General features: G+C 32.2%; 53 protein-coding genes and 2 tRNA genes (2 of these 55 cut by a window edge). 24 read left to right on the forward strand and 31 right to left on the reverse strand.

Features of this window, described 5'->3' with window-relative positions; all coding sequences use genetic code 11:
- On the forward strand, positions 1 to 616 hold the 3' portion of the coding sequence (gene rseP, locus ACKTTR_RS14920) for an RIP metalloprotease RseP (protein ID WP_408028585.1). Its footprint begins 731 nt before the window's first position; 616 of the gene's 1,347 nt are visible here — the last part of the coding sequence; its start codon lies off the left edge, out of view; it ends in the stop codon at positions 614 to 616.
- A 77-nt stretch (positions 617 to 693) separates the two neighbouring features.
- Here the strand turns inward: rseP and ACKTTR_RS14925 are convergent, their stop codons facing one another.
- The 4 genes from ACKTTR_RS14925 to ACKTTR_RS14940 form a co-directional block, all read right to left on the reverse strand.
- Positions 694 to 2,502: a GNAT family N-acyltransferase gene (locus ACKTTR_RS14925; RefSeq protein ID WP_408028586.1), complete on the reverse strand. Its 1,809-nt coding sequence runs from the start codon at positions 2,500 to 2,502 to the stop codon at positions 694 to 696.
- A 51-nt stretch (positions 2,503 to 2,553) separates the two neighbouring features.
- Complete coding sequence (locus ACKTTR_RS14930; protein WP_408028587.1) at positions 2,554 to 3,807, reverse strand: aspartate kinase; 1,254 nt, start codon at positions 3,805 to 3,807, stop codon at positions 2,554 to 2,556.
- Positions 3,794 to 4,276 carry a GNAT family N-acetyltransferase gene (locus ACKTTR_RS14935; RefSeq protein WP_408028588.1) on the reverse strand — a complete coding sequence of 161 codons (483 nt, stop codon included), beginning with the start codon at positions 4,274 to 4,276 and terminating at the stop codon, positions 3,794 to 3,796. Before ACKTTR_RS14935 ends, ACKTTR_RS14930 begins: the two co-directional genes overlap by 14 nt.
- A 174-nt stretch (positions 4,277 to 4,450) precedes the next feature.
- Entirely contained in the window at positions 4,451 to 6,055 is a 1,605-nt protein-coding gene (locus ACKTTR_RS14940) for a hypothetical protein (RefSeq protein WP_408028589.1), read from the reverse strand.
- Positions 6,056 to 6,227: 172 nt separating this feature from the next.
- On the opposite strand from ACKTTR_RS14940, the gene fbp reads away from it, so the two are divergent.
- Positions 6,228 to 7,262 (forward strand): class 1 fructose-bisphosphatase, encoded by a 1,035-nt coding sequence (fbp, locus tag ACKTTR_RS14945; RefSeq protein WP_408028590.1) that lies wholly within the window; start codon positions 6,228 to 6,230, stop codon positions 7,260 to 7,262.
- Between the two features lie 124 nt (positions 7,263 to 7,386).
- Positions 7,387 to 7,995, forward strand: coding sequence for a superoxide dismutase (locus ACKTTR_RS14950; RefSeq protein WP_408028591.1), 609 nt, complete (start codon positions 7,387 to 7,389; stop codon positions 7,993 to 7,995).
- Between the two features lie 49 nt (positions 7,996 to 8,044).
- Here the strand turns inward: ACKTTR_RS14950 and ACKTTR_RS14955 are convergent, their stop codons facing one another.
- From ACKTTR_RS14955 to ACKTTR_RS14970, 4 genes are all read right to left on the reverse strand, one after another.
- Positions 8,045 to 8,530 (reverse strand): acyl-CoA thioesterase, encoded by a 486-nt coding sequence (locus ACKTTR_RS14955; RefSeq protein ID WP_408028592.1) that lies wholly within the window; start codon positions 8,528 to 8,530, stop codon positions 8,045 to 8,047.
- A 50-nt stretch (positions 8,531 to 8,580) separates the two neighbouring features.
- Positions 8,581 to 9,174, reverse strand: a complete 594-nt coding sequence (locus ACKTTR_RS14960; protein ID WP_408028593.1) for a TetR/AcrR family transcriptional regulator — start codon at positions 9,172 to 9,174, stop codon at positions 8,581 to 8,583.
- 115 nt (positions 9,175 to 9,289) lie between these two features.
- Positions 9,290 to 10,438 (reverse strand): cystathionine gamma-synthase, encoded by a 1,149-nt coding sequence (locus ACKTTR_RS14965; RefSeq protein ID WP_408028594.1) that lies wholly within the window; start codon positions 10,436 to 10,438, stop codon positions 9,290 to 9,292.
- 53 nt (positions 10,439 to 10,491) lie between these two features.
- Positions 10,492 to 10,947 (reverse strand): DinB family protein, encoded by a 456-nt coding sequence (locus tag ACKTTR_RS14970; RefSeq protein ID WP_408028595.1) that lies wholly within the window; start codon positions 10,945 to 10,947, stop codon positions 10,492 to 10,494.
- A 118-nt stretch (positions 10,948 to 11,065) separates the two neighbouring features.
- On the opposite strand from ACKTTR_RS14970, the gene ACKTTR_RS14975 reads away from it, so the two are divergent.
- Positions 11,066 to 11,413 (forward strand): arsenate reductase family protein, encoded by a 348-nt coding sequence (locus tag ACKTTR_RS14975; RefSeq protein WP_408028596.1) that lies wholly within the window; start codon positions 11,066 to 11,068, stop codon positions 11,411 to 11,413.
- Positions 11,414 to 11,504: 91 nt separating this feature from the next.
- Here ACKTTR_RS14975 and ACKTTR_RS14980 read toward each other — a convergent pair whose 3' ends face one another.
- From ACKTTR_RS14980 to ACKTTR_RS14990, 3 genes are all read right to left on the reverse strand, one after another.
- Complete coding sequence (locus ACKTTR_RS14980; RefSeq protein ID WP_125344031.1) at positions 11,505 to 11,987, reverse strand: DUF4252 domain-containing protein; 483 nt, start codon at positions 11,985 to 11,987, stop codon at positions 11,505 to 11,507.
- 86 nt (positions 11,988 to 12,073) lie between these two features.
- Positions 12,074 to 12,144: transfer RNA gene (locus ACKTTR_RS14985), tRNA-Gln, on the reverse strand.
- Between the two features lie 95 nt (positions 12,145 to 12,239).
- Positions 12,240 to 12,310: transfer RNA gene (locus ACKTTR_RS14990), tRNA-Gln, on the reverse strand.
- Positions 12,311 to 12,526: 216 nt separating this feature from the next.
- Between ACKTTR_RS14990 and ACKTTR_RS14995 the strand changes: the two genes are divergently transcribed.
- Together ACKTTR_RS14995 and ACKTTR_RS15000 are read left to right on the forward strand one after the other, a co-directional pair.
- The gene (locus ACKTTR_RS14995) at positions 12,527 to 15,634 is read left to right on the forward strand and encodes a glycosyltransferase family 117 protein (RefSeq protein ID WP_408028597.1); all 3,108 of its coding nucleotides are present in this window, start codon (positions 12,527 to 12,529) and stop codon (positions 15,632 to 15,634) included.
- A gap of 4 nt (positions 15,635 to 15,638) precedes the next feature.
- The gene (locus ACKTTR_RS15000; protein WP_408028598.1) at positions 15,639 to 16,268 is read left to right on the forward strand and encodes a polysaccharide deacetylase family protein; all 630 of its coding nucleotides are present in this window, start codon (positions 15,639 to 15,641) and stop codon (positions 16,266 to 16,268) included.
- On the opposite strand, the gene ACKTTR_RS15005 is transcribed toward ACKTTR_RS15000, so the two are convergent.
- Positions 16,265 to 16,558 carry a thioredoxin family protein gene (locus ACKTTR_RS15005; protein WP_125066464.1) on the reverse strand — a complete coding sequence of 98 codons (294 nt, stop codon included), beginning with the start codon at positions 16,556 to 16,558 and terminating at the stop codon, positions 16,265 to 16,267. The two genes, ACKTTR_RS15000 and ACKTTR_RS15005, sit on opposite strands and share 4 nt — an antisense overlap.
- 87 nt (positions 16,559 to 16,645) lie before the next feature.
- The gene (locus tag ACKTTR_RS15010) at positions 16,646 to 17,872 is read right to left on the reverse strand and encodes a metallophosphoesterase (protein ID WP_408028740.1); all 1,227 of its coding nucleotides are present in this window, start codon (positions 17,870 to 17,872) and stop codon (positions 16,646 to 16,648) included.
- Positions 17,873 to 18,044: 172 nt separating this feature from the next.
- Between ACKTTR_RS15010 and polA the strand changes: the two genes are divergently transcribed.
- Positions 18,045 to 20,867, forward strand: a complete 2,823-nt coding sequence (polA, locus tag ACKTTR_RS15015) for a DNA polymerase I (protein ID WP_408028599.1) — start codon at positions 18,045 to 18,047, stop codon at positions 20,865 to 20,867.
- Here polA and ACKTTR_RS15020 read toward each other — a convergent pair.
- Positions 20,864 to 21,820, reverse strand: coding sequence for a helix-turn-helix transcriptional regulator (locus tag ACKTTR_RS15020; protein ID WP_408028600.1), 957 nt, complete (start codon positions 21,818 to 21,820; stop codon positions 20,864 to 20,866). The genes polA and ACKTTR_RS15020 overlap by 4 nt on opposite strands.
- Before the next feature lie 212 nt (positions 21,821 to 22,032).
- Here ACKTTR_RS15020 and ACKTTR_RS15025 point away from each other — a divergent pair, with 212 nt between their 5' ends.
- Positions 22,033 to 22,524, forward strand: coding sequence for a DinB family protein (locus ACKTTR_RS15025; protein ID WP_408028601.1), 492 nt, complete (start codon positions 22,033 to 22,035; stop codon positions 22,522 to 22,524).
- Positions 22,525 to 22,534: 10 nt separating this feature from the next.
- Complete coding sequence (locus ACKTTR_RS15030; protein WP_099215051.1) at positions 22,535 to 22,753, forward strand: hypothetical protein; 219 nt, start codon at positions 22,535 to 22,537, stop codon at positions 22,751 to 22,753.
- A gap of 108 nt (positions 22,754 to 22,861) precedes the next feature.
- On the opposite strand, the gene ACKTTR_RS15035 is transcribed toward ACKTTR_RS15030, so the two are convergent.
- Positions 22,862 to 24,460 (reverse strand): Ig-like domain-containing protein, encoded by a 1,599-nt coding sequence (locus ACKTTR_RS15035; RefSeq protein WP_408028602.1) that lies wholly within the window; start codon positions 24,458 to 24,460, stop codon positions 22,862 to 22,864.
- Positions 24,461 to 24,514: 54 nt separating this feature from the next.
- Complete coding sequence (locus ACKTTR_RS15040; RefSeq protein WP_408028603.1) at positions 24,515 to 25,207, reverse strand: ComF family protein; 693 nt, start codon at positions 25,205 to 25,207, stop codon at positions 24,515 to 24,517.
- A 52-nt stretch (positions 25,208 to 25,259) separates the two neighbouring features.
- Here ACKTTR_RS15040 and ACKTTR_RS15045 point away from each other — a divergent pair, with 52 nt between their 5' ends.
- From ACKTTR_RS15045 to ACKTTR_RS15065, 5 genes are all read left to right on the forward strand, one after another.
- Entirely contained in the window at positions 25,260 to 25,820 is a 561-nt protein-coding gene (locus ACKTTR_RS15045; RefSeq protein WP_408028604.1) for a class I SAM-dependent methyltransferase, read from the forward strand.
- Positions 25,821 to 25,865: 45 nt separating this feature from the next.
- Complete coding sequence (locus tag ACKTTR_RS15050; RefSeq protein ID WP_408028605.1) at positions 25,866 to 26,768, forward strand: hypothetical protein; 903 nt, start codon at positions 25,866 to 25,868, stop codon at positions 26,766 to 26,768.
- A gap of 53 nt (positions 26,769 to 26,821) precedes the next feature.
- Positions 26,822 to 27,700 (forward strand): hypothetical protein, encoded by an 879-nt coding sequence (locus ACKTTR_RS15055; protein WP_408028606.1) that lies wholly within the window; start codon positions 26,822 to 26,824, stop codon positions 27,698 to 27,700.
- 108 nt (positions 27,701 to 27,808) lie between these two features.
- Positions 27,809 to 29,356: a glycine--tRNA ligase gene (locus tag ACKTTR_RS15060; RefSeq protein WP_408028607.1), complete on the forward strand. Its 1,548-nt coding sequence runs from the start codon at positions 27,809 to 27,811 to the stop codon at positions 29,354 to 29,356.
- A 146-nt stretch (positions 29,357 to 29,502) separates the two neighbouring features.
- Complete coding sequence (locus tag ACKTTR_RS15065; protein WP_408028608.1) at positions 29,503 to 29,730, forward strand: hypothetical protein; 228 nt, start codon at positions 29,503 to 29,505, stop codon at positions 29,728 to 29,730.
- 33 nt (positions 29,731 to 29,763) lie between these two features.
- Here ACKTTR_RS15065 and ACKTTR_RS15070 read toward each other — a convergent pair whose 3' ends face one another.
- Positions 29,764 to 31,416, reverse strand: a complete 1,653-nt coding sequence (locus ACKTTR_RS15070; RefSeq protein WP_408028609.1) for a G-D-S-L family lipolytic protein — start codon at positions 31,414 to 31,416, stop codon at positions 29,764 to 29,766.
- Between the two features lie 12 nt (positions 31,417 to 31,428).
- Positions 31,429 to 34,137, reverse strand: coding sequence for a TonB-dependent receptor (locus tag ACKTTR_RS15075; RefSeq protein WP_408028610.1), 2,709 nt, complete (start codon positions 34,135 to 34,137; stop codon positions 31,429 to 31,431).
- Positions 34,138 to 34,330: 193 nt separating this feature from the next.
- Between ACKTTR_RS15075 and ACKTTR_RS15080 the strand changes: the two genes are divergently transcribed.
- From ACKTTR_RS15080 to serS, 3 genes are all read left to right on the forward strand, one after another.
- Complete coding sequence (locus ACKTTR_RS15080; RefSeq protein WP_408028611.1) at positions 34,331 to 35,269, forward strand: bifunctional riboflavin kinase/FAD synthetase; 939 nt, start codon at positions 34,331 to 34,333, stop codon at positions 35,267 to 35,269.
- A 99-nt stretch (positions 35,270 to 35,368) separates the two neighbouring features.
- On the forward strand, positions 35,369 to 35,653 hold the full coding sequence (locus ACKTTR_RS15085) for a helix-turn-helix domain-containing protein (RefSeq protein ID WP_408028612.1): 285 nt from the start codon (positions 35,369 to 35,371) through the stop codon (positions 35,651 to 35,653).
- 67 nt (positions 35,654 to 35,720) lie between these two features.
- Positions 35,721 to 36,995 (forward strand): serine--tRNA ligase, encoded by a 1,275-nt coding sequence (serS, locus tag ACKTTR_RS15090; RefSeq protein ID WP_408028613.1) that lies wholly within the window; start codon positions 35,721 to 35,723, stop codon positions 36,993 to 36,995.
- A gap of 92 nt (positions 36,996 to 37,087) precedes the next feature.
- Here serS and ACKTTR_RS15095 read toward each other — a convergent pair whose 3' ends face one another.
- On the reverse strand, positions 37,088 to 37,231 hold the full coding sequence (locus tag ACKTTR_RS15095) for a hypothetical protein (RefSeq protein ID WP_408028614.1): 144 nt from the start codon (positions 37,229 to 37,231) through the stop codon (positions 37,088 to 37,090).
- Between the two features lie 177 nt (positions 37,232 to 37,408).
- On the opposite strand from ACKTTR_RS15095, the gene ACKTTR_RS15100 reads away from it, so the two are divergent.
- The 4 genes from ACKTTR_RS15100 to mgtE all read left to right on the forward strand — a co-directional run bounded on the left by ACKTTR_RS15100 (position 37,409) and on the right by mgtE (position 41,890).
- A complete protein-coding gene (locus tag ACKTTR_RS15100) occupies positions 37,409 to 39,184 on the forward strand; it encodes a tetratricopeptide repeat protein (protein WP_408028615.1) in 1,776 nt (591 codons plus the stop codon).
- 74 nt (positions 39,185 to 39,258) lie between these two features.
- On the forward strand, positions 39,259 to 39,588 hold the full coding sequence (locus ACKTTR_RS15105; protein WP_408028616.1) for a DUF4286 family protein: 330 nt from the start codon (positions 39,259 to 39,261) through the stop codon (positions 39,586 to 39,588).
- Positions 39,589 to 39,649: 61 nt separating this feature from the next.
- The gene (rsmA, locus tag ACKTTR_RS15110; RefSeq protein WP_408028617.1) at positions 39,650 to 40,453 is read left to right on the forward strand and encodes a 16S rRNA (adenine(1518)-N(6)/adenine(1519)-N(6))-dimethyltransferase RsmA; all 804 of its coding nucleotides are present in this window, start codon (positions 39,650 to 39,652) and stop codon (positions 40,451 to 40,453) included.
- An 87-nt stretch (positions 40,454 to 40,540) separates the two neighbouring features.
- On the forward strand, positions 40,541 to 41,890 hold the full coding sequence (gene mgtE / locus ACKTTR_RS15115; RefSeq protein WP_408028618.1) for a magnesium transporter: 1,350 nt from the start codon (positions 40,541 to 40,543) through the stop codon (positions 41,888 to 41,890).
- Here mgtE and ACKTTR_RS15120 read toward each other — a convergent pair.
- From ACKTTR_RS15120 to rsmI, 3 genes are all read right to left on the reverse strand, one after another.
- The gene (locus ACKTTR_RS15120) at positions 41,887 to 42,564 is read right to left on the reverse strand and encodes a LysE family translocator (RefSeq protein WP_408028619.1); all 678 of its coding nucleotides are present in this window, start codon (positions 42,562 to 42,564) and stop codon (positions 41,887 to 41,889) included. The genes mgtE and ACKTTR_RS15120 overlap by 4 nt on opposite strands.
- 21 nt (positions 42,565 to 42,585) lie before the next feature.
- Positions 42,586 to 43,635 (reverse strand): 2Fe-2S iron-sulfur cluster-binding protein, encoded by a 1,050-nt coding sequence (locus ACKTTR_RS15125; RefSeq protein WP_408028620.1) that lies wholly within the window; start codon positions 43,633 to 43,635, stop codon positions 42,586 to 42,588.
- A gap of 78 nt (positions 43,636 to 43,713) precedes the next feature.
- Complete coding sequence (gene rsmI / locus ACKTTR_RS15130; protein WP_408028621.1) at positions 43,714 to 44,385, reverse strand: 16S rRNA (cytidine(1402)-2'-O)-methyltransferase; 672 nt, start codon at positions 44,383 to 44,385, stop codon at positions 43,714 to 43,716.
- 66 nt (positions 44,386 to 44,451) lie between these two features.
- On the opposite strand from rsmI, the gene dxs reads away from it, so the two are divergent.
- Positions 44,452 to 46,221, forward strand: a complete 1,770-nt coding sequence (dxs, locus tag ACKTTR_RS15135; protein ID WP_408028622.1) for a 1-deoxy-D-xylulose-5-phosphate synthase — start codon at positions 44,452 to 44,454, stop codon at positions 46,219 to 46,221.
- Positions 46,222 to 46,267: 46 nt separating this feature from the next.
- Here the strand turns inward: dxs and ACKTTR_RS15140 are convergent, their stop codons facing one another.
- Both ACKTTR_RS15140 and ACKTTR_RS15145 read right to left on the reverse strand, forming a co-directional pair.
- A complete protein-coding gene (locus ACKTTR_RS15140; RefSeq protein WP_408028623.1) occupies positions 46,268 to 47,026 on the reverse strand; it encodes a hypothetical protein in 759 nt (252 codons plus the stop codon).
- Positions 47,027 to 47,108: 82 nt separating this feature from the next.
- Positions 47,109 to 49,802: an Ig-like domain-containing protein gene (locus ACKTTR_RS15145; protein WP_408028624.1), complete on the reverse strand. Its 2,694-nt coding sequence runs from the start codon at positions 49,800 to 49,802 to the stop codon at positions 47,109 to 47,111.
- A 194-nt stretch (positions 49,803 to 49,996) separates the two neighbouring features.
- Here ACKTTR_RS15145 and ACKTTR_RS15150 point away from each other — a divergent pair, with 194 nt between their 5' ends.
- Entirely contained in the window at positions 49,997 to 50,875 is an 879-nt protein-coding gene (locus ACKTTR_RS15150; protein WP_408028625.1) for a hypothetical protein, read from the forward strand.
- 110 nt (positions 50,876 to 50,985) lie between these two features.
- A complete protein-coding gene (locus tag ACKTTR_RS15155; protein WP_408028626.1) occupies positions 50,986 to 52,047 on the forward strand; it encodes a zinc metalloprotease in 1,062 nt (353 codons plus the stop codon).
- 84 nt (positions 52,048 to 52,131) lie between these two features.
- Here the strand turns inward: ACKTTR_RS15155 and atpG are convergent, their stop codons facing one another.
- The 7 genes from atpG to ACKTTR_RS15190 form a co-directional block, all read right to left on the reverse strand.
- The gene (gene atpG / locus ACKTTR_RS15160; RefSeq protein ID WP_408028627.1) at positions 52,132 to 52,992 is read right to left on the reverse strand and encodes an ATP synthase F1 subunit gamma; all 861 of its coding nucleotides are present in this window, start codon (positions 52,990 to 52,992) and stop codon (positions 52,132 to 52,134) included.
- Between the two features lie 62 nt (positions 52,993 to 53,054).
- On the reverse strand, positions 53,055 to 54,635 hold the full coding sequence (gene atpA / locus ACKTTR_RS15165; protein WP_408028628.1) for a F0F1 ATP synthase subunit alpha: 1,581 nt from the start codon (positions 54,633 to 54,635) through the stop codon (positions 53,055 to 53,057).
- Between the two features lie 21 nt (positions 54,636 to 54,656).
- Positions 54,657 to 55,214, reverse strand: a complete 558-nt coding sequence (gene atpH / locus ACKTTR_RS15170; RefSeq protein WP_408028629.1) for an ATP synthase F1 subunit delta — start codon at positions 55,212 to 55,214, stop codon at positions 54,657 to 54,659.
- A 7-nt stretch (positions 55,215 to 55,221) separates the two neighbouring features.
- Positions 55,222 to 55,722 carry a F0F1 ATP synthase subunit B gene (locus tag ACKTTR_RS15175; RefSeq protein WP_408028630.1) on the reverse strand — a complete coding sequence of 167 codons (501 nt, stop codon included), beginning with the start codon at positions 55,720 to 55,722 and terminating at the stop codon, positions 55,222 to 55,224.
- A 108-nt stretch (positions 55,723 to 55,830) separates the two neighbouring features.
- A complete protein-coding gene (locus ACKTTR_RS15180) occupies positions 55,831 to 56,019 on the reverse strand; it encodes a hypothetical protein (RefSeq protein WP_099215024.1) in 189 nt (62 codons plus the stop codon).
- Between the two features lie 42 nt (positions 56,020 to 56,061).
- Positions 56,062 to 57,180 (reverse strand): F0F1 ATP synthase subunit A, encoded by a 1,119-nt coding sequence (atpB, locus tag ACKTTR_RS15185; RefSeq protein WP_408028631.1) that lies wholly within the window; start codon positions 57,178 to 57,180, stop codon positions 56,062 to 56,064.
- A 124-nt stretch (positions 57,181 to 57,304) separates the two neighbouring features.
- Positions 57,305 to 57,671, reverse strand: the 3' portion of a protein-coding gene (locus ACKTTR_RS15190) for a DUF6168 family protein (RefSeq protein WP_408028632.1). Its footprint extends 14 nt past the window's final position; only the last 367 of its 381 coding nucleotides appear in the window; its start codon lies beyond the right edge, outside the window; the stop codon is at positions 57,305 to 57,307.

The following is a 57,671-nucleotide window of genomic DNA, read 5'->3' on the forward strand; positions in this document are numbered from 1 at the left end:
CACTGCTGTAAATGGACAAAACATAACTTATTTTGATCAAGCAAAACCTATTTTACATAGCTTAAAAGGACAAGAAGTTGCATTGTCTATAAGAAGAGGTAAAGAGAATTTAACTGTTCCTGCAAAGGTTTCAAATTATGGAAATTTAGGAGTTGCTCTTGGTGCTGTTTCTTTGGTGGATTTAGAAAAACTAGGTTACTATAACTTAGCTGAAAGAACCTATTCTTTTGGAGAAGCTATACCTGCTGGTACTCAAAAAGCGTGGACAACCTTAACCAACTACATTAAGCAAATGAAAAAGATTTTAAATCCTAGTACAGGTGCTTACAAAGGTTTAGGTGGGTTTATTTCTATCGGGAGTATATTCCCTTCAGAATTTAGCTGGGAAACATTCTGGAACATTACAGCGTTCTTATCTATTATGTTAGGATTTATGAATTTATTACCAATTCCTGCCTTAGACGGTGGCCACGTAGTATTTACCTTATGGGAAATGATTACCGGTAAAAAACCTGGTGATAAGTTTTTAGAGTATGCTCAAATTACAGGTTTTATCTTATTAATAGCATTATTACTATTCGCAAACGGAAACGATATATTTAGGCTATTCAAATAGCCTTGTAAACTATAAATAAAAAAGCATCGTATACTGAGTACGATGCTTTTTTTATGTTATGTTTTAACTTAGTTTCTTTACTTATTTAAGTTTTCTGCAGCTCGACGTTCTAACTCTGCCTGAAATTCTTCCATAACAGGCTTTACTGTACTTTCTGGTATATCTGCTACCTTAATATACATTAATCCATCAATTGCGTTATTAAACTTAGGATCTACATTAAACGCAACTAAACGTGCATTTTGTTTTACGTATTTTTTAATCAATACCGGAATACGTAACTCTCCTGGTTCAAGTTCGTCTATAATTTTATCAAACTTTTGCATATCTGCTTCTGTCGCATCAAATACAAAATCTTTATCAGCATCTTTTAATTTTACCTTGAATTCTTTCTTCGGTCGAATGTATTGCGCCACATAAGGATCGTAATAATGTGATTTCATAAACTCAATCATCAATGATTTTGAGAATTCAGAAAACTGATTACTAATACTTACTCCTCCCATTAAATATTTATGTTCAGGGTAACGTAATGTAACATGCACAATTCCTTTCCACAGTAAGAATAATGGCATTGGCTTTTGTTGATATTCTTTGATTATAAAAGCACGCCCCATTTCAATGGTTTTTTCCATCATTGGGTATAATTCTGGCTCTATTCTAAATAATGTTTGAATATAAAAACCATTTATTCCGTGTTTCTTATAAATATCTTTTCCTAACCCCATTCTATAGGCTCCTACCAATTTGTTTTGTTGGTCATCCCATAAAAATAAGTGGTGGTAATATTTATCAAATCTATCTAAATCAATAGGTTTATTCGTTCCTTCTCCTACTTCTCTAAACGTAATTTCACGTAAACGACCTATTTCGTGTAAAATATTTGGTATTTCTTTTGCGCTTGCAAAAAACACCTCATAGTTCTTACTTTGTAATAATCTACTTCCTTTTTCTCGTAAAGCATCAACTTCTTTTACAAATAAATCTGGTGATTTTTGAGAGGTGATTTTTTTAGCTTTCTTCGGAATTTTTAAATTGTGTGTTGACAATATTTTCGGAGATGCTTTCTCATACGGATTTGCCAACATATACGTTTTTCTACGTAAAAACTGGTAAAAATCAGGTATTTCTGTAAATGAATCTTGATCTTTAACCGATATAGGCTTACCAATTCTTACTTTGATAACTCTATTTTTCTGAGATAATAATTCTGACGGAAGCTTTGCTGTTCTTAGTGTATCACTAATCTTAGACAATGTGTAAAACAGCTGACTGTTTTTAGCGTGAAAATAAATAGGAATTACAGGTACTTTTGCTTTTTTTATCAAGCGTACTGCTCCTTGCTCCCATTCTTTATCAACCATTAACTTTCCGTCGCGGTAAGTAGATACTTCTCCCGCTGGAAAAAGCCCTAAAGGTTTTCCTTCTTTTAAATGTAATAAAGCGTTTTTTATTCCCGCTACACTCGATTTAGCATCCTTATGATTTTCAAAAGGATTCACCGGCATCACATAGGGCTTTAAAGGCTCTATTCTGTGCAATAAAAAATTTGCTATTATCTTATAATCAGCTCTATGCTCTAATAAGAGTTTTAATAATAAAATACCATCTATACCTCCGAGCGGATGGTTAGAAATCGTTATAAAAGGTCCTTCTTTAGGAATACGTTTTAAGTCTTCTTCAGGAATTTCAAACTCTATTTGAAACTCTTCAAGCAACCCATTTAAAAAAGGTAAATCTTTTTTATGCTTGTGCTTGTTATAAATTTCATTAGCGGTAGAAATTCGCAAAACTTTCATCAGCAACCAACCTGAAAACGTTCCGAAAACGCCGAACTTGTCGGCTCCTATTGCTTTTGCAACTTCTTTAGGTGTTACTAATCCCATACATAGTTATCAATTGACATAACTGCAAATATAATCGATTTTTTGCAAGCTTTACATGTTTTCTTGAATCACTAACTGTGCAGTTTCAGTATTTATTTGACGAATGATTGATTTCCCTCGTTTTCTTATTGTTTTTATTGCTTCATCATTAAAATGACGAATTGTGTATAAAGTGGTGTCTTTGTATGCTCTTATTTTATAAGCTCCTTTTAAATCGTTGTAAAAATTTTCAAAATTATTGTACTTATCCTCTATACAAACAGAAAAACTAATCGCCGAATTTTGAATTAAATTTACCTTTAAGTTATAATCATGAAGCTTTTTAAAAACATCGCTAATATTATCTTCTACCATAAAAGAAAAATCCTTTGCTGAAATCGCTACTAGAATTTGATTTTTCTTTACGATAAAACACGGAACCTCTGGTGTTATTTTTTTTCCTCTCCCAACACATGTTCCTGATTTTGTAACATCTTCAAACGAACGCACATATAATGGAATGTTCTTTTGTTCTAAAGGTTGAATCGTTTTTGGGTGAATTACCGATGCTCCGTAAAAAGCCATTTCAATAGCTTCGGTATACGAAATTTCTTGTAACAAAGCAGTTTCTGAAAACACTCTAGGGTCTGCATTTAGTACTCCTTGTACATCTTTCCAAATAGTAACACTATCAGCATCCAAACAATAAGCAAAAACACCTGCCGTATAATCAGAACCTTCTCTTCCTAACGTTGTTGTTTCTGTACCAAATCCTCCTAAAAACCCTTGTGTAATATTTAATTTAGATACATCTACTTTCTCTTGAATTTGTTGTTGTGTTTGCTCCCAATTAATTTTAGCATCACGATAAGTACCGTCAGTTTTTATACACTCTCTTACATCTAACCATTGATTTTCAACTCCTATTTCAGATAAATAAGCACTTACAATAGTGGTAGATAATAACTCTCCAAAACCAACCATTTGATCGTACACATAGTTATAATCTTTAGAAGTGTTTCGAGCCATAAACCCACTTAATTCACCAAATAAATGATTTACTTTATTATATACTTCATGGTTTGGACTGAACAAATCGTTCAACATATTTTGATGAAAGTCTTCTACAAACTTCAAAGAATCTTTAAGACTTTCTTTTTTATAGAAATAATCATTAACCACCTGCTCAAAAGCATTGGTCATTTTTCCCATAGCAGAAATTACAACTAACGTATTTTCTGTGCCTTCATGCTGCAATACTTTTGCTACATTTTTTACTCCATTCGCATCTTTTACCGATGCTCCTCCAAACTTAAATATTCTCATTACAAAATTGTTCTAAGCTTTGTTCATTCATATGACATACTCTCCACTCATCATATACAGTTGCTCCTGTACTTTTGTAAAAATCAACAGCTCCTGTATTCCAATCTAATACTTCCCATGCCACTCTTTTACAGTTATTTTTATGTGCATAGTTCATAACGGCACTATACAATGCTTTTCCTGCACCTATACCTCTTTTAGATTGAGTTACCATTAAATCTTCTAAGTGAATGGCTTTCCCTTTCCATGTAGAATAGCGTTCATAAAACAACGCCATCCCTATGATCTTATTATCTTCTTCTGCTACAAAGGTTTTAAACTTCGGTTTTTCAGAAAAACCATCTTTAACAATGTCTTCTACCGTAATTTTAACCGCGTTGGGTTCCTTCTCAAAAACAGCTAATTCGACGATTAAATCTAATATAGCTTGAGCATCTTTTTGCTCTCCTTGTCTGATAATAAAACTCATTTCTTATTTTTTGGTAAAGATACTTCTCTTAAAACTTTCTGATAAAACAAATGAAAAATTAAAACACATCATATTTTTTTGTTGAATTTTTTATTCTAATTACCCTTAACTTTATTATATAAAAAAAAAGCAACCTCGAAAGGTTGCTTTTTTTTATAATTTATTTGTTTCAACTTATTTTGATACTTGGTCTCCTTGACAATTAGTAAGTTCTTCACAAAACTTCACTAAGCTTTCCTCTATATTCTTATAAGCTTTAGATTTTGCTTTTTGGGCTACCGAAGGACAATCTTTAGCTAATTTAGCTAAATTTTTATTGAACCCAAACACAAAACTCATTCCTGAAGTAGACTTTCCTTTTTCACTTCCTGTAGGAAGAATTACTAATTCTTTGTTCTTAAACTTGTATAATCCTATTTTATCCGATTCAAAAAGTACTTTACATAATTTACCTGAAGCACCTCCTAACGCTGCTTGCCCTAAATCAAGTGATCCTGATTTTACTGAAGACTCCTTAAATTTGATGTTTTTATATCGAGTTCCATCAATAAATAAAACTTCTTTACAATTACTAGCATTTTTAGTTAATACACCAACTAACTCTCCTTTACTATCTAGTTGAACTGTTTTAAGTGTATAACCTATTTTTGAGATATCTCCATTATTAATATTAACAAGTAGTGTATCATTTTTAGCAGAGATTAAATATGCCTTCTGTAACTCTAAGCTAATCTTACTTTCTTTTGGTTGCTCTTCTTCTACTACTTCTGCTATTTCTTCCTCATTTCTAAGATCTTCAGTAAGCACTTCCATATGACGTGAAGTCATTTGGTTTCTCTTTAAAGTCTCAATAAGGTTCTCGGCAGATTTAATTAAATATTTCCCGTCAGACTTATCATAATCGTTATCAATTATTTTCTGAGCATACTCTTTTGTCTTTTCAGGCATATCTAAATAATAGTACATTTTTGCTATGTTATAATAACTAGCATACCTTACTTTTCTTAACTTACGCTTTTTTCCTTGGTACCTCGGTATAACATCGTTAAAATATGCAATTACAGGCTCCAATTCTTCAGCTATTTTATCTGTAGGCTCATCATATTTCATTTTCTCAAAAGCTTCTTTTACTTTTTGGAACGCCTCATGATGCTTTGCATATTCTGGATGTCTCTTAGAGCCTAATATCCATAAATACTTATTTTCAGAATAAGGCACGTAACCATACTTATCATTTAAGTGTGCCTTCACTCTGTTTTTGATGGTAGCCCTATGCTTAGATGCATGGTTGTTTTTAATATCGTATTTGTTATTAGCATAATGTCTTTCTGCTTTATAGTAGCTAGAAAAAGCGTCACTTATATAATCTGAACTTTCTTGAAACGCTTTATTATAACTTTCTTTCGTTAAAGCATTAATAACTGTAATTCCTGCACTTGAAGTAAATCTAGCCTTAGCTTTGTACGTGTACGATGTAGAGATTACATTTCCATCTTTATCTTTCTTTTCGTGCTTAATTTTATCAATCTTTGCATTAGTTATCGTTGTACCGCTAAAATTGTAATTAATATCTAATGTCCCTGGGTTATTGACTCTTGAAAAACCTTCTATTGCCACTCCTCTAAGGTTAATAGAATATGTTCTTTTATCATTCTCTAATATAGGTGTTTCAGGAAGTTTCACGTAGGAAACCTTAAAATACTCTCTATCTAAATCAGCACTTTGAGCAAAAGAATTAGCATATGATATAAACGCTACTATGAGTAATAATTTTTTCATGTAATTTTAAGTTTTTTTTAACAGTTGCGAATATAGATAAAATACATTGGCTATTTAATTAAAAACTAATTGGCTATTCACAATTTATAAAATGTATGAAAATAAATTTTCTAAATCGTTGTAGGTACCCTAAAAAGTTGGCATCTTTGTACGCACAACACAAAAATTTGACATGAGTAACAAGCATATGACGCTAGGTGAGTTCATCATCAGCAAACAAAAAGACTTTAAATATTCTTCTGGTGAATTATCTCGTTTAATAAATTCTATCCGTTTAGCTGCCAAAGTGGTAAACCACGAGATTAGAAAAGCTGGATTGGTTGATATTACTGGAGCTGCTGGTGATATTAATGTACAAGGTGAAGCACAGCAAAAGTTAGATGTTTTAGCAAACGATTTATTTAAGCAAACACTAATCAATCGTGAAATTGTTTGTGGTATTGCTAGTGAAGAGGAGGACGACTTTGTAGTTGTTGAAGGTCAAAACAAAGCCAACGAAAATAAATATGTGTTGTTAATGGATCCTTTAGACGGATCATCTAACATTGATGTAAATGTATCGGTAGGAACTATTTTTTCTATTTACAGAAGAATTTCTCCTGTCGGAACTCCTGTTACCAAAGAAGATTTCTTACAAAAAGGTAGCGAGCAAGTAGCTGCAGGTTATGTTGCTTACGGTACTTCAACTATGCTAGTTTTTACAACTGGTAATGGAGTGAATGGGTTTACGTTAAACCCAGCCATTGGTACTTTTTACTTATCGCACCCTAACATGAGTTATCCTGAAATTGGTAGAATTTACTCGGTAAGTGAAGGGTATTTTACGCATTTTCAAGAAGGAATGAAGCGTTTCTTAGTATATTGTAAAGAATTAAACGAAGCAGATAACCGTCCGTATACAGCACGTTATATTGGTTCATTGGTTTCAGATTTTCATAGAAACATGATTAAAGGTGGTGTATATATTTATCCTGCAACTGCTATAACACCAAAAGGAAAATTACGTTTGTTATACGAATGTAATCCTATGGCTTTTATTTGTGAACAGGCAGGTGGAAAAGCTTCTGATGGGTTTACTCGTATTTTAGATATTAAACCTACCGAACTACACCAACGTGTACCTTTTTATTGTGGAAGTATACAAATGGTTGAAAAAGCGGAAGAGTTTATGACTGAATTTTCTGCTGTTGATAAACCAGTATACTAAAGAATAGTTATTATTTATACTCAAATAAATTATCCATAAGGCAAACAGTTGTTTGCCTTATTTTTTTGGATTAAATTTACATTCGGAAAAACGAAAAAATTAATCTATTAAAAAACAAATAATTATGGCTTTTAACTTACCAGAATTAGGATACGCTTACGACGCTTTAGAACCACATATAGATGCTAGAACTATGGAAATTCACCATAGCAAGCACCACAACGGATATACTACTAAATTAAATGCTGCTATTGAAGGTACTGATTTAGAAGGAAAATCTATCGAAGATATTTTAACTAACTTAGACATGAACAACGCTGCTGTTCGTAATAACGGTGGTGGTTTTTTCAACCACTCTTTATTTTGGACAGTAATGAACCCAGAAGATAGAGGATATTTATCTGGAGAATTAAAAGATGCTATCGAAGCAGAGTTTGGTTCAAAAGAAGCGTTTATCGATGCTTTTTCTAAAGCAGCTGCTACTCAATTTGGTTCAGGATGGGCTTGGTTATGTGTACACAAAGGAGGAAAAGTAGAAGTTTGCTCTACTCCTAACCAAGACAACCCATTAATGCCAGGTGTTACTTGTGGCGGAACTCCTATTTTAGGATTAGATGTTTGGGAACACGCTTATTACTTAAACTACCAAAACCGTCGTCCTGATTATATTGAGGCTTTCTTTAAAGTAATCAACTGGAACGAAGTAGAAAGAAGATATGCAGCAGCTAAATAATTTTAGCTTTTGCGACAAATAAAAAAGACCTGCATTTTGCAGGTCTTTTTTATACAGCTTTCTGTAATCGAAAACTTTTTGTTCTTTCTTCAAAACTTGTTTGTTCTACTGGTAGAACAGCATTTTCAAACAACTCTAATAAATCTTCTGAGTGTTTTGCCGAAGTTAATTTTATCAAATCAAAATACACAAAAGAACTCCAAAGTATCGCTTTCAATTCTGTCTTATTTTCATTCCACATTCTAATTTCTACCAATAAGTTTTTAGCTCCATAATGAATTAACTGCGAATCTATCGTTACCGTTTCCATTAAGGTTGCTGGCTTTAAATAGGCTATTTGGTGTGAACCTACCACCCAGCTCTTTCCTCTTTCTTTTCCATGTTGATAAATATCTAAATTGTAATTAGCAATCAACTGATCTTCTCTAGCATTGATAAGATAATTGAAATAGGAAGCATTATTTAAGTGATTAAAAGGATCGCAATCTTGAAATCTAATTTTTATTTTGCTTTCTATAATTTTTGGGATATCCATACTGTAAAATTTAAAATATACCAATCGGTATATTAATGGTTAAAAAAATATTATTTCTGTAATTCTTGTTTTATTATTTGCTGTAATACTGTAGATACATCTTTTAAGTAACTTTCATCATTCATAATATGTGTCATATACACTGCTCCTTCAATCATATAAAAAAAGCGTTTCGCGTATAGCATACTATCTATTGAATTTTTAATTTCATCAGTTTCTTTTGCTTTTTCAATAAGCATAGAAAACTTCTCTAAAATTCTGTGATTATACGATTGAACCAATTGAGCAATTACCTTATTTTGATTGTTAGCGTCTACGCCGATATTTAAAATAGGGCAACCTCCAAATTGCTTATTGTACTCATAATAACCTTCGTAAAAAAGAGCCACGTTAAGTAACATTTTTAAAGGTGTCTCACCCTTATTAACAGTTTCATTAAGGTCTTTTAGTACTTTCCTTACTGAAAACTTAAACGATTCTATAGCTAACTCTTCTTTGTTTTCAAAATGTCCATAAATAGCTCCTTTAGTCAAACCTGTAGCCTCAGTAATTTTAGATAAGCTCATGGCTGCGTAGCCATTCTTATTAAAAATAGGAGCTACTGTTTCTATAATAAAAGCCTTTGTTCTTTCTGATTTAGACATTTTTTCAAAAAAGTTTGAGATACAAATATACATAAAATATACTGAACGGTATATTTTATGTTGATAGCATAAAAAATCGAAGGCTATATACTTCGGAATTTTTTGTTTTTATTATCTATTTAGAAAGTGCTTGCTCTAAATCGGCTAATAAATCGTCGATATCTTCGACTCCAACACTTAATCGAATTAATGAATCTGTAATTCCGATTTTTAAACGTTCTTCTTCAGGAATTGAAGCATGTGTCATCGTCACTGGATGACTTACCAAACTTTCTACACCACCTAACGATTCAGCCAAGGTAAAAATTTTAGTATTCTCTAAAAAAGTTAAAGCAGCTTGTTTACTTTGATCTTTTAAACGAAAAGAAACCATTCCTCCAAAATCATTCATCTGCTTTTTAGCTACTTCATAATTTGGATGGTTTTTCAACCCTGGATAAAACACTTCTCCTACTTTTGAATGTGCTGATAAATATTCAACTACTGCTTTACCGTTTTCACAATGACGTTGCATACGCAGGTGCAACGTTTTTATTCCACGTAATGCTAAAAACGAATCCATAGGTCCAGCAATAGCACCCGCAGCAAACTGAATAAAGTGTAATTCTTCTGCAAGTTTGGCATCCTTAACCATTAAAGCTCCCATCACCAAATCGGAATGTCCTCCTAAATATTTGGTAGCTGAATGCATTACAATATCAACTCCTAAATCTAACGGACGCTGTAAGTAGGGAGTTGCAAATGTATTATCTACAGCTACTAGAATGTCAGTATTTTTTGCTTTTACAGCTTTGGTTATTTCCTCAATATCTGCAATTTTCATTAGCGGATTTGTGGGAGTTTCCAACCAAATCAGCTTTGTTTTATCAGAAATTGCTTTGGCTACATTGCCAACTTCATTCATATCAACATACCGAAATTTCAATCCGTATTTTTCAAACATGTTGGTAAACATACGATACGTTCCTCCGTAAATATCATCTCCTGCAATTACCTCATCACCTGGATTCAAAGTTCGTAATACACAATCAATTGCTGATAAACCAGAAGAAAAAGCAAATCCATGTGTTCCATTTTCAAGAGCAGCAAACGCATTTTCTAAAGCAGTACGCGTTGGATTCGCTGAACGTGAATACGCATATCCTTTGTTCACACCCGGACTCGACTGTGCATAAGTTGACGTTTGAAAAATAGGAGGCATTACTGCACCTGTAGCTTCCTCAGGTTTTTGACCTCCATGTATTGTTTTCGTATTGAATTTCATCTGTTAGCATTTATTGTTACTTACTCCAGAAACAACATCAAATTATTAGAACTCTAAACCAATTTGCTCAAGTTCATGATAATTCCTAAATGCATTCCTTCATGTAAATTATTAAAGGCTATAGCACTTTCAAAAGAATCTATCACAAAACCTGTACTAGTTTCGTACTCTTGATATTCTTTAAAAATACCTGCTTCAAAGTCTTCTTCTAAGGTTTCTGGTAAACCAATTAATAGTTCTTTTACCTCTTCAAATTCTTCCTCGGTAAAATCTTTGCTTGGAAAAGTTCCTTTTCTATAACCTTCAATTAACTCATCAGGGGCTAAACAATTTAACCCTGATAACTTGTAATGTAATAATTGTTGTGTAACTACTAAATGGGCTACATTCCAAGCAATGTTATTATTAAATCCTTCTGGAATTACATGTAACTGTTCGTGTGATAAACCTTCTATTCTTTTTAAAACTAAGTCTCTTGATCTTTTTAAAATTTCAAACTGTTTGTTCATTTTTCTACTTATTTTAGCTATTTCAAAGATACCTATTTAGCCATGAAAACCTACAATGAGTGTTTGTTATTTAATGGTTAAAACTGAACTATAGCTAATACAATAAAAACGTAAACAGATGAAAAAAGTTTATTTTTTACAAACTTGTGATACTTGTCGAAGAATTTTAAAGGAAGTAAATCTTGACGGATTTGAGAAGCAAGAAATAAAAACTAACCCGATTACCGTTGCTCAATTAGAATCAATGCGTGAGTTAACAGACAGCTACGAAAGTTTATTTAACAAGAGAGCAAAACTGTATAAAGAAATGGATTTAAAAAATCAAGATGTTACTGAAGCAGATTATCGCCAGTATATTTTAGATGAATACACTTTTTTAAAACGTCCCGTTTTTATTGTTAATGACCAAATTTTTATTGGAAACAGTAAAAAGGTAGTAGAAAGCTTAAAAAAACTTGTGGGTTAAACAACTAAAAAACTCCGACATTTTACAGTCGGAGTTTCTTATAAGTTTATATACTTCCCTTCGACTACGCATAGGGAACATAGAAGTCTTTTTAATTTGAAGCTATGCTTTTATTTTTTGTAGATGCTTCTACCATAGCCGATAATTCATCCATCGTAAGGTTGGTTTTAATTCCTAATAATACCATTTCATCACTTTTATCATGAACGTTGACAATAATTTCTTTAATACGATCTTTTGTCTCTCTAAAATACACCGTAACTCTTTCGTTACCATCTTTGACTCTTACTAAAGTTTTCAATTTATTTCTTCGTGCAAACTTTTTAAAATCTTTTTGCACTGAAGCCATGTTGTTATTGAACACCATGATTTTATAATTTTTAGATTTCTTTAAGAAAACCCCAAACTCATCAGTATCTTCATCAGAGATGAACATATTAGCAAAAAAACTAGGAATATTTAAAGATACCTCTGCTCTATCTTTATTAGATTGATAAAATGTTTTGAAATTTTCTTTTTGTGCGAAAGAACTTAACACAAAAAAGCAGAAAAAGATGGTTGCAATTCGTTTCATAATAAAAGTGTTTTAATTGAAGACGACTACTACATGAATTTGTTACAAACAAAAAAGCCTTAACTTATTCAGTTAAGACTTTTTAGTTGGCCCACAAGGACTCGAACCTTGAATATCGGTACCAAAAACCGGTGTGTTACCATTACACCATGGGCCAATGTTTACAGTGCAAATATAAAAACAAAGTTTTATATTTAGAAATCATTAAACACTTTTTATAAAAAAATCCTCACGAAGTTCGTAAGGATTTTGTTGGCCTACAAGGACTCGAACCTTGAATATCGGTACCAAAAACCGGTGTGTTACCATTACACCATAGGCCAATTGCTTATTGCGGGTGCAAATATAAAACAAAATTATATTTCAGCAAATTTTTTATACTTTTTTTCGTTTACTTCTTTTTTACTCCTTAAAAATTCATTTAACAGAACTTTATATAGGAGGTTATTTTAGGGAAACTGTTAAAATTATATTTTTGTTTTCAACGAAAAAATCATTAGTAATTAATACATTCGTACTTTATATCTAGATAAAAAACTATGACTGAGTTTAACTATAAAAAGTGGAACATCATTTTAGGATGGGTTTCATTTGCGGTAGCGTTAATCACTTATACCTTAACCCTAGAACCTACTGTGAGTTCATGGGATTGTGGAGAATACATTGCAACTGCTGTAAATTTAGAAGTTGGACACCCTCCTGGTGCTCCTTTGTTTCAAATGTTAGGTGCTTTTTTCGCTATGTTTACTAGTGATCCTAGTCAGCTGGCTAAAATGGTCAACTTTATGTCTGGATTGGCAAGTGCTTTTACTATCCTTTTCATGTTTTGGACAATCACCAATTTAGCCAGAAAAATGGCTATAAAAAATGGAAAACTAGGTAACAATGAAGCTATTACTGTATTAGGAAGCGGATTAGTAGGTGCTTTAGCTTATACTTTTTCTGATAGTTTTTGGTTTAGTGCTGTAGAAGGAGAGGTATATGCCATGTCTTCTTTCTTAATGGCTGTGCTATTCTGGTTAGGACTTCGCTGGGAAAGTGAACTAAATACTCCTAGAGGAAATAAATGGTTGGTCTTAATCAGTTTTGTAGTTGGGTTATCTTTTGGAGTTCACATACTGTCTTTATTAGTGATTCCATCAATCGTTTTAGTTTATTTCTTTAAAACGTATAAAAACATTAATATAAAAACAACTGCAATTGCTACTCTAGTTGCAATACTAGTATTAGCGTTTGTGTTTAAATTTTTATTTCCTTTCACTTTAAAATTCTTTAGTGCTGCTGAATTATTCTTTATTAACCAAGTAGGATTACCTTATAACTCAGGAACTATTATTGCAGGATTTATTTTAATCGGTTTATTCTTTTACGGATTAAGATATACACGTAAAAAAAGCATGGTTACGGCAAATACATTGATACTATCTGTATTATTTATCATGATTGGATTCTCGTCTTGGTTAATGTTACCAATTCGTGCGAATGCTGATACTATTATTAATGAAAATAATCCATCGAGTGCACGTGAATTGCTAGCATATTATAACCGTGAACAGTATGGTGATGCGAATGTTTTTTATGACAACTACTATTCTGTGGCTAAGGATGGAGAGCTAGATGCTGACACCCCATATAAAGATGATAAACCTAAGTACGAAAAAATAGATGGTAAGTATGTTATTGTTAATAAATACAAAAAAGTACTCCCTAATTACTCAAGCAAACATAAAGGATTTATTCCTCGTATGGTGAATCCTGCTTCTGAGCAACAATACAAAAGTATTGCTGGCATTCCTGCACGAAGTAAAAGACGTCCAACGTTTTTAGAAAACATAAAATTCATGGTTGATTTTCAATTTGGATATATGTACGGGCGTTATTTTATGTGGAATTTTGTAGGTCGTCAAAACGATATTCAAGGACATTTAGATGAAAATGGAAACTGGTTAAGCGGTATCACTTTAGTTGATGAATTCTTTCTAGGCTCACAACAAAAACTACCAGATGATGTTAAAAACAATAAGGGACGTAACACCTACTTCTTTTTGCCTTTTATTTTAGGTCTTATAGGTTTGTTATATCAACTCAATAGAGATAAGAAGAGTTTTTATGTGTTAACACTGTTCTTTTTATTCACAGGCCTAGCTATCATATTTTACACTAATCCAAAACCTTTTGAACCTCGTGAACGTGATTATGCGGTGGTTGGTTCGTTTTATGTTTTTGCTATTTGGATTGGTTTTGGAGTACTTGCTCTTTATGATTACTTTAAAAAGTACGCTAGTAAAAAGGTAGTTGCTATTGCTGTTTCAGTGGTTTCATTACTAGCTGTTCCTACTTTAATGGGCTTCCAAAACTGGGACGATCACGATAGATCTGACCGTTATTTAGCACAATTGAATGCACAAACCTATTTAGAAAGCTGTGACCCGAATGCAATCATCTTTACTATTGGAGACAATGATACTTTCCCTCTTTGGTATATGCAACAAGTAGAAGGTGTACGTAGAGATATTAAAATAGTAAATACAAGTCTTTTTCAAACAGATTGGTACATCGACCAAATGAAAAAGAAAACCTACGATGCTGAGCCAATTCCGTCACAGTTAACACACGATCAGTACAAGTATGGAACCTTGGATATGGCATATTACTATCCTATTCCAAAGTTAAAAGACTCTATTCTTTCTATTAAAGATTTTATGCGTTGGATAGCTAGTGACAATGATGCTACTTATTTAGATGCAGGAGATGGTGCTAAGGAAAAATTCTATCCAACTAACAGAATCCGTATTCCTGTTAACAAAGAAAATGCTTTAAAAACTGGATTAGTAGCACAAAAAGATGCTGATAAAATCGTAGATTATATTGACATTACTGTTGATGATAGAGGTTTATCAAAAGCAAGACTTCTAATGCTAGATATCTTAAATAATTTCGATTGGAAGCGACCTATTTACTTTACTGGTGGTGCAAATGCAGATGAAGAATATATTTGGTTAAAAGATTACTTGCAATTAGATGGAATGGCGTACAAGTTAGTCCCTATTAAAACATCAAATAAAGGGCGAACAATTTTTGACATGGGACGTATAGACCCTGAAAAAATGTATGATAATGTTAAAAAATGGGATTGGAAAACCATTAACAATGGTGAAATATACTTAGATGAGCAAAGTAAACGTAACGCAATTTCATTACGTAATAACTTAATGCGCTTATCTGAAGAATTCTTACAAAAAGGAGATTCTGTAAACGCAAAAGACGTGTTAGATTTATCGTTACATAAAATGCCTATCAAAGATTTTGATCACTACAATTTCTCTTTAGGCTATCCAGAATTATATTATCGTATTGGTGACATTAATAAAGCTAGAGAAACTGCTGAAACTTTGACTGATATTTTCCAACAGAAGTTAAAGTATTATGATACTTTTAATTATGACGATATACTTCTTATAAAAGACAATGTTGAAACTACCTTATATATGTATGAAAACTTAATTCAACAAATCATTCGTTATGATGATGATGAAGCATATGGTAAAAAAGCAATTGAAGAATATATTCTTTACAAAAGGCTTTTTGTAGCACCAACAGAAGAAGAAACTGAGTTACCTCAAGAACTCGACACTATTAAACCTTAATTTAATGAGGCTATATTTTATAAAGACACCACGTATACTTAAACGTTTATTCACTAAGTATACGTGGTCTTTTTTTTCTGACAGAAAAGAAATCTATCTCACTTTCGATGATGGACCTATTCCAGAGGTTACTGAATTTGTACTTAATCAGCTGAATAAATTCAATGCAAAAGCTACCTTTTTTTGTATTGGTGATAATGTTCGAAAACACCCCGCTGTTTTTTCAAGAATAATTAACGAAGGACATTCGGTAGGAAACCATACTTTTAATCACTTAAACGGCTGGAAAAGTAGCAATACGGCTTATATTGAAAACACTAGTAAATGCGAAAATTTATTACCTCACCAGAAAACAAAACTATTTCGCCCTCCTTACGGAAAAATAAAAAGAAAACAAGCCAAACAACTTCTTGCAAACGGGTATAAAATTATTATGTGGGATGTATTGTCAGCAGATTTTGACTCAACTATTACTAAAGAAAAATGTTTGCAAAATGTACTTAGAAATGTAGAAAACGGAAGTATCATCGTTTTTCACGATAGTATAAAAGCTAGCGACAAGTTATATTATGCGCTTCCAAAAGTTCTAAAAGAATTTTCGTTTCAAGGTTATAAATTTAAGGCAATTTCTTAAACAAACTGCTGAACTAATCCTATTAACGTATTAGCATCTTGCTCTCCTGTTTGACGCCATTTCATCTCTCCATTTTTATAAATCATAAAAGTTGGATTTCCTTTGACACGTAAGGCATCAGCAAGAACTTCATTCTTTTTAATGTCTATTTTAATTACTTTGGCTTTATCTCCTAATGCAGCAGCTACATCGCGAAGTGTGTCTAAACTAGGTTCTAGCTCACTCCAATCTGCATAAAAATCGATTAACACAGGTTTGTTAATGCTTATAATTTCACCAAACTTTGTCATCTTTTGCATACGTTTAATCACTAAAGAGCCTAAAATTACTAATTTTTTGTTAGGTAATTATTATGAAAATCTTAAAAATACTGAAAATCAAGCTTTTTTTAACTCAATTACGGTAATTTCTGGCCAAATTCCCACTCTACCAGGGAAAGCATGATACCCAAAACCTCTATTTACATTAATATATCTGTCAAACTCTTTATACAAACCTGCCCATTGTTTATACACATATTTAGAGGGGCTCCACTTAATCCAACCAGGAATTTCTATACCAAACTGTAAACCATGTGTATGACCGCTTAAGGTTAGATGATAATTAAAGTCATCTTGCTTTACTTTATGTTCCCAATGACTAGGGTCATGAGACAGTAAAATTTTAAAATCATCTTTACTTATCCCTTCTGATGCTTTTTTAAGGTCTCCTGCTTTACTAAAACGTCCTTTCCCCCAATTCTCTACTCCTACCAAAGCAATTTTCTCTCCATCCTTCTCTATATATCTATTTTCATTCAACAGTAGTTCAAACCCTATTTTTGGATGAATATCTTTAACTGCTTGAAAATTATTCTTTTTATCTTGAGGTGTTTCCCACTTAGAATAATCTCCATAATCATGATTCCCTAATACTGAGTATTTTCCAACTGGTGCTTGTAATTTTGAAAAAACAGAAATCCAATCGTCCATTTCATGAGCAAAATTATTTACAATATCACCTGTAAATAAAATCATATCTGATTTTTGCTCATTAATTAAGTCTACTCCATATTGGATTTTTTCTTTATTATCAAAACTTCCCGAGTGAATATCAGTTATATGAGATATAGTAAAACCATCAAAAGCTTCCGGTAAATCTTTAAAACTTAATTGATATTTTAATACTTTGTAATTATATTTTCCTCTAACCATACCATATAACAAACTTGCAAATGGTAAAGCTGCCAATCCTAAAGCTATCTTTGATATAAAAGCCCTTCTTCCATTCAAATCTTTAGTTTCTTCTTTAGATAAAAAAGAAATCCCTTTTTGAATCCATCTAACCACATCTTCTCCAAACATCAATATAAAAACTACCACCTTAGGAATTAAAACAAGCAACAGTATTCCCATTGCCCACTGAAACTCTCTTGTTTGCCCCGAACTTCTATCAGAAGTAAATATCACATAAAAAAAGTTTGCATAAGCTAACAACCCAACAAGCAACCATCCATAACGGATGATTTTACTTTTAGTAAGTGTTTTTATTGCCTGAAAAGCATACGCTTCAAACACAATAATTATTGCTGATATTATAATAACTGTTACTAACCAACGAGACATCTGTTTCATTTTTAAGGAGAAACAAAGATACAGCGATTCTTAAAATTGATTTTTAACATCTTGTTAAAGTTTTGTAGCTTTACCTCCAAAGTTCATAGAAACTATAGTTTTCTACTTTTTTCTGTAAACAAATCGGTATCAATATTTTATTTCAATAGGCTTAAGACAAAACATGGCAGATCATAAACGACTTTTTTTACTCGACGCATACGCTTTAATTTTTAGAGGGTATTACGCCTTTATTAAAAATCCACGTATCAACTCTAAAGGATTAGACACTTCTGCAATTATGGGGTTTACTAACTCTTTACTGGACGTAATAAAGCGTGAAAAGCCTGATTATCTAGCGGTATGTTTTGACAGAGGTGGAAGTGTAGATCGTGTTGAAGCCTTTGAAAACTACAAAGCAAACCGACAAGAAACTCCTGAAGCCATTCGTTTAGCAGTGCCTTATATTGAAAAAATATTAGAAGCCATGAACATTCCTGCCATTGTAAAAGAAGGGTATGAAGCTGATGATATTATAGGAACACTTGCTAAAAAAGCCGAGAAAGAAGGGCTTCACACCTATATGGTAACACCTGATAAAGATTTTGCTCAACTAGTTTCTGAACATATTTTTATGTACCGTCCGCCTCGTATGGGGAATGGTTACGAAAAATGGGGTGTTGAAGAAGTTAAAACAAAGTTTGGTGTTGAAGACCCATTGCAAGTAATTGACTTTTTAGGAATGATGGGTGATGCTGTTGATAACATTCCTGGTTTGCCTGGTGTTGGAGAAAAAACAGCCAAAAAATTCATTGCTGCTTATGGTAGTATGGAAGGGTTGTTTGAAAATATACATGAGCTAAAAGGAAAAATGAAAGAAAAGGTAGAAGCTAATCAAGAATTAGGTCTACTTTCTAAAAAGCTAGCGACCATTATGCTAGATGTTCCTGTTGAATTAGAATTGGATAAATTAGTTTTTGAACAACCTAACGTAGAGGCTACCAAAGAAATTTTTACGGAGCTAGAATTCCGTCGTTTGACAGAAAACTTCTTAAAAACATTTGCTCCTTCTGAAGAAAGTACCACCACGACTGAAAAACCAAAAGCAACAAAGGCTAGTGCAGCTGGTCAGTTTGATTTATTTGCAGCTCCTGGTAGTGGAAGTGCTACCAAAGACACAAATATTAATGGTTTTAAAACCATTGAAAATACTAATCATTTCTATCAATTAGTGGATACACCTCTTTCAAGAAAATTATTGTTAGAGAAACTAATGCAACAAAATTCTGTTTGTTTTGATACTGAAACAACTGGATTAAAAGCCTTAGAAGTTGAACTAATTGGAATTGCTTTTTCTTGGGAAGTAGGTAAAGGATACTATGTTTCATTTCCAGAAAATCAAGAAGAAACAAAAGTTATCTTAGAAGAATTTCGTCCATTTTTTGAAGCTGAAACCATTGAGAAAATTGGTCATAATTTAAAATACGATATCAAAGTATTATCAAATTACAACATGCCTGTAAAAGGGAAATTGTTTGATACCATGATTGCGCATTACCTTATCAATCCTGATATGCGTCATAATATGGATGTACTTGCTGAAACCTACTTAAACTATCAACCTGTTTCTATTACAGAATTGATTGGTAAAAAAGGTAAAAATCAACTTTCAATGCGACAAGTTGAGTTACCAAAACAAACCGAGTATGCAATTGAAGATGCAGACATCACCTATCAGTTAAAAGAGCATTTTTCTAAAGAGCTAGAAAGTGGTAATGTTACTAAATTATTCAACGAAGTAGAAACACCGTTAGTTTCTGTATTAACAGCTATGGAAATTGAAGGTATTAATTTAGATACTGATTTCTTAAAAATACTTTCTGAAGCGTTATCTAAAGATATCTCACAACTTGAACAAAACATATACCAACAAGCTGGTGAAGAATTTAACATTGCATCACCTAAACAATTAGGGCCTATCTTGTTTGATAAGCTAAAACTAGTTGATAAACCTAAAAAGACTAAAACTGGTCAATATTCAACAGCAGAAGATGTACTTTCTTACTTAGCTAAAGACCATCAAATAGTTGCTGACATTTTAGAATATCGTCAGTACAAAAAGCTTCAAAGCACCTACGTTGATGCACTTCCTAATGAAATTAACCCTAAAACAGGAAGAGTGCACACCGTATACGCTCAGGCTGTAGCAGCTACAGGGCGTTTAAGTTCTAACAACCCGAACTTACAGAATATTCCTATCCGTACAAAACGCGGAAAAGAAGTCCGTAAAGCCTTTATTCCACGAGATGAAAACTATGTATTATTAGCAGCCGATTACAGTCAGATTGAATTACGAATTATTGCTGCTTTAAGCGAAGAAGAAACCATGATTAAAGCTTTTAAAGATGGTGAAGATATTCACGCTTCTACCGCTGCAAAAGTGTTCAACGTTCCTATTGAAGAGGTAACCCGCGAACAACGTAGCAATGCTAAAACGGTAAACTTCGGAATTATTTATGGGGTTTCTGCCTTCGGATTAAGTAATCAAACCGATTTATCTCGTAAAGAATCAAAAGAATTAATCGACACCTATTATGCAACCTATCCGAAACTAAGAAATTATATCTCTAAGCAGGTAGATTTTGCTCGTGAACATGGATATGTAGAAACTGTTTTACATCGTCGTCGTTATTTAAAAGACATCAATTCTCGTAATGCTATTGTTCGTGGTGCTGCAGAAAGAAATGCAGTAAACGCTCCTATTCAAGGTTCTGCTGCCGACATCATTAAACTTGCCATGATTAACATTTATAAGCGATTTGAGCAAGAAAACTTCAAGTCGAAAATGTTACTACAGGTACATGATGAATTGGTTTTTGACGCACATAAAGATGAATTAGATATTATTAAACCTATCATTAAACAAGAAATGGAAAATGCTTTTAAAATGAGCGTTCCGCTAGATGTTGAAATAGATACAGGAGCTAATTGGTTAGAGGCGCATTAAAGTTTAGTAATTGCCTTTTCTAAAATCTCTTTTACCTGAAGTTTTAAACTTTCAGGTTCAATTATTTTGGCATAATCTGAAAACACAATGTACCATCTTGAAAAACCGTGTTCAACATAAGATGTCATAAATGTCATTTCTACTTGGTTTCCTTTTACTTTTTCAGAGACAAAACCATGTTGCATCTTACTATTGTTTATATACCTTACGACACTTTTATCAACAGAAATAACAACTTTTGTTTTGGGTATATTTTCATACTGACTACGGTATTCATCTAACGTAATGTGTTCTCTGGTAAAACTATGTTGAGTTGATTTTATAGCTAACATTCTATCGGTTCTAAATTGCCTGTAGTCGCTTCTTAAATGGCAAAAAGCTAATACATACCAAAATCCTGATTCGTGATAAATACCAACAGGTTCCACAAAACGCTCAGAAGGCCCTTCTCTATTTACCGCCTGATATTTTAAAAACACCTGCCTTTTTTCTGCAATACTTTCAAACAAGGTTTCAAGCGCATTTGGTAAGCTATCATTAAATAATTTATGTGCAGGATCAACTAATATTTGTGATTCAAGGGCAGAAATCCAATCTTTTTCACGACCTCGTAGCACTGATTTTAGCTTCATCATAGCAGATTCATAGTAGTTCCCTAAAGATTTATCTACAAACTTCTGCATTAGTTTTTCGGCTGCCACAAAACTTCCTACTTCTTCTCTAGTAAACATAACAGGAGGCAAACGGTACCCTTCCATAATAGAATAACCAACACCTGCTTCACTTATTATAGGTACTCCTGATGCTTCAAGGGTTCTTATATCACGATAAATTGTACGTAGGCTCACCTCAAATCTATCAGCCAATTCTTGTGCTTTTACTATACGTTTAGATTGTAACTGAATAAGTATTGCCACAATTCTATCAAAACGTTTTACCGTGTCTAAACTCATAATGCTATAACATATTTCCCAAAGATAGGATTTCAGGCTGAAGTATTTTTTAAATTTTAGCTTCAACATAATAACTATACTTTATACAAATAAACATACAGTAAGTGACAACCGCTTGTCAATAGACATTTTTAAAATTTATTTTTTCCTACTGACATAAAGCTGTCACCACCTCATATTAATTTTGGTTTCAAATAATAAAAATTACAATTATGGAATCAACAACGAACACATTATTAGAACAAGTAATTACACCTTCTGAGTTATTAGCACATTGGCAAGGGCATCGAGGTTTGACCCGAAGAACTATTGAAGCTTTTCCTGAGGAAGCTTTTTTTAATTACTCTATAGGAGGTATGCGTACTTTTGCTGATATGGTTATGGAACTTTTAGGTATAGCAGGTCCAGGTATTAAAGAAATTGCTACTGGAGAAATTCAAGAATTAATTGAAGAGGTTGATCACGGCAACAAAAAAGCAAAAATTCTTGAACTTTGGGATGAAGCTACTAATGAAATAAACACTTATTGGGCTAAGATAAAACCAGAGCAGTTTCAACAAAACATTAAAATTTTTGGTCAATATGAAGGTACAGTTTGGTCATCAATCTTTTATTTTATTGATAATGAAATCCATCATCGCGGACAAGGATATGTTTATTTACGCGCTTTAGGTATTGAACCTCCATTCTTTTATGAACGTTAATCAAACTAAAATGAAAACAGTTTTGGTATTTAAAACATCAGTTACAAAAAACAAAGAAATTAAAATTGTTCAACCTACTTTAAATCGTTTGATTACCAAAAATGACCGCTGGAATTTTGACTTAGAAGATTGCGATAATATTCTTCGGGTAGAGACTCAAATGGTTAAAGCTGATGACGTTTTAAAAGCAATACAACATCATGGTTTTTATTGTGAAGAATTGTTGTAAAAACAGCTATATTTTCTAGAAACAACAAAGTATAATGTAATAAGAAACCGAATAGAAGAGCAATTAGTTTCTCTATTCGGTTTCTTTATTCTTTCAAGATGATATTATCTACTTTATTACAAATGTTTCATTTTCTACCACCCAGTTAGCCCTTAATTTAAATACTGTTCCATAATAGATAATTTTCTCTGGTTGTTTTCTTAATAAGAAATCTCCAGTATCCCACATACGATTGTTATTTTCATCAACTATAGCTCTAACACTATATTCTTTGGGTTCTAATAAGGTAAATTCTATTTTTTTAGACGAAGTAATATATCTTTTTTCTACTACCTTATCTTGGCTTAATAGTTCAATAATAACAGGAGATTCTGTTTCGTTTTTAACATCCAACACAATACTTGCATAATCTTCTACTGTACGCGTTGTGAATTTATAATCTAACGTATCGTTCGTAGTTTCATAAATATCAGTTATTCCTTTAGGTAACCCCTTAAAGATGTAGCCATATTTAGGTTTCTTTTCAAACAATACAGCTAGTTTATTAATCGACTGCTTTTTCAATTCAAAAGCTACATCAACGGTATCTTTATCAATTAATGAGAATTTAGATTTATCAAAAGAAACAATTGGGTTGTTTGTTTGAATAAACATGGTGTCTTTTAGGTTTAGAACTCCACTTACACTAGATGACACAGATAAAGAGTCAATTTTCTTTTTTCTTAAAAACACAGTTACAGTATCTTTAAAGTTCTGGTTATTCACTATAAAGTTCAATGAATCTCTCTCTATAGGTGTATACCAATAATTGAGTGTATCTTTATCTTTCTCAAACTGGGTGAATGATTTGTAGTCTTGTGGAACTTCCGACAGCAGTTCAATACTCATATCTTCCTGCTTACCTTCAAAACCAAACTGAATTTTTCCTTTTGTTACCTCTTTTCCTCTTTTAAATTCATATGGCTGAATTTCTTTAAAAAAACGAATAGGTTTGTTTATTAAAGTATCTTGAGGCAACGTAATTGTATCTATTACAAAACCAATTTTGTCTGTTTTACTATTAAAAATATAATCGTTCGATGGTTCTTTTAATGCTAGCATTAAATATTTTCCTTCTCGCAGGTTACTAAACTCAAAATTTGTAGAATCTAACGTACTTGTTACATAATTGGGCTTTTGTTTGAAAATAATAGAATCGTTGTATATACTATCAAGCTTATATAACAAAACACTTACTTCTTTCACCTCTTTCTTATCAAAAGCATCAGCTACTGCTCCTTTAATTTTTAAAGAATCGATATAATCTCCTGTTGAAAACACATACTTAAAACTCTCTAACTTATTGTTTTCGTTGTTATCTTGAACTGCATTTCCAAAGTTAAAAGTATAGGTGGTGTTTGGTTGTAGTGTGTCTAATATTTTAATATTAATATACTTACTTGGTGTTCCTTGTGGCGTAATTAATGGTGGATTTTTCATTGGCGGAGAAACTACCAATTGTTTTTGTAAATCTTTTAAAACAATATATTCATCAAAATAAATACGAATGTTATCATCATTAAAATGAATAGTTTCATAAGGAGGATTTGCAGTAACCATTATTGGCGCGGTTTCATCCTTTGGACCTCCTTCTGGTCGTCCTTTACGTGCACAACTACTTATTAAAAAAGCGAAAAGAGTTACTAAAATAAAGTGTTTATTTTTCACAAATTAATGGTTTAAAATCCATTTTCAAAAGTAGTAAATTAAGATGGAATGGTATTAGTCTTTTTGTGTATACGCCATTGTAGCAACACTTATCTTTATGTTTTGTGTTTTTAAAAGTTCATTTGCACAAGCTTCTAATGTTGCTCCTGTAGTAATAACATCATCAATAAGTAAAACATGTTTGTTTTCAAAAAATGTGGTGTCAATAAGTTTAAACTTTGTTTTGTTATTAGAAAACCTTTCAAATCGTTGTTTAAAGGTTTGCGTTTTAGTTTTGGAAGTTCTAATAAGAACATCTGGTTTATACTCAATACTCAAAATATCACTCAATCGTTCACCAAACATAGTTACTTGGTTGTAGCCTCTACTTTTAAGCTTTTTTAAATGTAATGGTACTGGAATAATATAATCTACATCTGTAAAAATATTTAATATTTTTAACCTCTCTCCAAACCAGTCAGCTATGAATATTCCAATTTCTGGCTGATTCTTATATTTTAATTGATGGATAAGTTTTTGGGTTACTCCTTTCTTTTTATAAAAAAGAAAAGAATGTACAGCTTGTATTGGTACTTTTCCATAAAAATTTGACATTAATGTAACATTTATGTGCTTATTATCGTCTATAATTGGTAAGTCGTTTTTACAGATAGTACACAAGAATGTTTCATTTCGTAATAACGTTATTTCACAGTTTACACATAAATTGGGGTAGAATAAATAGAATATCTCTTTTAAAAATTGCATCTTTACAAGCCTTTTTTAACAGAAAGATACAAAAAACAACAGAAGTTATATTTTGAGTAAAAAGTTTAATTTTTTCAAGGAAGCCGTAAAAAACTACAAAACATCAGGTACAGTTGTTCCAAGTTCTAGATACTTGGCAAATAAGATGCTAAAAGAAATCGATTTTAAAACTGCTGAAGTTATTGTAGAACTAGGCCCTGGAAATGGAGCCATAACACAATATATTTTAAAAAAACTTCACCCTAACACTATATTAATTTGTTTTGAAATAAATGATGCTTTTTTTAAAGAGTTAAAAAAAATTAAGCATCCTCAATTGGTAGTTTTAAAAGCCTCTGCTGAAAACATAAAATTAGAAATAGAAAAATTAGGATACTCTAAAGCTGATTATATTGTTTCTAGTTTGCCTCTAACTATAATCCCTAAAGAAATATCACACTCTATCTTAACAAAAAGCTATAATTTTTTAACTACTACTGGGCTTTTTATTCAATATCAATACAGTTTAACTTACTACAAAAAACTAAAAGAAGTTTTTGGTAATGCTATCGATTTAAGCTTTGAACCTCTAAATTTTCCTCCTGCTTTTATTTACAAATGTGTTAAAAAATAAATAGTATATTAGCACGGAGCATAACCCTTCATTATAACCCCTAAAATGATGCCTGCCTCAAAAATAAAAAACAACGGCTTCGTTGCCTTTTTAATTTTACTAATACTTGTTATTGGGTTTTTATCCTATGAAAATGCTAGAGACTATTCTGAGCTAAAAGCTGTTTTTGAACTTGAAAAAAAAGAGCTTGAAAGCGAGTTAACAAATATTATTGAAGATTATGAAGAAGTAAGCTATAAGAAAAGTGAATACTCATTAAAATTAAAAGATGACCTTCATAAGGTAATTCAACTTAGAGATTCTGTTAAAAATTTAAAAGAAGTAGACTATAAATTCATTAGATACTACAGGAAAAGAACAGGGACACTTATTGAAGAGAACAAAAAGCTTTTTTCTCAAATAAATCATCTTAATACCATTAACAATGAATTAATAACAAAAAACGATAGCGTACAAGAAGCTTTATTGGTTAAAGAGAAACAAAACGCTAAACTTACCGACATAAATCGTTTTTTAAGCAAAGAAAAGCAAGCATTAAAGAAAAAAATAGCTACTGCTGAAGTTATTGAAGTTTCTACCATAAAAGCAGAAGCCATGAAAAAGAAAAGAAATGGAAAGTTTACCTCAACAACAAGATCCAATAAGGTAAATGCCTTTAAAATAGAATTTGATTTACTAGAAAACAAAGTGGCCTCTCCTGGACCTAAAAAAGTTTACATCCAAGTAATGGATACAAATAAAAAAGTTGTTACTCCATTTAAAGAAGTAAGTTTGCAAAACAATAAAAAAATATGGTGTAGCGATATTTTAATTGCCGAGTACAACAACAAACAACTATCTATGATTTCCTTTGTTAGTGTAGATAGCAAAATTAGTGCAGGAACTTATCAAATAAATACATTTGTAAACGGTATTCAAGCAGGCAATAAATCTTTAGCACTAAAATAAAAAGAACCCCATAAATTAATAATAAACTTAATATAATCAATCCCCCCTAAACCATGAATCAACAAAAAACCAAGAATGTTTCAATTTTAGTATTAATTATTTTATCTCTTTTCCTTTTTTATTACTCGTTTCAAAAATCAAATGAAAATAAAAACCTTCAGAACATTTTCTTAGAAGAAAAAGCCGAATTACAGCAAGATCTTGACGAAATGATTAAAGATTACACTGATGTAGTTGTAGGTAAAAAGCGTTTGGCTGACAGATTAGAAGTAGAGCTAATAAAAATGAAAAATTTAAGAGACTCAATAAAACTCTTAAAATCTGACAACTTTGGACTTATAAGAAAATACAGAAGTAGAATTGCTAGCTTAGAGCGTGAAAACAAAAAACTTTTCATTCAGATAGATTCTTTAAATAGTGCGAATGATGCTTTAACGCAAGAAAATGTTATTGCTAACGAAATTTTACAACAAAAAGATAGTGTAAATGAGACTCTAACAGAAAAAAACAAAGAGTTAGAGGCAAAAGTAGCTATTGGTGGAATTATTAAAACAAGCCCAGTAAAAGCTGTTGCAATGAAAGAACGTAGTAGTGGAAAACTAACATCTACAAGTAGATCTAGTAGAACAGATGCTTTTAGAATTAATTTTGATTTATTAGAAAATCCAATTACTACTGCTGGTGAAAAACGCGTATACATTCAAATTATTGATGAAAACAAAAATATAATTGCTCCAAAAGGAAAAACTGACTTAAAAAACGGGCAAAAAGTTCAGTATACAGACTCTCTTGAGGTTAACTACAACAATAACCGTTTAAGCCTTGTTTCTCTTGTTTTAGTCAACAGAGATGATATTAAAAAAGGAAAGTATGTTATTAGTGCTTTTGTTGATGGTGTTTACTCTGGAAACACGACGATAAAACTAAGATAAAAGCTTTAATAAGCACAAAATGTAAATAAAAAGTGAAGAGTTTAATTAATTCTTCACTTTTTTCTTTTTCCATACCCTTAGTTTAAATCCTTATTTTATTTTTGCAACATGGCAAAACAAGAAGATCAATTTAAAAAAGTATTATCACACGCAAAAGAATACGGTTATGTATTCCAATCATCTGAAATTTATGATGGTTTAAGCGCGGTGTATGATTATGCTCAAAACGGAGTAGAATTAAAGAAAAATATTCGTGATTATTGGTGGAAAGCAATGGTGCAAATGCACGAAAACATTGTAGGTATTGATGCTTCAATACTAATGCACCCAACTACTTGGAAAGCCTCAGGCCACGTTGATGCTTTCAACGATCCTTTAATTGACAACAAAGACTCTAAAAAGCGTTATAGAGCTGATGTTTTAGTTGAAGATTTTAGAGAAAAAATCAACGAAAAAATTCAAAAAGACATAACCAAAGCAAAAAAACGTTTTGGTGATGCTTTTGATGAAAATGAATTTAGAAGTACAAATCCTAACGTTTTAAGACGTCAAAAACAAATTGACGAGATAACGGTTGAACTAACTAGAGTTCAAGAAGAAAACGATTTAGAAGGATTTAGAAATTTAATTATAGACTTAGGTATTACATGTCCTGTTTCTGGTTCTAAAAACTGGACCGAAGTTAAACAGTTTAACTTAATGTTTGGAACGCAACTTGGAGCTTCTGCTGACAGTTCAACACAAGTATATTTACGTCCTGAAACAGCGCAAGGTATTTTTGTAAACTTCTTAAACGTACAAAAAACAGGGCGCATGAAAATTCCTTTCGGAATTGCACAAACCGGTAAAGCCTTCCGTAATGAAATTGTAGCACGTCAGTTTATTTTCAGAATGCGTGAATTCGAGCAAATGGAAATGCAATTTTTTGTAAAACCAGGAACTCAAAAAGAGTGGTATGAAGAGTGGAAAGCAACTCGTTTAAAATGGCATATGTCTTTAGGAATGGGAGAAGAAAATTATCGTTTCCACGACCATGATAAATTAGCTCATTATGCTGATGCAGCTGCTGATATTGAATTTAAATTTCCTTTTGGATTTAAAGAATTAGAAGGAATTCATTCTCGTACTGACTTCGATTTAAGTCAGCATGAAAAGTTTTCTGGTAAAAAACTACAGTACTTCGATCATGAAGACAATACTAGTTATGTACCATACGTAATTGAAACATCAATTGGTTTAGACAGAATGTTCTTAGCTGTTTTCTCTAACTCTTTACAAGAAGAAGAGCTAGAAAATGGTTCAACAAGAACAGTTTTAAAATTACCTGCAGTTTTAGCACCTACCAAAGCAGCTATTTTACCGTTGGTTAAAAAAGACGGATTACCAGAAATCGCTCGTAAAATTGTTGACGATTTAAAATGGGACTTCAATGTTGTTTATGATGAAAAAGATGCTGTTGGAAGAAGATATCGTCGTCAAGATGCTGTTGGTACACCTTTCTGTATTACAGTAGACCATGATACTTTAGAAGACAATACCGTTACTATTCGTCATAGAGACACTATGGAACAAAAACGTGTTAAAATAGAAGAATTAAGCAACATTATTAAACAAGAGGTAGATGTACGTTCTTGGTTACAAAAAATGGAAGCATAAATCTTAAAACGACAAAATAAAGCAAGAATCCTAAACGTAACTGTTTAGGATTTTTATTTTTGCATTAGTAAATAACTTTATATACAAATCTTAATATCAAGCAAGGGTTTTAATATTAGATTACAAACCAATAAAATAGAAAACAGATGAAAACTGTACTTAAAATATTATTCACCATCTTTTTACTTTGGATGATAGCAGGAGCTTATCTTTTAAACACAGAGCATCCTAAAGCACAGGTAGTAATGGGTCTAGGTGTTTTATACATGTCATTTATATTAATGCCTTTATTTATTTACTATAGATATAAAGATGGTAAGTATAAAAAATATGTTATGAACTCTCATAAAGACAAAAAAAAAGCTGAAGATTAATCTTCAGCTTTTTTTTACTTTATATTTTACTCACTATTGTAAAGTAGGTGAGTAATTTGTTGGGTAATCATCTGGTTTAGCTAAACCGTCTTTACCTACAGTAAAGTTAGATCCATATGTAGCATCAATAGCAGCTAACATTTTATTAGCCATTAAAGCATATCCTCTACCAGTTAAGTGAATTCCATCTAAACCAACTAAACCACCAGTCACTAAACTAGTATTCATATTGTAATTTCCGAATTCTAAACCAACTGTAGAAGCTTCTTGTAAAATAGCTTTAAAGTCGACAAAAGCATATCCGTTTGCATCTGCCATTGTTTTAAGGCTTGTGTTATAAGCATCCGTTGCTACTTTTATTTCTGCCTGTTCACTAGGAACCAAGACCCATTTGTCTTCTAAAGGTAAAGACACTCCTTCTACAGAAAACATTCCTGCTAACTGTTCTGGTAAACCTTGCGTCATTAAAAACTGAACAGAACTCTTATTTATCTCTCCTATCACATTCATACTAGGTAATACTAATAAATCATCAGCAGTTGCTTGTCTTGCTTGACCGTAATAAGTTCCTAATAAACCTGCTACTTTTTGCAATGTAGTTGCATCAGTTGGTAACCCGAAGCTAGCCACAAAAGGAGGGAACGTAGGGCTTGCCAATAGAGCTCCAACAATTTGAGCAGTTTTATCTTCTAACGATTCATCTTTAATCACAACAGCACTTGCAGCATCTGTAGCAAATACAATTGATCTTTCTGGAACACCAATAGCTTCAAAAACTCCATTTATCGCTCCAAAAACATTATTTAATGTTGGTATTTGCGCCCCAAAATCAGGGTTACTAGGATCTAATGGTGCATAAGGTACCGTAGTAAAGTGAGGTAAACTTGTAATATATGGTAAGTTTGCTACTACACCTTTTGCTCCTGTTAATTTTAAGGCTGCTTCAACCGTACCTAAAGCAAAATCAAAAGTTGCTGTAGATGTAATTGGATTAGAATCGTCTCCTCCAGAGGTAGCATAACCTAACACATCATTTCCTCCAAACTCAGACAAGGTAAAAAATGTTGGATTTTGACCAACTGCCAATTCAATAATAGAAGCATCTGTACTTCCAGCTACTCTTACAGCATAAGGATTTGCAGCTGCTGGGAAATTAGCTAAATTACCATATCCTGGTGCAATAAAATGTGTACTCTTTGCTCCTGGCACCCCTACATTATTAAATGGTCCTGTTGGATTATTCAATGCAAAATCTGTAGTAGACATCGCCATTGGATTAACATTACTTAAAGAGGTTGGGCCTTCACCATTGAAAGTTAATCTTACATCAAATAACCTTTCTCCTGTTACTGGATGTAGTACAGGGCTACCTGCTAAAATTAAACCTCCATAATTATCATTCATTAAAGGCTGCGTAAAATCTCCTCCGCCTACCATTGCAAATTTTTTAGCTAAAGTATTTGGAAAAGAGTTTTGTTGACCTGCTTTAAACAAAGCATTATCTGTAAAACCAGCTGTAAAAGATGCTCCAATAGCAACATATTTTGAAAAGTCTGCACTACCTGCTTGTAATGCTACAGTACTCTCTGCTTCACCTTTAATTTCAGGTAAATTATTATCTACATCACAGGCAACAAAACCTAAAAATAACGCAGATAAAAATGTATATTTTAATGTGTTTTTCATTGTTAATTTTTTTTAGTTATTGATTGTCCAAGAAATATAGTACTGAGAACCTACCGCTCCTACTCCAGGTGCACTTAAGTATTCTTCACCTGTTAAATTAGACCCTCCTACTTTAAACACTGATTTAATTGAAGGAACAGAATAGTTAATTTGAGCATCAAGAACAGTTCTTTCTTCTACAGTTCCTTCTAAGAAGGTAGACTGCCAATAGAACTCATTTTGCCAACGAGCACTTATGTTAAATCCAAAGTTTTCAAATAAATTTGTGTGTCCAAATTGCATTTTCACTTTGTGCTCTGGTGTATTAAATCCAGCTTCAAAATCAGGGTCAGCAGCTTGATCAAAATCAAACTTAGACCATGTATAGTTTAATCCAACATCAAACCCGTTAAATACCTTCGTGTTTAATCCTAAACCTACTCCATAAGAATCTACATCAACTGTTGAATTAGTTTTTACACTAAATGTTCTTACCAAATCTCTATTAGTTAAGTTATTCACAGTAACTGGTGTGTTTGGATCTACTAATACAACTACATCTTTATTAGAAATAAAGTCAGAATACATATTATAGTATGTACTAAAATCAATAGACAACTTATTTTCTCCTAAAGGAACTGCTGCACGATAACCTACTTCAAAAGATTTTACTTTTTCCGGCTCTACTAAATCTGTAGTTGCCAAAGTAGGGTTTCCGTTTGCTATAGAGTTAGCAGAATAACCTCTATCAAACACATCTTGTCCTGTTAAAACAAAACTTCCTGTTGTTGTAATTGCTGGTGCAGAAAAACGCCCAATATTATCAGGAGCTGTACCTAAAATAAATCCTGCTCCTGTTGCTAAACCAATATATTGGTCTTGCGTTGTTGGGTTACGGAAACCTGTTTGAAAAGAAGCTCTAAAGTTGTGATTCTTATTTTCTCCAGTCGCATACGCTAACGAAACTCTTGGTGTAACGTTTCCATCAAAATTATCTGACTTATCATAACGAATAGATCCAGTAAATTTTAAACGATCATCCATCATTTTCTTTTGAATTTGAGTATATAACCCATATTCTCCATATTTAATTGGACCATCACTATCGGTATAAATAGTTCCATAAGAGTTCAATCTGTATTGTCTATATGACCCTCCTACTTGTACCTCAGCCCAATCTATATAATCACGTAAGTTTAAGTTACCATCTGCATGATAATAGCTTGTATTATCTCTAAACTTTGAACCAGTTAGTAAATCTGGATCAGCAGTTACTTCATTAAAAAGTCTTGTAAATTCAGGCGTACCTGGTACAGCACGACCCTTATCAGCATAAATTCTCGCTGCTGCATGATTTGAAGCTTCAACATTAGGAACTGCACCTAAATAAGCTTTTGCATAATCCCCAAACCAATTAGTATTAGATTTCCACTTACTATTAATATTAATTGCAGCAAAACGAGTATCGTATGAATCTCCTGCATCTTCACCTGCATAATATCCTCTTATAAAGAAGTTTTTACCTCTTACTTCTAACTTATGTTGTTCCATAAAGAAGTTAGCTAAATTGTAACGGTTTTGTCCTTGATAAATAGTATTACCTCTACCGTATTTAGAATTCCAAATAATTTCAACACGGTCATTACCTAAAGGACGATAATGAATAGCTCCATTGAATTTTACGCTTTTAGCTTCGTTAGACATTAAGTCTACTTCTCTATATCCTGTTCTACTAACCTTTCCAATAGCTCCTCCTAAATTAACAGAAACCTCATCTCCATAAACATTTGCTCCATCATAGTTAGGATCATCATTATGATTCATTCCAGGAATGTATGTACCTCCAATACCTGTTGTATTTCTATAGTCAGTAGCATGCCATTCTTCTCCTTTTAAGTAAGAAAAACTAGCTTTAACTGCAAAATAATCGTCAAAAGCATGTGCCATTTTAATTGTAGCATCATAATATCCATTATCTCCTGCTGCTTCTTGACTTGTTAATCCTGTTTTTAAACCAACGCTAATACCTTGCTCATTAAATGGGTTTTCACTACGCATTAACATAATACCGTTAAATGCATTAGCCCCATATAAAGCCGAAGCTGCTCCTGGTAAAATTTCAACACTTTTTACATCTACTTCAGAAATTCCTAATAAGTTTCCAATAGCAAAGTTTAATGCTGGAGAAGCGTTATCCATACCATCAACTAACTGTACAAAACGCTCATTACCAAACGTAGCAAAACCACGTGTGTTTACTGTTTTAAATGTTAAACCTCCTGAGTTGATGTCAACTCCTTTTAAATTTTCTAATCCATCGTAATATGAAGCAGAAGCTGTATTTTTTATCGCTCTAGAATCAAAACGTTCGATTGTTACAGGTGATTCCATAACACGTTCTGGAGTTCTCGAAGCCGATACAACTACCTCATCTAAAGATGTTGCATTTTCTGTTAAGCTAACCTCAACAACTTGGTTGTTTTTTGTTATCTCAACTGTTTTTGTTTGATACCCTAAAGAAGAAATTTCAATGGTAAACGGAGGGATATCTGTTACCGTCATTGTAAACTTACCATCAAAATCAGTAGACGTTCCTACTGCTTTTCTCGAAACTTTAATGTTTGCTCCTGGTAGTGGCCCACCTAGCGAAGCATCATTAACCGTACCTGTAATGGTAGTTTGAGCAACCATCATTGCTGTACCAAATAGCACAAATGCAACAAGTAATAGTTTTTTCATCATAATGTAAAATAATTTGTTAACTGTAGTGCAAAATACAATTTTTTTTCATTTGCAAAATATTTACCCAGTTTTTTTGTAATTATACTAATTATAAAGAGAAAAACTTACCAAAAACTAATTTTAGCTTTTATTTCTTAATTTATTATTTATCATCTTATACAAATTGTATTTTTGCCTAAATTTATTAGTTGTCTTGGAAATTATACATTCTATTTTTGATTTTACTCCTTCTCAAAAAACAATGGTCACCATTGGTACTTTTGATGGAGTGCATATTGGGCATCAAGAGATTATTGAAAAATTAGTTAGTGAAGCAAAAGCTAGTAATAAAAAGTCGGTATTGCTAACATTTTTCCCTCACCCAAGAATGGTATTGCAAAAAGATGTTTCCATTAAGCTAATAAACACTATTGACGAAAGAGCTCAACACCTAGAAAAATTAGGATTAGATTATTTAATTATTCATCCTTTTAGTAGAGAGTTTTCAAGATTAACTGCTTTAGATTTTGTTCGTGATATTTTAGTAAATCAACTAAACATTTCTAAATTGATTATTGGTTACGATCATCATTTTGGAAAAAATAGAGAAGGTAATATTGAGCAATTAACTGAGTATTCTCACTTATATGATTTTACTGTTGAAGAAATTCCTGCTCAAGATATTGATGAAGTATCAGTTAGCTCAACTAAAATTAGAAAAGCTCTTGCCAATGGGCATTTAAAAACTGCTAATAATTATTTAGGGTATAACTTTTCTCTTACTGGAAAAGTTGTAAACGGAAAACAGTTGGGTGGAAAAATAGGCTTTCCTACCGCAAATATTGACATCCCTGAAGATTATAAATTAATTCCTAAAACAGGTGTTTATATAGTAAAATCTATTATTGATAATACAACTATTTATGGAATGATGAATATTGGTAACCGACCAACAGTTGATGGTGAACACCAAACAATTGAAGTACATTATTTCAATTTCAACCAAAACTTATATGGTAAAGAATTAACTATTGAGTTACTTTACTACTTAAGAGACGAACAAAAGTTCGATTCTGTTTCTGGCTTAATTTCTCAATTAAAAAAAGACAAGCAAAACTCAATGCTTTTTTTAAAAAGTTACGCCAAGCTCTAACCTTAAAATCATACTTAAAGCCCCCCGGTTTCAAATAGCTTTAGAATTAGTATTATTGACGTAACTACATACAAAGTTAATTTTTTTAAAACCTACATAATGACAAGTATGTCATTATGTATTTCATATGTTTTTAAGATTTTGTATCGAAAAAGAATAATGCTGTCAAAAAATGAGGTAACCTTAAAAAAGGTAGCCCTTTGCGTAAAAACTTTAAGAGAAGAATATCATATTACTTCAAGTGAGTTTTATATTGATACTGGAATACATTTGGCAAGAATAGAACAAGGAAAAACAAATGTCACTATTACTACTCTTCAGAAAATATGTGATTATTTCAACATTACTTTATCAGACTTCTTTATGATGCTTGAAGAAATTTAGTATGCAAAACACATTGCTTAAGTCTATAGCTTCTTTTATCTTTGCTTTTCTTAAAAAAATTAAAAAGATGTTACAGGTTCAGTTTATTAGAGAAAACAAACAAACTGTTTTAGACGGATTAGCAAAACGTAATTTTGCTAATGCCGAAACAATTATTGAAGAAGTATTAACTGCTGATGAAACGCGTAGAGCTACACAAGTTTCTTTAGATAATGTTTTAGCTGAATCGAACAAAATATCCAAAGAAATTGGAGGTCTTTTTAAGTCTGGTAAAGTTGAAGAAGCAAATCAACTAAAAGCAAAAACTGGTGAATTAAAAGAGCAGTCTAAACAACTAACAGAAGAATTAAACTCAGCTGCAGAGAAATTAAACGAATTATTATATCAAATTCCTAATGTTCCTCACCCATCAGTAAAAGCAGGAAAGAGCGAAGAAGATAATGAAGAAATTTTCAAAGAAGGAATTGTTCCTGACTTAGGAGAAAACGCATTACCTCACTGGGAGTTAGCAAAGAAATATGATATTATCGATTTTGACTTAGGTGCAAAAATTACGGGTGCTGGTTTTCCTGTGTATAAAGGAAAAGGAGCTCGTTTACAACGTGCTTTAATCAACTATTTTTTAGATAAAAATACAGCTGCTGGATATAACGAAGTACAGGTTCCTCATTTAGTAAATGAAGCTTCTGGTTTTGGAACAGGACAATTACCTGACAAAGAAGGACAAATGTACCATGTAACAGGTGACAACTTATACTTAATACCAACGGCAGAAGTACCTGTTACTAATATGTTTAGAGGTGATTTAGTACAAGAAAATGATTTACCAATTGCTGTAACAGGTTATACACCTTGTTTCCGTCGTGAAGCAGGAAGTTATGGAGCGCATGTTCGTGGATTAAACCGTTTACACCAATTTGATAAAGTTGAAATTGTTCGTGTTGAGCATCCTGATAATTCATACAATGCTTTAAATGGAATGGTAGAACACATTAAAGAAATTTTACGTGAATTGAAATTACCATATCGTATTTTACGCTTATGTGGTGGAGATACTGGTTTCACCTCTGCCCTAACCTTTGATTTTGAATTGTATTCTACTGCGCAAGAACGTTGGTTAGAAATTAGTTCAGCTTCGAATTTTGAAACTTTTCAAGCAAATCGCTTAAAACTACGTTTTAAAAACAAAGAAGGTAAAAGTCAATTGGTACATACTTTAAATGGAAGTTCTTTAGCCTTACCTCGTGTATTAGCTGGTATTTTAGAAAACTACCAAACTGAAGATGGAATTAAAATTCCAGAAGTGTTAGTTCCTTACTGTGGTTTTGATATGATTGATTAATCAATCTTTAATATAAAAAATGAAAAAATCCCAAGCCTCAATTACGACGCTTGGGATTTTTAATTAATCAATCCCCATTGAAAAAAATATGTTTAGTTGGCAACTACTGCTACCATTAATCTCTTGTATTTATTCATTTCTAACAATGCTTCAAAGTATTGAGTTATTTGACCTTTTCTCATAAACTCATTTGCATTATGTTTTGCTATTTCGTATTGTGTCGTAAAATTTCTCATAGTTAACATTGTTTAGTTGTTTTACTAGTAAGACAAAGTTCGTGCCAAAATGTTACACTTCTTTTCAAAAAAGCACCTCTTTTAATAGTATTTTAACAATTATGTTCTGTATTTTTGATAGATAAAATCCTCTTTACTGAATTAGGCTTAAAAGCACAATGCTTAAAATTTTCCAAAATGAAGAAAATCATTATTCTATTTAATTTACTGGTTTTAAGCTTGTTTTGTCACGCACAACAAAACGAGTTTATTATTGCTGAAAATTATTTTAGAAATAATGAATATGAAAAAGCAATTCAGTTGTACAAAAGATTGTACGATCAAAGCCCTTATAATACAACCTACTTAAAAAAATTAATTACTTGTTATCAAGAAACAGAACAATTTACAGTTGCTGAAAATTTACTTACACAAAAACTGAAAGAAAAACCAAACTTATCTTATTTATATGTAGTTCTTGGTTATAATTTTGAACGTCAAGAAAAAATTGAGGATGCTAATAAATACTATCAAAAAGCAATAGAATCTATTAATAAAAAAGCAAATTATGGCTCTTTGATAGCTGGTTTATTTAAAAATTACAGCAAGTTAGATTTAGCTATTGAAGCATTTAATAAAGTAATGGAAATTAACCCAAAAGCAAATTATGGGTTTCAATTAGCCCAGATTTATGGTGAAAAAGGAAATTTTGAACAAATGTTTAAGTCCTATATTGATTTGGTTGATAAAAATGAAGGTTACCTTAACAACGTTAAGCGCTATGCTGGTAAATATTTAACTGATGATAGTGAAGATGAAAATAACATTTTGTTTAAAAAAGCTCTATTACGAAAGTCAATAAGTAACCCTAAAGATATCTGGAACGATTTACTTTCTTGGTTATTTATTAGACAAAAACAGTATAACAAGGCACTTATTCAAAACAAGGCCTTACTTGCAAGAAACCCTGATAATTTAGGTAAAATTAATGATTTAGGTAAAATAGCTCTAGAGAACAAAGACTACGAGACTGCTGAAGAATGTTTTAATCTTATTATAGAGAAAACAAATTACCCTAGAGATAAGTTCAATGCCATAAACAATAACCTAAAAATAGCTATTGAAACAAAACAACCTGATGTAGAAGAACGTTTTAATTCCATTTTCAAAGAATACGGAATTAACTCAAAAACACTTTTCACACAGGTAGAGTATGCTAATTATCTAACTTTTACAAAGAACACCCCAGAAGAAGCAGCTACTGTTTTAAAAAACGCATTAAACTTTACCAATTCAAAATTTATAAAAGCTTCCATAAAACTTAAACTTGGTGATGTTTTTGTTTATATGGGGAAATTTAACAAAGGACTAATTTATTTTTCTCAAGTTCAAACACTGTTCAAAAATAATTACATAGGTCAAGAAGCCCGCTTTAAAGTAGCACAAGCTTCCTACTTTAAAAATGATTTTACTTGGGCAAAAGCTCAACTAAAAATTTTAAAAGGATCTGCTACGCAACTTATTGCTAACGATGCTGCTGATTTGTTCTTAACTATTTCGGATAACGAACCTAAAGACAGCATTGGTACAGGTTTAAAAGAATATGCCAAAGCTGATTTATTAGCTTATCAAAATAAAAATGATGAAGCAATTGCCATTTTAAACGATATAATTGCTAATTATAGAGGACAATCTATTGAAGATGAAGCCTTATTTAAACAAGCTCAATTATTAGTTAAAAAGAAACAATATGATGAGGCTATTTTAAATTATACTAAAATAATTTCCTTAGATAAAGAAGGTATTTATGTTGATGATGTATATTATCATATGGCTGAATTATACAACAACGAATTAAATAACCCAGAAAAGGCTAAAGAATACTATCAAAAGATTATTTTTGACCTCCCTTCGAGTATATATCTAGTAGAAGCTCGAAAAAAGTTTAGAAAATTAAGAGGAGACGATATTTAATAAATCAATTTTGAAAGTTTGAAAATGTATCAATTACTCCATTTTCAAATTTCCAAACTTCCAAATTAAAAGAAATGTACATATACAACGTAACAATAAATATAGACGAAAGTATACACACTGAATGGTTAGCTTGGATTGAAAACCATATACCAGAAGTATTAGCTACAGGACACTTTTTAAGTGCTAAAATGACACAAGTGTTAGTTGAAGAAGAGATGGGAGGCATTACTTACTCTATTCAATATACTGCAAAAACACGTGAAGATTTAGATAACTATTATAAACATAGTGCAAACAAACTACGCAACGACGGATTAAAAAAGTTTGCTGATAAAATGCTTGCTTTTCGTACTGAATTAAAAGTAGTAAATGAGTTTTTTCCTACAGTAAATAGTAATTAGTTAATATCAAAAAAACAAGATTATAGGCGTATAACGTCTAAAAGTCTATCAATCTAAAACCATGACTGTAAAAGCAAAAAAACATTTAGGACAACATTTTTTAAACGATGAAAACATCGCTAAAAAAATAGCTGATACACTTACCGAAAAGGAGTATGATAATGTATTAGAAATTGGTCCTGGAATGGGCGTTTTAACCAAATACTTATTGGAAAAAAAACCAAAAGTAACAGTAATGGAGCTAGATTCCGAATCGGTAACCTATTTACAAGAAACGTTTCCTGTTGAACATATCAAACTGAATACCTCAAAAGAGAAGTTTACCATTATTGAAGGGGATTTTTTAAAAAAGAACTTTACTGAAATATTTGATAAGCAACAAGTAGCTATCATTGGTAACTTCCCTTATAACATTTCTTCTCAAATTGTTTTTAAAGCCATTGAAAACCGTGAATTTGTTCCTGAGTTTTCAGGAATGTTTCAAAAAGAAGTTGCTCAACGAATTGCAGAAAAAGAAGGAAGTAAAACCTACGGAATACTCTCTGTATTAACACAAGCTTTTTACGATGCCGAATACTTATTTACGGTACCTCCTTCTGTATTCAATCCACCGCCAAAAGTAGATTCTGGAGTTATTAGACTTATCAGAAAAGAGAACTACACACTTCCTGTTGATGAAAAATTATTTTTTAGAGTTGTAAAAACTGCTTTCAATCAACGAAGAAAAATGTTACGTTCAAGTTTAAAATCTTTTAATCTTTCGGATACCTTAAAAGAAGACCCTATATTTGCGATGCGTCCCGAGCAATTGTCGGTACAAAAATTCATTGAGTTGACACAAAAAATAGCTCAAATCAATAGTTAAGAGCTTATTTTTAATAAAAACAAGTCTTCTTTTTGGGTTAGATTTCAACATATTCAAAACCTTGATAATCAAGCAAAATCGCAAGCGATGGCATTAGAAATCACAAAAGACTTATTAGAAAACGTAAAAGAACTGATTCAACATCAAAAAGACACAGCTCTTTCTGAGGTGTTTTCAGACATTCACTATGCTGATATTGCAGAAGTTTTAGATGAACTTTCTTTTGAAGATGCTGTTTATATTATACGTTTATTAGACAGTGAAACAACTTCAGATGTATTAATGGAAGTTGATGAAGAGGTTCGTGAAAAAGTTTTTGAACAACTATCTGCCAAAGAAATTGCCGAAGAGGTTAATGAACTTGATACTGATGACGCTGCCGATGTTATTGCTGAACTTCCTGAAGAACGAAAACAAGACGTTATTCAGAAAATTGAAGACCGAGAACATGCCAAAGAAATTGTAGAGTTACTACGTTATGCCGAAGATTCGGCAGGTGGATTAATGGCAAAAGAGCTTGTAAAAGTAAATGAGAACTGGAATGTACTTACTTGTGTAAAAAAAATGCGTCAGCAAGCTGAAGAGGTTACTAGAGTTCATTCTATTTATGTGGTTGATGATGAAGGTAAGTTAAAAGGACGTTTATCTTTGAAAGATTTGTTAATGGCGTCTACTCGCGCTAAAATTTCAGATGTTTACATTCCGAAAGTAGATTTTGTTCATGTACACGATGACGCAGAAGATGTAGCTAACATTATGCGTAAGTATGATTTAGAAGCTATTCCTGTTGTAGATGAATTAGGCGTTTTGGTAGGTAGAATTACCATTGATGATATTGTTGATGTAATTAAAGAAGAAGCTGAAAAAGATTATCAATTAGCAGCAGGTATTACACAAGATGTTGATTCTGAAGATAGTATTTTACAATTAACCAAAGCTCGATTACCATGGTTATTCCTAGGTTTAATTGGGGGTATAGGGGCTGCAAGAATTATGGGCTTTTTTGAAGGTGCTTTAGAAGAAAACGCTATTCTTTTTATGTTTACTCCTCTTATTGCCGCTATGGCTGGTAATGTTGGTGTACAATCATCAGCAATTATTGTGCAAGGGTTAGCTAACGACGACGTAAAAGGAAGTGTTACCAACAGGTTATTAAAAGAAATGTCTTTAGCTGCCGTAAACGGACTTGTTTTAGCTATTATTTTATTTTTCTTTATCTGGGTTTGGAAAGGAGATATGACAATTGCCTCTGCTATTTCGTCTTCATTATTTGCAGTAATTATTGTAGCTGGTTTAGTAGGTACTTTTATTCCTTTATTTTTAGATAAGAAAGGGATTGATCCTGCTATTGCTACTGGACCTTTTATTACAACGAGTAATGATATTTTTGGGATTTTAATCTATTTTTGGATAGCAAAAATGATTATTGGGTTTTAATCAATTGATTCCACTTTCTCAATCAGGTTATCAATCTTACTTTCAGGAATAAATCCTTTTAGCATTAATACAGCTCCAAAAACAATTAATAATACACCCATCCCTCGCTTTATTCTGTATATTACTAATGGAGTTAGTCTACTTTTTAATTGCTTAGCAAGTAATATTTTTCCTAAATCTGTAATTGCATAGCCAGCTATTACAGTACCGAAATACCAAACTAAATACTTTGGATTCATATCGTACGTGGGACCTATAACCACAATTAAACCTAACCAAAAAGCTAATACCCCTATATTTATAAAGTTTAAGAAAAAGCCTTTGAGAAGGAGTTTTAAGTAATTATTACTCTCTGGTAAAACAACATCTGGAGCTTTCGCCTCTTTCTTATTGTTTTTATCTAAATAGGTAATTAATCCATAAACAATAAGCACCAATCCTCCAATAAGAAACAAGCGCGGATCATCTTTTATTTTTTCCAACAGACTTCTACTTCCATAATAGGCTATTAACATAAAAGAAATGTCTCCTAAAATCACACCTATATCAAAGGCAATAGCTGCACGAGCACCTTTCAAAATACTTGTTTTAATCAGCATAAAAAACACTGGGCCTATCATAAAAGCCATGAAAACACCTACGAAAAAAGCGTTTTTAAAGTCGTAAAAATCCATTCTATAAAGTTACGCTTTTACCTATACATCATCAAAATCTACCACTATTTTCTGTGTTGTTGGATGCGCTTGACATGTAAGGATTAATCCTTCTTCTAATTCATCATCGGTTAAAATAGAGTTTTTTGCCATTACAGCCTTCCCTTCAGTAACTTTTGCGATACAACTACTACAAACCCCTCCTTGACAAGAATATGGAGCGTCTAGCTTATTACGTAAAGAAGCTGCCAAAACCGTATCGGTTTTTTCCATCATAAAAGTGTGCTCTTCATCATCTAACACTACCTTAATTTCCGATTTCCCATCAGGAATATTTAATGCTGCTTCTTCATCTGAAGTACTTGCTGTAAATAATTCAAAGTAAATATCTCTTTCATCAAACCCATTGTCTTGAAGTGTTTCAGAAACTGTTTGAATCATTTCTTCTGGCCCACATAAATATGCTGAATCGAAAGAAATATCATTATGTATATTTTTTACGAAGTAGTTTACATGTCCTTTATCAATTCTACCAAACTTAGTATTGGTTCTCACCTCTTGACTAAACACATAATGTAAGTTTAATTGAGAAGGGAATTTCTCTGCTAACTCATTTAATTCGGTATAAAAAATAGTACTTTCAGCTCTTTTGTTTCCAAAAACTAATGTAATCGTTGAAGTTGATTCGTTTTCTAACACCGTTTTTACCATTGATAAAACTGGGGTAATTCCACTTCCCGCAGCAAAAGCTAAGTAGTTTTTTTGTGCTTGAGGCTCTAAGATAAATTTTCCTTCTGGTTCAGATACCTCTAAAAAGGTATCTTCTTTCAGTTTTGTTGTAGCATAGGTTGAAAATTTTCCATGATCAACTGCTTTTACAGCTACTTTTATTTGTTTACTATTAGGTGAAGCACAGATAGAATAAGCCCTCCTTATTTCCTTATCGTCTAAAGTAGCTTTTATGGTAATATATTGCCCTGCAATAAAAGTATAGTTATCTGTTAATTCTACCGGAATATCAAATAAAATAGACACAGCATCAGCTGTTTCTCTTATTATTTTTTCAATACGTAATTTATGAAATGTAGACATGTGATCTTTTTAAAGAACTACAAAAATAAGAAACTCAAGCAGAACAAAAGTTAGGGTTTTTATAAAACTTAAAATTCTTTACTTTTTCCCTTCAACCACAACAACAATCTCACCTTTGGCTGGTTTTTCAGTATAATATGCTAACACTTCTTTTACACTTCCTCGCTTGGTTTCTTCAAATAATTTTGTCAATTCTCTAGAAACTGATATTTGTCTATCCTCACCAAAATACTCCACAAAATTTGCTAAGGTTTTTAATAGTTTATGTGGACTCTCATAAAAAATCATAGTGCGAGTTTCTTCTGCTAAGAACTTTAACCGCGTTTGACGTCCCTTTTTTACAGGTAAAAAACCTTCAAAAATAAACTTATCGTTAGGTAATCCAGAATTTACTAATGCAGGCACAAAAGCAGTAGCTCCTGGTAAACACTCTACCTCAACACCATGTTGTACACAAGCTCTTGTCAATAAAAAACCAGGATCTGAAATTGCAGGAGTTCCAGCATCAGAGATTAATGCAAAAGTTTCACCACTTTGTAAACGTTTTACAATGGTATCAACCGTTTTATGTTCATTGTGCATATGATGCGATTGCATTGGAGTAGCAATATCATAGTGTTTTAACAATTTACCACTCGTGCGTGTATCTTCAGCTAAAATATAATCTACTTCTTGTAAGACTTTTAACGCTCGCAGCGTAATGTCTTCTAAATTTCCAATCGGTGTGGGTACCAAGTACAATTTGCTCATACAACAAAACTACAAAGTTTTTAGTCTAAAAAGTTAGGAATCTCTACCTTTTTGTACTTTTGCTATATGTCGAACGACCTTTTGAAAAACATTCAAATTCCTGCTGATTTACGTAAGTTAACATCAGAAGAATTACCACAACTCGCCCAAGAATTGCGTGAGTTTATTATTGATGTGGTTTCCACAAAAGAAGGGCATTTAGGTGCAAGTTTAGGCGTGGTAGAAATCACCATTGCACTCCATTATTTATTTGATACCCCAAACGATTTGTTAGTTTGGGATGTGGGACATCAAGCATACGGACATAAAATTTTAACAGGAAGAAAAGGTATTTTTCATACCAATCGTCAGTTCAACGGTATTTCAGGCTTTCCAAAACGCTCAGAAAGTGAATACGACACCTTTGGTGTTGGTCACTCCTCTACAGCTATTTCGGCAGCTTTAGGAATGGCTATTGCTTCTAAATTACAAGGTATTGAAAAGCATCACATTGCTGTTATTGGAGATGCTTCTATTGCAAGCGGAATGGCTTTTGAGGCCTTAAATCATGCAGGAGACACCAATGCTAATCTTTTAGTTATTCTGAATGATAATGCTATTGGGATTGACCCATCCGTAGGTGCTTTAAAAGATTATTTAACAAAAATTAAAGCTCCTCGATTAGAAATTGAGCAGCATAATATTTTTGAAGCTCTTAACTTTGATTACTCTGGACCAATTAATGGACATAATTTTGAAGAATTACTACGTGAATTAGATCGATTAAAAAAGATTCAAGGACCTAAGTTTTTACATGTAATTACCACCAAAGGGAAAGGGTTACGACAAGCAGAACAAGATCAAGTAAGGTATCACGCTCCTGGAAAATTCGATAAAGTTTCTGGAGACGTTTTACCAAAAGAAGAAAGTAAATACACCAAGTTTCAAGATGTTTTTGGAAAAACGATTGTTGAACTAGCACAACTAAACGAAAAAATTGTAGGAATTACACCTGCAATGTTAACAGGAAGTTCGTTAAAATTTATGATGCAAGAGTTTCCTGATCGTACTTTTGATGTAGGTATCGCAGAACAACATGCGGTAACCCTGGCTGCAGGAATGGCTACTCAAGGGTTAATTCCTTTTTGTAATATTTATTCTACCTTTTTACAACGAGCTTACGATCAAGTAATTCATGATGTAGCCTTGCAAAACTTACCTGTAATTTTCTGTCTTGATAGAGCGGGATTGGTTGGTGAAGATGGAGCAACACATCACGGAGTTTTTGATTTAGCATATTTGCGTTGTATCCCAAACCTGATTGTATTTACTCCTCGTAACGAAATTGAGCTGCGTAACATAATGTTTACCGCTCAACAAGGATTCGAACATCCAATTGCAATTCGTTACCCAAGAGGCAAAGGGAAATTAGAGCAATGGAAAACTCCATTCGAAACTATAGAAGTTGGAAAAGGAACCTGTTTAAAAGATGGTAATCAAGTAGCTCTATTATCTGTAGGGACTATTGCAAATAATGTCTCAGAAGCAATAAATTTGCTTGAAAACAATGAATCGGTTGCACATTACGACCTACGTTTTGTAAAACCTTTAGACACACAACTTTTAGACACTATCTTAAAAAAATTTGATACTATTATCACTGTTGAAGATGGCACTATCAAAGGTGGATTTGGGGGTGCTGTGTTAGAACATGCTTCCGAAGTGAACTATAAAGGAAAAATAAAACTATTAGGAATTCCTGATGAATTTGTTCATCATGGCACAATTCAGCAATTGCAAGAAGTTTGTGGAATAGATGTTAATTCAATTAAAAAAACAATTCAAGATTTATTATAAAAAGAGAAGCGAACCAAATTGGTTCGCTTTTTATTGTTATGTAAGCTTAGAAACCTATGGGGCCTCCATCTCCATTACAGTCTTCTGCATATAATAAAAACTTTTCTATCCTTGAGCCCGCGACATTAGTTGTAGTTAATGTCACTGTATATGTACCAGGTTGACTGACTGTCACTATAGCTGAATTATTTGATGGAAATACTTTTCCTTGGTTTCCTCCTGGACTTATTTGCCAATTATAACTTGCACACCTTTCATAAGGAACCGATAATTCATTGTTTATTGTTGTTGTACAAATATAATTACTTCCTAAATTATCTTTCTCATAATTACTAGGTACTGGAGAACCAAAAGTTGAATAAATTGGATATGCTAAAGGTGGAGTAGGATAAACATTACAATCACAATCAAAACGTGAATCAGTTAAAGTAAGTCTTTCATCACAATTTCCAAACAACACTTTAATCACTGCTTGATTGAATCCTTGGCTAAAATATAATGTAACTGATTTTTGATTAGAAGCTCCAATTATTTGAACATTACTACCGCTATCTATCGACCACTGATAAGAAGAATAGTTTTCGACAACTGTATAAGTTCTATACTCTCCTCTGTATAGTTTACTCTCATTATCTACATCTATATAAGAGCAAGAACCACTTTTAGATGCTAAAGTATTTCCTTTCTTAAGCTTTTCTATGGCATTCTGTGGTAATTCATCGCCAATGGATTCTTCAGTTTGACATGAAAAAAGAAAAATAGAGAACAAGAAAATAAATGCGAAATTTTTAAAATTCGTTTTCATAATAATTTTTTTTAATTTATACTGGAACTAATATAATGAAAAAGAACCAATTAACAAGTTCTTTTTCATTTAGACTTTTTATTTATCTCTTCATTATCTTTTCAGAAAGTTTCATTTGTCCTAATTCATTATATATTTCAATAATATAAATTGAGTTATTTGAAATTGTAGAAACATCTATTGAATTATTAATTACAGGTACTTCTATTACTTTTCTTCCTGATACGTCTACTACTTTTGCGGTCCATAAAATTGTATTCTTTCCTCCTTTTATATAAATCCTATCAACAGCTGGATTCGGATAAATACTCATTCCTGAGGTGTTTGTTTCTTCTATTTTTTTACTTCTTAGTTGCTCCTTTGCAGAAGTAGAAGTATTTAAACAAGCTTGTTTGGTTTCAGAAGAGCCAAAACTTCCTCCTGAAGCTAATACGTCCCCTTTGCTATTTGTTATTTCATATGAACCACTTCCATAACTACAACATATACCATCACCATATTCGTCATTAATTGTAAAATCATAACATCCAACAGGTAAACATTCTGAAACAGTAATAGACTCTCCATTTCCTTGGGTATAATCACCTCCGCTTATCACTGTTTGTCCATTACTATCCTTCAAAGTCCAAGAAGTTTCATAAGAATATTTATCAAAAGTAATTGTTACGCTTACATCCTCACATTCTGGAGTCTCTCCTCCTCCATTATCAGAAGATCCTGTACTATAAGTAACCATCAGTTTTGGAGCACCAGCACTACTTCCATCGTATGATTCTGCCGTTCGTTCACCTGTTCCAGAAATATAAAACAGCATTGAATTACCTGTTGCCCAATTAGACTTGTTTACAACGTATTGTACTAATGATTTTAAATCTGGTGTTCTTTCTGCTGTTCCAGATGCTCCAACAGAGCTCCAAGAGCTAGGGTTCCAAGCAACCGATTGACTGTAATAACTTCTTGAGGTTATATTATAGCTTTGTGAAGTAATATCTGGTGCATTTGACGAATCTTGAATTTTAATTGCTAAAGATGTACTTCCCGTATTTGTTTCATCTGTAGTAAATTGTATATACGCATTCGTTACCGTAGCATTTGCAGGTATATTTAAGTTTCTAAATAACAATCCTATATGTTGATTTCCTTTTGAACTTCCGTCGTATACCAATTCCAAATCAGAGCTATTCATATACATGGTTCCTGACGACTCATATTGCTCAGCATCATCATTTGTGCTATTTATTGTTGACGTTACTGTCTTAGAAACACTACCTACAAAAACTGTAATTTCTTCTGAAGTTGTTTCGTTTCCTTCATTATCTGTTGCTACTGCTTTAATTGTATAAGATTGATTGTTAACACTAGGAACCCAGTTATACGAATATGGACTACTTGAATCAGTTCCTAATAAGGAATTGTTTACATAAAACTTAACACTTGAAATCGTTCCATCAGTATCGGTCGCACTAGCCGAAATTGTTACTGGAGTGTTTACAGTATGTGATGAGCCTGATGATGGACTTGTAATTGTAACTTCTGGATAGCTAACATTACTACTCATAATTGTTACTATACTTCCATTAGATGGGTTCCATATATCTAAATTAGATGGTATTGTAAATGGATTTTGATTTGAAACAGAACCTACACTACTTGCATTATCTACTTTAATTGTTCTAACTTCTATTTTAGATTCTTCAACAAAAATCCATTTAAACTGATTAAAAGTACTTGCGTCTCTTGTCCAGTTTTTTGAATCATTGGATGAACGCAACGGTGCTCCCCAGCAACCTTCTCCAACATAAATAGTTCCATTAACATCATCTCTAACAAAACCTTCATCGCAATTACTTCCGCTTGAACAAGGTTTTACTGGCCATGTTGTTTTTACTGTATGAGAATCCGATTCAAATACCAAATTCACTCCTTTGTCATAAAATAATTGAGACCAACTAGCGTATTCATCATTTCCTTCTGATTTTGATGATACGTGTGGACGCATAGGTTTGTGATATTGAGCGGACTTCCAAATAGAGCTATTTGTATTTAATTTTTGACTTAACCATGAATACTGAGTACCACCAGCGGAAATTTCTGAATTCAGTGTATAAATTGTATACAAGTTGTTTCCAAAAGTTATATCGTAATAAACACTTGTTGAAGGAACATTAAACAGGTTATAAATACTATTATTGGAACCTTCGTGATTTCCTCTTGTCGGCACTATAGGAAACATTCTTCCGTCACTTGCTGTGGTATATTGCCAATCGTTGAACCAGTCTTGCCATTCAGAACTAGAGTCTCCATTAGTCATGTCTCCTCCAAAGAACACTGCGGTTGGCTTTAACTTAGAAACTAACAAGTTAGCATCTCTTCTTGGTGTTCTATTATTTCTTGAATCTCCTCCAGCAATAAAAGACATTTTATCGTTGGTATTTGGAGCTGTTTTAAACCAAAAACGACTACTTACCCCTTGGCTATCTTTAATTACAAAATAATAGTTAGTATTAGGACTTAATCCGGTTAATTTGGCAAAAGTATTACTCATTCCTTTATAAGAAACTGAGCGATCTACAGATTTGGAATTTGGATAATTTGACCAATTGGTCCCGTTATCTGTCGTTCCATAGTATATAATTGGATTGGACCCTGAAATTTGATTCCAACCAATCATTATAGTGGTTGCCGGATTGTCTGTGATGATTAATCGATACTTATCATTAGAAGCGTAAGTACTAAGAACTGCTAACAATAACAGTGTTAAAATAATTTTTTTCATTGTGAGGGACTTTAAAGTTTACTTGTTAGTTACACAAATATATTTTTTCCCTTTCAAATTAATGGTTTATTTTTATTAAAATTAATTATATAATAATCTGACTAACATTAATCTAACTATTATTTTATGGTTTGCTAATCTTATTTTAACAAACTACATACCCCCTATTTTTACTTTTGTTTAAACCTTTATTTATGAACACTAAAACCCTTCTTTCTTTTTTAAAATTTTCTTCTTTTTTTATTTTTTTTGGTCGAGCTTACCAGCATTTATTTTGGGATGCCCCGTACCGAAGTTTCTTTTGGGATCAGCATTTACTGGAGCCCGTAATTAATTTTATTTTTGACGTTAGTTGGCAGTCTTATGTTACTAACTTAAATACAGATTTTGCTATCCAAATTTTAACCAGAAGTATTGGTATTTTATACTTAGCATGTGCAATCATTTCAATAATAATAAATGAAAATTCAAAAATGTGGATGCGTAGTGTATTAAAACTAGGCGCTGTAAGCTTAGTTTTTTTGGCTTTAATGATTACTAAAGATAAGTTTTATCACCTTATAATGTTTTTTGAGCACACTATTCAGTTTGGAGTTCCTATTGCTTTATTATATTTCTTAAAGCACAAAAATGTACCTCTTTTACTTTTTTATCTTAAGGTTTTTATTGCCCTAGCTTTTACATGTCATGGAATGTACGCTATTGGTGTTTTTTATCCGTTACCAGGTAATTTTGTTACTATGACTTTAAACATCTTACCTATTCAAGAAGAAATGGCTAAAAACCTATTATTTGTAGCTGGTGTTTTAGATTTTATTATTGCTATTGCTATATTCGTTCCTAAACTTTCAAAACCAGCCTTGTTATATGCTTGTTTTTGGGGTCTTGTAACTGCTTTGGCAAGAATTTTTAGTGGTTTTCACTATGATTTTTCTTTGAGTATTATACATCAGTACTTATACTTAACAATATACAGGCTTCCTCATGGGTTAATTCCTTTACTAGTATACTTATACCTAAGTAAAAATAGTTTAAAGAAAAGTAAAACTGTTAACAGCTTAGTTTCTGCTTAAATATATCGTACTATACATAATAACAAACCTCAAGTTGTTTTATTCAACTTTCAAAAACAATGGTTTGTAAGTTTTATATTCGCGAAAAATAACCCCCAAAAATTTCAAAAATGAAACTATTATTTAAAACGTTAGTTTGTTCTTCTTTTTTATTCCTTTCCTGTAGTGACAGAGAAAGTATTCCTAACATTGAACTTAAAACCTATTCTTTTGATTCTGAAACCAATTCTAGTTTAATGTTTCAAGATGGAGAATCTCAAGAAGTAATGACTTCTGAATCTCGTATGTACGAAATAGGAAAGGTAATAAGAGTTAAGCCAGTTGATAATAAAACTATTGAAGTTGCTAATTTTGCTCCAATAGATATAGAAGATATAACCATTACAGCCACGATTGAAGCAGAGGGTTTTCTTAAACCGATTAAATTATTTAAGATTGATAAAATAAGAGCTCATGCTAAGCAAGAGATTAACTACCCATTTATAAATAATTCTCCACTATTTTTAAACACAAACAACCAAGAAGTAGATCTTTCTGTTTTTAAAGATACAGGTATAGACCCAAATAATATTGTATTTGATTTTACTGGCGATAATGAAATTATCCAAAAACTTAAAGGTTTGAGTAAACTAAAATGGGTGATAAAATACCACGACTTCGACACTGACAATAATCCTGATAATAATTGGGCTGAAGATATTACTGCAAAAGACATCCGCCGATTCACAGGGTTAATGATTAATCTTGGGGTTGTTTTTGCTTCCGATAATTTTAAAAATGAATTTATCAATGAGAATATTATTGGAAATGATGGAACAACCGCTTTAAGTGAAAATGAGAAAAAGGAAGCCTACAGTATTATTTTAAACAAACCACGCTATAACTGTGGTAAAGTTGTTAATGTTTCTGGTTTAGGTGGTGGAGCAACCTTTGGTTTGGCTGAACATGTACTTAGAGATTATATTCGTAAAGAAACTGGTTTTATTACAGCGCATGAAATAGGACATACTATTGGTTATAACCATTCTTCAAATATGACGTACCCTCATGAAGTAGATGGAGTAAGTACTGGAATTAGCCCTGTTACTACTCGAATTATGAATCTGTTTTTTGAAAGTGATTTATATCCAGTAACCTTAGAAAACTATTATTTATCATCTGATTTTGAATAATAAAATCATATAAAAAGAAAAGCGAACCAAATTGGTTCGCTTTTTTATAATAACTCTCAGGATGTTCTGAGTAATTCTCTTTTCTTAGTTATTTAAAGCCTCTGCACCACCAACAATCTCTAAGATTTCGTTTGTAATAGCAGCTTGACGTGCTTTATTATATGTTAATAATAAATCATCACGTAATTCCGTTGCATTATCAGTTGCTTTGTGCATTGCAGTCATACGAGCACCGTGTTCGGCAGCAAATGAATCACGAATTGCTTTGTATAATTGCGTTTTTAATGATTTAGGAATTAACTCTAAAATAATTTCTTCTTTAGAAGGTTCAAAAATGTAATCTGAATTAGCATTTGATTCTCCCTCTACAGGTTGAATTGGTAAGAATTGTTCTACTTGTGGTATTTGAGTCGCTGCATTTTTAAATCTGTTGTAAATGATTTCTATCTTATCATAAGAACCATCAACAAATAAATTCATTAACTGCTCAGCAACTTCAGCAACATTATCAAAAGTTAAATCATCGAAAATATCATTTCTATTTTCAATAACAGTGTAATCTTTTGATAAAATATCGTTTCCTTTTTTACCAATTGTTAATAAATCAACAGCAGCATCGTTATATTTCCCGTTAATTGTTTTAACTGTTTCTTTGATAATAGATGAGTTAAAACCTCCACATAAACCTCTGTTAGAAGTTATAGTAACTAACAATACCTTATTTACTTCTCTTTCTGTTGAATATACTCCACCTGCATCGCTATCTAATGTGGCGCTTAAGCTTTGTAATAATTCGGTAAGCTTAGATGAATAAGGACGCATTGCTGTAATTGCATCTTGAGCTTTTTTCAACTTTGCAGCCGATACCATTTTCATGGCAGAGGTAATCTGCATTGTTGATTTAATCGAAGTAATTCTGTTACGTATTTCTTTTAAGTTTGCCATTTAATTGAACTTAAAATTTATAAAACCCCCGTTGTTACACGGGGATGCCTTTTTTGTTTTTATTAAGCTGAAAATTTAGCTGAAACTTCTTTAGCAGCGTCTCTTAAAGTATCAATTACTTCATCAGTTAACTTTCCTGCTTTTAAAGTATCTAAAGTATCTCTATGCTTCGCATTTAAGTACTCTAAATAATCTTTCTCAAATTCTTTTACCTTGTTTACAGGTACATCCTTTAACAAGTTCTTAGAACCTGCATAAATAATAGCTACCTGATCTTCTACAGTATAAGGATCGTTTTGAGCTTGTTTTAAGATCTCTACGTTACGCTTACCCTTTTCAATTACATTTAAAGTTGCAGCATCTAAATCAGAACCAAACTTAGCGAATGCTTCTAATTCACGGTACTGAGCTTGATCTAACTTTAAAGTACCTGATACTTTCTTCATTGATTTAATCTGAGCAGATCCTCCTACACGTGATACAGAAATACCTACGTTAATCGCTGGACGAACCCCTGAGTTGAATAAATCTGACTCTAAGAATATCTGACCATCTGTAATCGAAATTACGTTTGTTGGAATATATGCTGAAACGTCTCCTGCTTGTGTTTCAATAATTGGTAATGCAGTTAAAGAACCTCCACCTTTTACAATTCCTTTTAAAGAATCTGGTAAATCATTCATTTCACTTGCAATTTTATCGTCATTGATAACTTTTGCAGCACGCTCTAATAATCTTGAGTGTAAGTAGAATACATCTCCAGGATATGCCTCACGTCCTGGTGGTCTTCTTAATAATAATGAAATTTCACGGTAAGCAACAGCTTGTTTAGATAAATCATCATAAACAATTAAAGCTGGTCTACCAGTATCACGGAAATATTCTCCAATTGCAGCTCCTGCAAATGGTGCGTATACTTGCATTGCAGCTGGATCAGATGCATTTGCAGCAACAATAGTTGTATATGCTAACGCTCCTTTATCTTCTAACATATTAGCAATAGCTGCTACTGTTGAAGCTTTTTGACCGATAGCTACATAGATACAGTACACTGGTTGTCCTGCATCATAAAATTCTCTTTGATTTAAGATAGTATCAATAGCAACAGTTGATTTACCTGTTTGACGGTCTCCAATGATTAACTCACGTTGACCACGTCCTACTGGAATCATTGCATCGATAGATTTGATACCTGTTTGCATTGGTTCTGTTACAGGCTCACGGAAAATAACTCCTGGTGCTTTACGCTCTAAAGGCATTTCGAAAGTTTCACCTTCGATTGGTCCTTTACCATCAATTGGTTGCCCTAAAGTGTTAACAACACGTCCTACGATTCCTTCTCCAGCTTTTAAAGAAGCAATTCTTTCTGTACGCTTTACAGTAGATCCTTCTCTTACTGAAGTAGAAGCTCCTAATAATACAACACCTGCATTATCTTCTTCTAAGTTTAATACGATACCTTCTAATCCGTTATCGAATTCTACTAATTCTCCGTATTGTACGTTAGATAATCCATAAACACGTGCAATACCATCACCTACTTGTAATACTGTCCCTACTTCGTTTAATGAAGCCTTAGACTCAAAATTTGTTAATTGTTCCTTTAAAATTGCTGATACTTCAGCTGGTTTAATTGCTGCCATCTTATTTCTTTTGATGTATAATTAAATTTTTGGAATGTAATGACCGTTGTCAAACTCTCTCCTTAACTCATTAAATTGGCTAGAAATGCTTGCATCGTACTGCACATCTCCAACTCGTAAGATAAATCCTCCTAAAATATCAGGATTTACTATATTCTCAATACTTGCATTGTTTCCTGTAAGGGCTACAATTTTAGCTTGTATTTTATCTTCTAAATCTTTTGTTAAAGCTACTGCTGTAGTAACTCTAGCCACATTGATGTTCTTATGGTAATCGTATATAATAGCATATTGCCTAGCAATAGACTCTAACATTACCATACGCTTGTTTTCCTCTAATAAGTTAAATAACCCTTTTACTATGTTATCTACTTTATCACCAAAAAGCGCATTTAAAACCTTCTGTTTATCTGCAGCTTTGATTACAGGACTTTTAAGCATAACATCTAAATCATCGCTCTCAGCAATTGTATCAACGATTAACTTCATGTTATCGTTTACTAAAGTTTCGTTTCCTGAATCTTTAGCTAAGTTTAAAACTGCTTTTGCGTAACGTAATGCTGCTCTTGCTTCTTTCATCTACTGATTAGTTTAAAGTAACCTCTTCTAACATTCCTTCCACAAGCTTTAATTGATCGCCTTGTGAAGCTAATTCTTTTCTTACAAGCTTTTGAGCTATTTCAATAGATAAGTCTCCTACTTTCTTCTTTAACTCAGCGATTGCTGCTTGTTGCTCTTGCTTAATAGTAGCTTTAGCATTCTCTACCATAGTAGTAGTTTGCTCTTCAGCTTCTTGCTTTGCATCAGCAATGATTTTATCTTTAATTTCACGAGCTTCTTTCATCATCATATCTCTCTCGGCTCTTGCTTCTTTTAATAAACGCTCGTTATCAGCTTGTAAATTTTGCATTTCTTTACGAGCATTTTCTGCTTGATCTAATGCATTTTGAATACCTTCTTCACGTTCTGTTAAAGCAGCCATAATTGGTTTCCATGCAAACTTGAACAATAAAACTAGTAAGATTACTAATATTAATGCTTGCATAGCAAATAGCCCTGGAGAAAAATCATTTATTAACTGATCCATTGTATCTGAAATTTAATCTTTTTACTGTTTTGTTTTTTGTTTAATTTGAAAACATTTCCTGCAACCAATCGTTACAGGAAAATGTTTTACTTCTGTTTTGTTTCGGAATTATTTCCCTAAGATTAAAGCACCAAATGCTAATCCTTCTAATAATGCTCCGATAATGATCATCGCTGTTTGGATTTTATTAGCTGCTTCTGGTTGACGTGCGATAGCTTCCATTGCACTTCCTCCGATTTTACCTAATCCTAATCCTCCTCCGATAACGATTAATCCTGCTCCAATTAAATTGTACATACTGATTGATTTATATATAATTAAACAAATTCTTATTCTAAATTAATGATGTTCGTGTTCTTCAACCGCCATACCAATAAATAATGACGATAGCATTGTAAAAATAAATGCTTGTAAAAACGCTACTAAAATTTCAATTACTGTAATAAATAATGCCAACAACAATGAAATACTTGTTGAACCTACAGCTCCGAACTGATTCTTTAGTGTAATCATTAATGCTATTAAACTCATTACCACAAAGTGACCTGCTGTAATGTTTGCAAACAAACGTACTAATAATGAGAAAGGTTTAATTAAAATAAACCCAATCAATTCGATTACTGCTAAAATTGGTCTTAAAATTACCGGTACACCAGGCATCCATAATGTGTGTACCCAAAAATCTTTACTACCATTTGTCAAGTAGATTACTAACGTAAACAATGCTAAACATACTGTTACTGCAATTTGTCCTGTAACGTTAAATCCAAAAGGAGTTAAACCTAACAAGTTTAACATCCAAATAAAGAAGAATACAGTTAACAAATAAGGCATAAACTTCATGTATTTTTTCTCACCGATATTAGGCTTTGCTATTTCATCTCTTACATAAAGTACTAAAGGTTCTAATACACGGCCAACCCCTGTTGGAATTGCTCCTTTTTTATAACTTTTAGCTAACGAACCAAATCCTAACAACATTAACAACCCTACGAATAACATACCAAACACACTCTTAGTAATAGAAAAATCTAACACCTTGTGCGCATTGGTAGCATGATGAGCTTCATCAAAAGAAACAGCTGTTTCCCCTTCATTTAACTCGTATATTTTACTGTGAATTTTAGCAAGTTTTACTCCTCCTTTTTCTACAACAACGTGACCGTCATCGTTATGATGAAATTCAGAAGACATAAAAGTTTTTAATCCTTGACTCGTCCAAACAATTACTGGCAAAGGAAAACCAACATGCTTACGCTCTCCTGCATCGTTTGTATACGAAAACAATGTAAAATCATGTGAATCTGCTAAGTGATGTTTAATATATCCATCAATTTGCTCTCGTGTATTAATCTGACCTCCGTTTGAAGTATCACCTCCTCCAGCGAATGCTGTAAATGAACTAAATACTATTGCTAGTACCGTTAAAAAATAGATAGGTTTTTTTGCTATCATCATACCTTACTAAATATAGAATTATGGTCTCTAAATTTCCGTGCAAAGGTACACAATAAATTAAAACTACAAACGGTTTTTTTATTTAGTTTTTCTGAGTCTTCCAAAGACATCAAAAAACAGTAAACTATCTATTATTCAACAACTTTGAAACACCAATAGCTTCTACTAATAAAAAAGTAAGGATAGGAAGTAGTATTGAAACTTTTTCAGGTTTAGTTAAACCTGTTTCAGAAAAAATGGAATCTTGATATAACAAAATAAAAACTCCAAACTTTACCAGCATTAAACCAAGATACAAGTATCCTGTTTCATTAGGTAAATAATTTATTACTACTTCTACAGCAGTATAAATTACCAACGAGGCTATTAAGTTAAATACATACACTGATAGTAACGAAAAAGATAAACTTATAGCGTTTTTCTCTATGAAGTAATTATTAATAAAGAATCCTAAAGCAGCTAATACACCTACAACTATAGTAAAAATTATA

The sequence above is a fragment of the Tenacibaculum litoreum genome, from assembly GCF_964513915.1.
Lineage (GTDB): Bacteria > Bacteroidota > Bacteroidia > Flavobacteriales > Flavobacteriaceae > Polaribacter > Polaribacter litoreum.

Excerpts from the sequence above, each read along its gene's own strand:
- ACKTTR_RS15000 (WP_408028598.1), top strand. The coding sequence starts at position 15,639 with ATGAGGCTATATTTTATAAAGACACCACGTATACTTAAACGTTTATTC.
- ACKTTR_RS15140 (WP_408028623.1), bottom strand. The coding sequence starts at position 47,026 with ATGAAAACGAATTTTAAAAATTTCGCATTTATTTTCTTGTTCTCTATT.
- ACKTTR_RS15065 (WP_408028608.1), top strand. The coding sequence starts at position 29,503 with ATGAAAACTGTACTTAAAATATTATTCACCATCTTTTTACTTTGGATG.
- polA (WP_408028599.1), top strand. The coding sequence starts at position 18,045 with ATGGCAGATCATAAACGACTTTTTTTACTCGACGCATACGCTTTAATT.
- rsmI (WP_408028621.1), bottom strand. The coding sequence starts at position 44,385 with ATGAGCAAATTGTACTTGGTACCCACACCGATTGGAAATTTAGAAGAC.
- ACKTTR_RS15180 (WP_099215024.1), bottom strand. The coding sequence starts at position 56,019 with ATGTACAATTTAATTGGAGCAGGATTAATCGTTATCGGAGGAGGATTA.
- ACKTTR_RS15125 (WP_408028620.1), bottom strand. The coding sequence starts at position 43,635 with ATGTCTACATTTCATAAATTACGTATTGAAAAAATAATAAGAGAAACA.
- ACKTTR_RS14975 (WP_408028596.1), top strand. The coding sequence starts at position 11,066 with ATGAAAAAAGTTTATTTTTTACAAACTTGTGATACTTGTCGAAGAATT.
- rsmA (WP_408028617.1), top strand. The coding sequence starts at position 39,650 with ATGACTGTAAAAGCAAAAAAACATTTAGGACAACATTTTTTAAACGAT.
- ACKTTR_RS15085 (WP_408028612.1), top strand. The coding sequence starts at position 35,369 with ATGACAAGTATGTCATTATGTATTTCATATGTTTTTAAGATTTTGTAT.
- atpG (WP_408028627.1), bottom strand. The coding sequence starts at position 52,992 with ATGGCAAACTTAAAAGAAATACGTAACAGAATTACTTCGATTAAATCA.
- ACKTTR_RS15175 (WP_408028630.1), bottom strand. The coding sequence starts at position 55,722 with ATGGATCAGTTAATAAATGATTTTTCTCCAGGGCTATTTGCTATGCAA.
- atpH (WP_408028629.1), bottom strand. The coding sequence starts at position 55,214 with ATGAAAGAAGCAAGAGCAGCATTACGTTACGCAAAAGCAGTTTTAAAC.
- ACKTTR_RS15105 (WP_408028616.1), top strand. The coding sequence starts at position 39,259 with ATGTACATATACAACGTAACAATAAATATAGACGAAAGTATACACACT.
- ACKTTR_RS15055 (WP_408028606.1), top strand. The coding sequence starts at position 26,822 with ATGAATCAACAAAAAACCAAGAATGTTTCAATTTTAGTATTAATTATT.
- ACKTTR_RS15145 (WP_408028624.1), bottom strand. The coding sequence starts at position 49,802 with ATGAAAAAAATTATTTTAACACTGTTATTGTTAGCAGTTCTTAGTACT.
- fbp (WP_408028590.1), top strand. The coding sequence starts at position 6,228 with ATGAGTAACAAGCATATGACGCTAGGTGAGTTCATCATCAGCAAACAA.
- ACKTTR_RS15150 (WP_408028625.1), top strand. The coding sequence starts at position 49,997 with ATGAACACTAAAACCCTTCTTTCTTTTTTAAAATTTTCTTCTTTTTTT.
- ACKTTR_RS14980 (WP_125344031.1), bottom strand. The coding sequence starts at position 11,987 with ATGAAACGAATTGCAACCATCTTTTTCTGCTTTTTTGTGTTAAGTTCT.
- ACKTTR_RS15050 (WP_408028605.1), top strand. The coding sequence starts at position 25,866 with ATGATGCCTGCCTCAAAAATAAAAAACAACGGCTTCGTTGCCTTTTTA.
- ACKTTR_RS14965 (WP_408028594.1), bottom strand. The coding sequence starts at position 10,438 with ATGAAATTCAATACGAAAACAATACATGGAGGTCAAAAACCTGAGGAA.
- atpA (WP_408028628.1), bottom strand. The coding sequence starts at position 54,635 with ATGGCAGCAATTAAACCAGCTGAAGTATCAGCAATTTTAAAGGAACAA.
- ACKTTR_RS15005 (WP_125066464.1), bottom strand. The coding sequence starts at position 16,558 with ATGACAAAGTTTGGTGAAATTATAAGCATTAACAAACCTGTGTTAATC.
- ACKTTR_RS15010 (WP_408028740.1), bottom strand. The coding sequence starts at position 17,872 with ATGTCTCGTTGGTTAGTAACAGTTATTATAATATCAGCAATAATTATT.
- ACKTTR_RS15095 (WP_408028614.1), bottom strand. The coding sequence starts at position 37,231 with ATGAGAAATTTTACGACACAATACGAAATAGCAAAACATAATGCAAAT.
- ACKTTR_RS14940 (WP_408028589.1), bottom strand. The coding sequence starts at position 6,055 with ATGAAAAAATTATTACTCATAGTAGCGTTTATATCATATGCTAATTCT.
- ACKTTR_RS15155 (WP_408028626.1), top strand. The coding sequence starts at position 50,986 with ATGAAACTATTATTTAAAACGTTAGTTTGTTCTTCTTTTTTATTCCTT.
- ACKTTR_RS14970 (WP_408028595.1), bottom strand. The coding sequence starts at position 10,947 with ATGAACAAACAGTTTGAAATTTTAAAAAGATCAAGAGACTTAGTTTTA.
- ACKTTR_RS14995 (WP_408028597.1), top strand. The coding sequence starts at position 12,527 with ATGACTGAGTTTAACTATAAAAAGTGGAACATCATTTTAGGATGGGTT.
- ACKTTR_RS15120 (WP_408028619.1), bottom strand. The coding sequence starts at position 42,564 with ATGGATTTTTACGACTTTAAAAACGCTTTTTTCGTAGGTGTTTTCATG.
- ACKTTR_RS15020 (WP_408028600.1), bottom strand. The coding sequence starts at position 21,820 with ATGAGTTTAGACACGGTAAAACGTTTTGATAGAATTGTGGCAATACTT.
- ACKTTR_RS15100 (WP_408028615.1), top strand. The coding sequence starts at position 37,409 with ATGAAGAAAATCATTATTCTATTTAATTTACTGGTTTTAAGCTTGTTT.
- ACKTTR_RS14930 (WP_408028587.1), bottom strand. The coding sequence starts at position 3,807 with ATGAGAATATTTAAGTTTGGAGGAGCATCGGTAAAAGATGCGAATGGA.
- ACKTTR_RS14950 (WP_408028591.1), top strand. The coding sequence starts at position 7,387 with ATGGCTTTTAACTTACCAGAATTAGGATACGCTTACGACGCTTTAGAA.
- ACKTTR_RS15025 (WP_408028601.1), top strand. The coding sequence starts at position 22,033 with ATGGAATCAACAACGAACACATTATTAGAACAAGTAATTACACCTTCT.
- ACKTTR_RS14935 (WP_408028588.1), bottom strand. The coding sequence starts at position 4,276 with ATGAGTTTTATTATCAGACAAGGAGAGCAAAAAGATGCTCAAGCTATA.
- ACKTTR_RS15070 (WP_408028609.1), bottom strand. The coding sequence starts at position 31,416 with ATGAAAAACACATTAAAATATACATTTTTATCTGCGTTATTTTTAGGT.
- ACKTTR_RS15030 (WP_099215051.1), top strand. The coding sequence starts at position 22,535 with ATGAAAACAGTTTTGGTATTTAAAACATCAGTTACAAAAAACAAAGAA.
- ACKTTR_RS15075 (WP_408028610.1), bottom strand. The coding sequence starts at position 34,137 with ATGATGAAAAAACTATTACTTGTTGCATTTGTGCTATTTGGTACAGCA.
- atpB (WP_408028631.1), bottom strand. The coding sequence starts at position 57,180 with ATGATGATAGCAAAAAAACCTATCTATTTTTTAACGGTACTAGCAATA.
- serS (WP_408028613.1), top strand. The coding sequence starts at position 35,721 with ATGTTACAGGTTCAGTTTATTAGAGAAAACAAACAAACTGTTTTAGAC.
- ACKTTR_RS15060 (WP_408028607.1), top strand. The coding sequence starts at position 27,809 with ATGGCAAAACAAGAAGATCAATTTAAAAAAGTATTATCACACGCAAAA.
- ACKTTR_RS14960 (WP_408028593.1), bottom strand. The coding sequence starts at position 9,174 with ATGTCTAAATCAGAAAGAACAAAGGCTTTTATTATAGAAACAGTAGCT.
- ACKTTR_RS14925 (WP_408028586.1), bottom strand. The coding sequence starts at position 2,502 with ATGGGATTAGTAACACCTAAAGAAGTTGCAAAAGCAATAGGAGCCGAC.
- mgtE (WP_408028618.1), top strand. The coding sequence starts at position 40,541 with ATGGCATTAGAAATCACAAAAGACTTATTAGAAAACGTAAAAGAACTG.
- ACKTTR_RS14955 (WP_408028592.1), bottom strand. The coding sequence starts at position 8,530 with ATGGATATCCCAAAAATTATAGAAAGCAAAATAAAAATTAGATTTCAA.
- dxs (WP_408028622.1), top strand. The coding sequence starts at position 44,452 with ATGTCGAACGACCTTTTGAAAAACATTCAAATTCCTGCTGATTTACGT.
- ACKTTR_RS15040 (WP_408028603.1), bottom strand. The coding sequence starts at position 25,207 with ATGCAATTTTTAAAAGAGATATTCTATTTATTCTACCCCAATTTATGT.